Consider the following 54,302-nt stretch of genomic DNA (forward strand, 5'->3'; position numbering starts at 1 on the left):
GCCGGCCCCAAGGACGCGACACCCACGCCGTGGGCCGCGATCGAACGGGTCGAGCTGCGCCCGGGCCGGGTGAAGGTCCGCCCGGTCACCGGCAGGGCCCGCACGTACGACAACCATCGGGACGGATCCGGATACAGCGTATTGTGCCGGGTGCTGCTGGCGCTGGGCGTCCAGGCGTCGTACGACCCGATGGGATAGTCCCAACGCGATGTCCCACAGGCACGGGACAGCTGCCTCCTGACCGGCGGGTCGCGGGATTCCTACGGTGAGTCCCTCGACAACCCCGATCTGGAGGTTTCTGATGGCTGCCATGACCCGTTCCACCGCGCTGAAGATCGCGGCCGTGCTCTCCGTGCTGGTGGCGCTGATCGGCATCACCCTGTTCGACCTGCCCAACCTGGTCCTCGGCGCGAGCGGGAGCAAGGACCCGTTCGCCATCGTGATCGGCAGCTTCGCCTCCGACGTCGTCGCGCTCGTCGCCGCGTACGGGGCCTGGCGCACCCAGAAGTGGGGTGCCGTGCTGCTGATCGTCGTCAACGCGTTCTGGCTGGTGCAGGCGGTCGGGTCGCTGCTGTTCGACACCACCGGCGAGTTCGTGTTCGCGTCGGCGATGCTGGTCCACCACGTGGCCGTGATCAGCCTGTGCCTCTGGCGGGAGCGGGTCGTGCATGTGGCGTGAGCGGTGGCTGTACCGGGTCCTCTTCCCGTTCCTGATGCTCTGGTACGTGCTGATCGCCGCCGGACTGGTCGCCGTGGTCACCACGTGGCCGGACCGGCCGGTCGCGTCGCTCGCCGAGATCCCGTGGTGGTCCCACGTGATCGCGTTCGCCGTCGTCGTCGTGACGTGGTCACCGGTGGCGGCGCACGTCGAACGCGGCGTCCACCAGCTCTCCTACGGCCAGCGCGACAACACCTACGACGTCGCCGGTCGCGTGTACCGGCAGCTGCAGTCCGGCCCGCACCCCGACGAGCTGCTGCCGAGCGTGACGGCGCTGCTGGCCGAGACGCTGTCCCTGCCGTACGTCGAGATCGAGGCCGACGGGCGGGTCGTCACCGTCCACGGCGCGGTCCCCGACGGTGCCGCCGTCATCGCCATCCCGCTGCGGCACCACCAGGCGACCCTCGGCACGCTGCGGGTGAGCGCCCGCCGCCGCGACTGGCTGTCGGCCGCCGACGTCCGCCTGCTGGAGGACCTGGCCCGGCACGTCGCCGTCACGCTGCACGCGGCCGGGCTCGCGACCGCGCTGCAGGCGTCCCGCGAGCAGCTGGTGACGGCCCGCGAGGAGGAACGCCGGCGCATCCGCCGGGACCTGCACGACGGGCTCGCCCCGACGCTCGCCTCGCTCGGCCTGCAGCTCGGCGTCCTGCAGCACACCCTGCGGTCGGACCCGGCGGCGGCCGAGCAGCTGGCGGGGGAGCTGCGCACCGGTGTGCGGCAGGCGACCGGTGAGATCCGGCGGCTGGTGTACGAGCTGCGCCCGCCGATGCTGGACGAGTTCGGCCTCGCCGACGCGCTGCGCAACCTCAACCCCACCGACGGCCTGGCCCGGACGGTGACCGTCCCGGCGCCGATGCCGGCCCTGCCCGCCGCGGTCGAGGTGGCGATCTACCGGATCACCGCCGAGGCGCTGCACAACGCGGCCCGGCACGCCGCCGCGACCCACTGCACCGTCGAGCTCACCTGCGCACCGGACTCGGTCGCGCTCACCGTCACCGACGACGGCCGCGGCCTGCCCGCGTCCTACCTGGCCGGCGTCGGTCATCGCTCGATGCGCGAGCGCAGCACGGAGCTGGGTGGCACGATCGACATCGGCCCGGCCGACGGCGGCGGCACCCGGGTCGCCGCCACGTTCCCGATGAGGTCACATGCCTGACCCGATCACCGTCCTGATCGCCGACGACCACCCGATGTTCCGCAAGGGCCTGCGCGCGCTGCTGCAGACGATGCCCGGCGTCGAGGTCGTGGCCGAGGCCGCCGACGGCGACGAGGCCATCCGGCTCGCCGAGTCCCTCCGCCCGCGCCTGGTCCTGCTGGACCTGCAGATGCCCGGCGTCGACGGGCTCGCCGCGATCCGCCGCCTCACCGTCCACGACCCGGACCGCCGGATCCTGGTCGTGACGATGTTCGCCGACGACGACTCGGTGTTCGCCGCCCTGCGCGCCGGTGCCCTCGGCTACGTCCTCAAGGACACCGAGGACGAGGAGATGACCCGGGCGATCCTCGCCGTCGCCAACGGTGAGGCCATCTACAGCCCGGCGGTCGCGACCCGCATCATGGCCTTCTTCGCCGGGCGCCCCGCGGAGCCGTTCCCGACCCTGACCGCCAGCGAGCGCAACGTGCTGCAGCTCGTCGCCCGCGGCCTGCCCAACGACGCCATCGCCGCCCGCCTCAACCTCAGCGCGAAGACCATCCGCAACTACGTCAGCAACATCTTCACCAAACTCCACGTCGCCAGCCGCGCCGAGGCCATCGTCCGCGCCCGCGACGCCGGCATCGCCTGACTTGTAGGGTCGTGGCCGTGGAAACGGATCGGGTCCGGCAGTCGTACGCGTCCGTGGCGGACCTCTACATCGAGCTGTTCGGCACCAGGCAGCAGGTGCACCCCGACGACCTGGCCTTCATCGGCCGGCACCTGGCCGGCGCCGGCGGCCCCGTCCTCGACCTGGGCTGCGGTCCCGGGCACATCACCGACCACCTCCGCGGCCTCGGCGCCGACGCGACGGGCATCGACCTGGTCCCCGAGTTCATCGCCCACGCCCGGACCAGCTTCCCGGACGGCACGTACGAGCTCGGATCCCTCGACCGGCTCGACGTCGCCGACCACTCGGTCGCCGGCGTGCTCGCCTGGTACTCGCTGATCCACCTCCGGCCGGATGAGCTGCACGGCGTGCTCACCGAGTTCCACCGGGCCATCGCCCCCGGGGGAACGCTCGTGCTCGGCATGTTCGAGGGCCCCGAGGTGGCCGCGTTCGACCACAAGGTGACGACCGCCTACCGGTGGCCGATGGACGAGCTCTCCGAGCGCCTCACCCGGGCCGGTTTCACCGAGGTCGAACGGCTGCCCCGCCCCGCCGACCCCCAGCACCGCCCGCACTTCGCCGTCGCGGCTACCGCAGGATGACCGGGTTGGTGAGCGCCGCCATGTGACCGCCGGGATGGCGGACCTCGACCCGGACGAACCGCGCCCGGGTCCGCCACCGGACCGTCCCGGCGCCGCCGGCCGGCAGCACGTCGTGGTGTTCGACGCCGTGGTCGGTGTGGAAGCTGACCCGGCCCTCCGGGACGCCCCGGACGCCGACCTCGACCGTGACCGGCCCGGCACCGGCGTCCAGCCGCTCACCGATCCCGGCGCTCCGGCCACCGGCGCTCGCCGTACATGACAGGTGGACCGAGGACGACCCGGCGATCCAGCACCGTCCGGCGCGGATGGCGCCGAGCACGGCATCCGGGTCGAGCGCGCCGGCCCGCACCACCGTCTGCGGGGTGCCGATCTGGTCGCGCAGGTGCACGTCGCTGTTGCCGATCGCGGGCTGCCACCGGCCACTGTGGACACCGTCCGCCAGGCCGCCGCCCCACAGGGCCAGCGCGGCCTCGTTGTCGGCGTTCCACGGCAGATCCGACGCCCACCGCCCGTTCCACACCTCGACGGCGTCGAACCCCCGCATCGGATGCCGGAACGTGCCGCCGGGATACGGCGCGACCGGATGCGCCACGACCCCCAGCCCGCCGACCTCGTGCACCTGCTCCAATGCGTCGACGACGCGCCCGCCGGGCAGCCCGAGCGCCAGCCAGTGCCCGGACCCGGTGACGACCTCCTGCCCGAGGACGACGAGCAGATCGCCCGCGGCGTCCCAAGCCTCGTGCGCACCGCCGGCGTTGTGCTCGGTGACGACGATGAAGTCGAGCCCCGCCCCGCGGGCCGCCTCGACGATCTGCGCCGGGGTGAGCTCACCGCCGTGCGACCGCACCGAATGCACATGACAGTCACCCCGAAACTCCACGACCATCATTGTCCCGGTCACGTGAAATCTGGACGACGCCATCGCCGCCGCGCGCGAGGCCGTCGACGCCGGTTGCCGCGCAGTGATCCGGACGCCGGTGCGGGGCGCGGGACCGATCCGGCGAATCGGACGCGGGGGTGTCGGTCCGGCCGTTGTGCTCGCCTGCTCGCGAAGTGCGCTGCGGCACCGTACCCTGTGCGGACGAACGTCCGAGGGGTTCCGCAGCTAACGTTCCGACCGGACGGTAGGCTTTCAAGTTCCGCAGTGATACACAGGAGGCCGTAGATGGCTCGTGCGACGTCCGCCCGGCCGGAGTCGACCCGTCGCCGGCAGCGGTGGCCCGACGGGTACGACCCGGAGAACACCCGCAAGTCGCTGATCACGAGTGCGCTGGAGCTGTTCGAGAAGCGTGGCTTCGACCGTACGTCGGTGCAGGAGATCGCGGACCAGGCGCAGCTGACGAAGGGTGCGTTCTACCACCACTTCGAGAGCAAGGACGACCTGCTGCGGCACATCCAGGAGGAGTACCTGGAGGCCCAGCTCGCCGCGATCCAGCAGATCGAGGCCGGCAGCGACGACCCGAAGGTGCGGATCCAGGACCTGATCCGGTTCAGCCTGACCAGTGTCGCCGAGTACCGGGCGCACGTGACGATCTTCTACCAGGAGCGGCGGTACCTGACGGGGGAGCTGTTCGCCGAGGTGACCCGCAAGCGGGACCTGGTCGAGGCGGCCTTCGCCGGGATGGTGCAGGACGGCGTCGCCCGGGGTGTGTTCCGCGCGGACGTCGACGCCCGGATCGCGACGTTCGGCCTGGTCGGCATGTGCGCGTGGGCGTATCAGTGGCTCAACCTGAGCGGCCCGCTGAGCGTGGACGAGGTGGCGCGCCAGTTCAGTGCGATGGTCCTGGAGGGCCTGTACGCCTGACGAGCAGCTCAGACTCTTGAGCGGGCCGCACCCGGTGTGATAGATACCTTCCAGTCGGAATGATTGGGGAGGTTCATGACACGGGCGGTTCGGGCAGGCATGGACTTCGTCACGGCCCTCGACAGGGGCAGCCTCGGCGGGCTCGCTCGGCTGTGCGCCCCCGGCGCGACCTGGTGGGTCGACAGCGGACCCGACCGGCGCGGCGGCGACCCGGAGCTGTCGCCCGCCGGCAGCGGACGCTTCCCGCTGCACGGCCTGATGTCCATGGACGAGAAGCTCACCCTGATGCGGTCGCTCGGGCCGAAGGCGTTCCCGACCGGCTGCCGGCAGATCCCGCGCCGGGTGATCGCCGGGACCGGCACCTGCGTCATCGAGGTCGAAGGCCACGGCGTGCACGCCTCGGGCCTGGAGTACGCCAACCGGTACGCGTTCGTGTTCGACGTCGACGCCGCCGGGGCGATCGTGTCGGTGCGCGAATATCTCGACACCATCCACGCCCAGCACGTCGTCGGCGGCGCCGCCCCGGTCCCGCGCACCGGCCTGGACCGCGCGCCGCAGCCCGGTGGGCAGCGACCGGCGAGCGCGGCGGAGGAGCGGGCGCTCGCGCTGTGGCCGGCCCTGGAGCGCGGAGACGTCGACGCGTTCGGCGCGCTCTTCGCGCCGGGCGCCACGTGGTGGACGGACTCCGGCCGGGACCGGGAGCGCGGGCGGCTGCACCGTACCGGCGACATCGCCGCGAACGGCCCGTTCCACGGGGTCGTCGCCATCGACGACAAGCTCGCCGCGATGCGGGCCCGGATCGCCTCCGGTGCCTACGCCTCCGCCGCCGTGGCGGTCACCGCGCACCGGTGGGTCGCCGACGACACACTCGTCGCCATCGAGGCGAGCGGCGACGCGACCCTGGGCGGCGGGCTGCGGTACCAGAACCGGTACCTGTGGGTCGTGGACGTCCGGCCGGACGGCATCGCGCAGGTCCGGGAGTACTGCGACACCCTGCACATCGCCGACCTGATGGGTTACCGAACATGACCGGGCTCCCCTTCACGGACCTCAACCACGTCCTGACCACCACGCGGTCGGTGCGGCTGCGGCTGGACTACGACCGGCCGGTGCCCCTCGACGTGATCGGCGAGTGCCTCCAGCTGGCGCTGCAGGCCCCGACCGGCGGCGCCGCCGAGGACTGGCGCTGGGTCGTCGTCGGCGACCCCGACCGCAAGGCCGAGCTGGCCCGGCTGTACCTGGACGCCTACCTGGAATACGTGCACAAGCCGCTGCACAGCGCCGAGGGCGCCGAGAGCCGGATCGTGCGGGGCCGCCTCGGCGGGGTCGACGAACACGGCGCGGTCAGCGCCCGGACCGCGCGGATCCTCGGCGGCGCCGAGCACCTCGCGCACCACATCGGCCGGGCGCCGTTCCTGGTCATCCCGTGCGCGACCCGGCCCAACCCGGCCAGGGGCGGCCCCGGGACGCACTCCGCCGTGTACGGGTCGCTGTATCCGGCGATCTGGCAGTTCAACCTCGCGCTGCGGGCCCGCGGGCTCGGCACCGTCATCACCACCCTGCACCTGCACCACGCCGCCGCCGCGGCCGCGCTGCTCGGCATCCCGGACGACGCCCTGCAGATCACCATGCTCCCGATCGCCTACACCCAGGGCACCGACTTCAAGGTCGCCGCCCGCAAGCCCGTCAGCGACGTGGCCTTCCTCGACCGGTGGGGCGACCCGCTGCCCTACGAGGACAAGCCCGTCGACCGCCTGACGGGAGAGGACTCCCTATGAGCGAGCTATGCGAGCGAATCATGTTGCAGCGCATCTCGGTGCCTCATGGCGCCGGCGAGCGGAGCGAGGTGGCGGCATGAGCGTCCCTGCCGTGATCACCGATATCGACGAGGTCCTGACCACCACCCGTGCGGTGCGGCACCGCATGGACTTCACCCGGCCCGTCGACCGCGCCGTCGTCGAGCACTGCCTGCGGCTGGCCCAGCAGGCGCCGATGGGCTCCAACCTCGAGGACTGGCGCGTGGTCGCGGTCGACGACCCGGCGCTGAAACGCCGCATCGGGGCGCTGTACACCGAGGTCTGGCACCAGACCGTCGAAGGGCCCCTGGCCGGCGGTGAGGCGGCGACGACCACCCGGCTGTCGCCGTCGGTGCGGCCCGACCCGGTGTCGCAGGACCGGCAGGCGCGGATCCTGACGGCGGTCAAGTACCTCGTCGACCACCTCGAGGAGGTGCCGGTCCTGGTCGTGCTGTGCAGCACCAAACCGGTCCCGCAGCGCCCGCTCGGCGGCACCGCGTCCGGCTACTACGGCTCGATCTTCCCGTTCGCCTGGTCGTTCCAGCTGGCGCTGCGCTCCCGCGGCCTCGGCTCGGTGATGGCGACCGCCCTGGCGCACAAGGCGGGACAGGTGCAGGAGGTGCTCGGCCTGCCCGAGGACTGGCGGCCGATCACGCTGCTGCCGGTCGCCTACACCAAGGGCCTGGACTTCCGGCCCGCCGCCCGTGCCGACCTCGCCGACGTGACCTTCTGGAACGGCCCCACCGAGCGGGCCGGGTCCGCATGAGAGCCGCATACGTCACCGAGCCGTCCCCGGCCGACCCTGTCGCAGCGATCCAGGTCGGCGAGCTCGACACCCCCACGGTCCCCGGCGGCTGGGTCCGCGTCGACGTGAAGGCCGGCGCGCTCAACATGCACGACCTGTGGACGCTGCGCGGCGCCACCCGGCACCCGCGCACCGGCCCGCACGTGCTCGGCAGCGACGCGGCGGGGGTGGCCGGCGGCCGGGACGTCGTCGTCTACCCGGTGCTGCCCCAGCCGGACGGGCCGGCCGGGCGGGCCGTCGCGCACGCGACCCTGCTGCCCGACGCCGGTCACGGCGTCCTCGCCGAACACATCGCCGTCCCGGCCGGCAACGTCGTCGACCGCCCCGCGCACCTGGACTGGGCGGAGGCCGCGAGCCTGCCGACCGCGTGGCTGACGGCCTACCGGATGCTGTTCACCAAGGCCGCGCTCGCCCCCGGCCAGCTCGTGCTCGTGCAGGGGGCCGGCGGGGGAGTGGCGACCGCCGCGATCAGCCTCGCCGTCGCGGCCGGCGCCACCGTCGTGGTCACCTCCCGGTCGGCGCGCAAGCGGCAACGGGCCGTGCAGCTCGGCGCCGCCGAGGCCCTCGACACCGGCGCGCGACTCCCGGAGCCGGCCGACGTCGTCGTCGAGACCGTCGGTGCCGCGACGTTCGAGCATTCGACCCGATCCACCCGCGTCGGCGGCACGATCGTCGTCTGCGGCGGCACCAGCGGCTTCACCGCGAACCTCGACCTGACCCGGGTCTTCGCCCGGGAGATCACCATCCACGGGTCGACGACGGGGTCGCTGGAGGAGTTCCGGGCGCTGCTCGGCTTCGTCGCCGAGCACCGCCTCCGCCCGGCCGTCGACAGCGTCGTCGACCTGGCCGACATCCGGGTCCAGGGGGCGCGGATGCTGGCCGGCACCGCCTTCGGCAAGCTCTGCGTGCGTGTCGCGTGACCTCGGTCGTGCTGACCCGGCGCGGCCCGGCGCTGTGGGCGCGCATCGACCGGCCCGGCGCCGGCAACGCGTGCAGCTCCGCGGTGATGGCCGGCCTGGAGGAGTGGCTCGCCGCGGCCTCGGATCCCGGCGTCCGCGTCCTCGTGCTCACCGGCACCGGCCGCAGCTTCTGCGCCGGCGCCGACCTCACCGAGGCCACCGCGCTGCTGGGCGACCTGCCCGCGCTGCGGTCGTTCCTGGACCGCGGCCGGAGGCTGGTCCGTGCGGTCATGGCGGCAGGTGTACCGACCATCGCCGCCGTCAACGGCGCGGCCTTCGGCGGCGGTCTGGAGCTCCTGCTCGCCTGCGACGTCGCCGTCGCCGCGGACACCGCCCGGATCGGTGACCGGCACATCGCCGTCGGCCAGGTCCCCGGGTGGGGCTCCAGCGTGCTGCTGCCGCTCGCCGTCGGCCCGGCGCTCGCCCGCCGGCTGCTCATCGCGGGCGAGACGTGGACCGGTGAGGACGCCGCCCGCCGGGGACTCGTCAGCGAGGCGGTCCCCGCCGCCGACCTCGAGCGGCACGTCGACGCCCTCGCCGAGCGGATCGCCGCGCTGGACGAGGCGGCGGTGCGGCGCATGCTGCGGGTCGCCCGGCCGGTCGTCGCCGCCGACGCGTGGGACCGCGAATGGACCACCCTCACCGAGCACGTCGCCGCCCTCGCCACCGAACCCGTCGTCGAACCGGAGTAACCATGCGACCCGTCCGCCTCACCACCGTGCCCGCCCCCGGCGACCTGCTCGACCTCGTCGGCCGGGAGCTCGGCGCCAGCGAGCCGCAGGTGATCACCCAGGACCAGGTGGACCAGTTCGCCGACGTCACCAGGGACCACCAGTGGATCCACGTCGACGTCGAACGCGCCCGCTCCGGCCCGTTCGGCACGACGATCGTGCACGGGTTCTTCACCCTCGCCCTGGTGCCGCGCCTGCTCGCCGACATCCTGGAGGTGCAGGCCTACTCGATGGGCGTCAACTACGGCCTGGACCGGGTCCGCTTCGTCAAGCCGCTCCCGCCGGGCGTCCAGATCCAGGGCACCGCGACGCTGCTGTCCGCGAAGCCGATCGAGGCCGAGGCCGGCCGTCCCGCCGGCGTGCAGGCGAAGGCGTCGGTGGTCGTGGAGTTCGCCGAGACCGGCGAGACCTGCTGCGCCGCGGAGATCCTGTTCCGCTACTACAGCTGACCTACGGCTGACCCTCGCCGCCCAGGCGCAGCGGGCCGGCGGCGCGCCGGCTACGACCTGGATGACGGCTTCGGATCCGTCGGCATCCCGGCGACGGAGGACGCGCACTGCGCCGAGCTCATCTCGGTGTTCGTGCAGGACGGCGGTCGCGGCGAAACCGGACCCGGCCGCGATCGAAGTGCTGATCGCAGCGGACGCCGACGTCACCGCCGAGCACGTCACCGCAGTCATCGGCGACAGGTGGGAAGCGGCCGGGCGTCACACCGGGCCGGGGCCGCCACCCCCGCAGCCCTGCACGATGTAGGTCGAGTAGCCGGCTTTGATGCCCCAGTCGAGGACGACGCCTTGGCAGTTCGTGGTGTGCCCGCCCTGCTGGCGGGTGCGCGCGGCGTCGGAGTAGAAGAGCCAGCCGCACATCGTGTCGGCCGGGCACGCACTGTATGCGGCGGCCGGCGTGACCGGCGCCAGCACGAGCGAACCTACGACAACTGCGGATGCCAGCGCGAAGCGACGGAGCAATGAATTCATAAAACGATGTTCGCCAATGTGTGGGCGAAGTGCAAGAGTTCGGTTCCCCCGCTTCGGCGTTCCCGGTCTCTTTACCCGAATGGCGAATTCAGTGCCGCCGCATACCGCACTCAAACCGCCGCGACCGGGTCAATACGGATCGTTGTTGCGGGTCGGGCATGGTCCGATGGAGGCGGTTTTCCCGGCACGTGGGCATGCATGCGGCGCCGCTTCGATACACGTACCAAATTGGACGCAGGGCGCGAACGATGCATCGCGATGCTGGGTAGGACGCCGGCAATGGTGGTCGTGCGGAGGGCAGGAGTGGGGGCCGTGGCTACTCGGTGGGGCCGGTGGGCGCGACGAAGCGGCCGCGGTAGAACGACAGGGCCGGGACCTTCGTCGGTTTCAGGTGCACGTGGTCGATGTCCAGCAGGACGATGACGTGGTCGCCGCTGGTGATCACCTCGTCGCGGACGCCGGCCAGGATCGCCGGGGTGCCGGGCAGCAGGGGGACGCCGTCCGGGCCGGGGGTCCAGGAGACGCCGCTGAGCTTCTCGGCGCCGGACAGGCCCGAGGTGGCGAAGCGGCGGGCGATGTCCTCCTGGTCCTGGCCGAGGATGTGGATCGCGATCCGGTCCGCCGCGACGAGCACCTTGAAGCTCGACGACGACGTCGCCACGCAGAACAGCACCTTGGCCGGGGACAGCGAGACCGACGTGAACGAGTTGACGGTCAGTGCGGCCACGGCGCCGCCGGCCGCCGTCGCGGTCACGGCGGTGACGCCGGTGGGGAAGTGCCCGCAGACCTGGCGGAACTCGGCGGAGTCGAAGAGGGGCTCGGTCGTCATCGGTCCACCGCCGGCTGAGAGGAGTGAGGAGCGTCAGGGCGCAGGCCGCCTTCGAGCTGGACCAGGCACAGGGTGTGCCCACCGGGGTCCTTCACCAGGTGGAGCCGCCCGTGCGGGCTGTCGACGGGGCCGACGGTCGGCATGCCGCCCAGGTCGGTCACCCGGGTCAGCGCGTCGTCGAGGGGGCCGGCGTTGAAGTACGTGATCCACTTCGACGGGATGATGTTCGGCCACTCGTTGTCCAGCTCGAGGACGCCGGCGACGGGCACGTCACCGAGCATGAGGACCGTGTACGGGCGGGCGGTCGGCGAGTCGTCGCGCTGCGACGCGGTGTAGCCGAACAGATCCTGGTAGTAGGCGACCGAGCGTTGCGGCTCGCCGGTGTCCAGTTCGTTCCAGCACAGGGCGCCGACGGTGTTGAGCGTCTGCACCCCCGCGCGGGACTCACCCTGGTACAGGCCGAATGCCGCGCCGAACGGGTCGACGACCACGGCGCCGGTGCCGGCCGCCGGCAGGTAGCGCGGCGGGGTGACGAGCTCCCCGCCGAGCGTGACCGCCCGGCCGGCGGAGCGGGCGACGTCGTCGACGGCGAAGTAGGCGATCCAGCCACGGGGGCGGCCGCCGTGCAGGCCCGCGGCGTCGGAGATGCCGGCGACGTCGTGCCCGTCGACGCTGCACATCCGGTACGTGGTGGCGCCGAGCTGCTCGTGCCGCACGGTCCAGCCGAGCAGCTCGCGGTAGAAGTCCTCGGCCTGCTGCGGGTCGGTGGTGCACAGCTCCACCCAGACGGCCTCGCCGGCCTGGAACGCCCCGGTCATGCCGGCACGCTCGCGACGATCGTGCGGGCGGAGACCTGGTAGGCGTGCTCGGGGGAGCCGGTGGCGAGGCTCGACTCGACCACCTCGACGACCGCGCGCACGGTGTGCGGCGGCACCGCGGCGAGCGCGTCGACGAGGGCGTCGACCTCGCTGTCGAGGTCGTCGGCGGCGACCACCCGGGCGACCAGCCCCCAGTCGAGCAGCTGCGCGGCGGTCGCGGTGCTGGCGCCGGTCACCAGCGCGTACGCGTGCGGGCGGGGCAGCGCCTGGGCGATCATGTGCCCGACGCCGGCGGGCGCGAACCCGAAGCGGGCCTCGGGCAGCGACAGCCGGGCGTCGGCGGCGGCCACCGGCAGGTGGATGGCGCCGAGCAGGCCGGCGCCGAAGCCGATGACCTTCCCGCGGACCGCGCTGACGACGGGCACCGGCAGTCGCCTGATGCGGCCGAGCGCGGTGTCGCTGTCGCGCAGCCCGGCGGCGACGGCGTCCTGGGTGGTGCCGGCGAGCGCGGCGAAGGACGTGGTGTCCCAGCCGCCGCAGAAGTGCCGGCCGGCCATGTCGAGCCGGATCACGGCGCAGGCGTCGTCCGCGGCGGCGGTTTCGAGCGTGGCGACGAGCCCGGCGAGCGCGTCGTCGTCGAAGCAGTTGCCGCGGGCCGCGTTGTCGTAACGGACGCGGGCGACGCGACCGTCGTGTTCGCGGGTCAGGTTGATGGCCACGGCCGGATCATACATACCAGTCGGTATGAAGACAACGGCGCTGGCAGGCGGGGGTGTTTCACAGGAACGTCACGGACGCGACACCGGCGCGACCTGTTGACTTGATACCGGCTGGTCGGTACTTTGTGGCCAGCGTCACGGCCGCGCCTCGCGGCGACATGACGGGTCCATCGTTGTGAAGGACGTCCATAATGCTCATGAACTCCTTGCGATCCCGGCGGCCGTTGGCGCTGGTCGCCTCCCTTGCCCTCGCGAGCGCCTCCCTCACCGCCTGCGGTGACTCGGAGTCCGGCACCGCGCAACCGGCCGGCCCGTTCACCGTCCGGGCGCTGCTCGCGGCCCAGCCCGCGACCCTCGACCCGATCGTCGGCGCCCGGTCGGCCCAGATCGTCTGGGCCACCATGATCGAGCCCCTGATCAACACCGACACCAGCCTCAAGCCGGTCGACACCGGCCTGCTCACGAGCTGGACCCGCACCGACCCGACCACCTGGACGTTCAAGGTGCGGCCGGACATCAGCTTCAGCAACGGCGAGAAGGCCGACGCCGCCGCGGTCGCCAACACCCTCACGCTCACCCGTGACACCGCGGCGTCGCAGCTCAAGTCGTACTTCACCAACGTCGCCGACATCCAGGCGCCGGACGCGACCACGGTCGTGGTGAAGACCAAGACCTCGCAGTACAACTTCGCCGACCTGCTCACCACCGTCTACCTGGTGCCGCCGAAGTACTACGCGGAGAAGGGCTCGGCCGGCTTCGCCGCCGCTCCCGTCGGCACCGGCCCCTACGTGTGGGCCGGCTCCAACGCCGGCCGTGACATGTCGGTCAAGAAGAACCCCGACTACTGGGGCTCGAAGAAGGCGATCAACGACGGCATCACCTTCACCTGGGCGAACGAGGCCGCGCAGCGGCTCGCTCTGATCCAGAGTAAGAGTGTGGACGTCTCCTTCGACCTGCCGCCGGCCCAGGCCACCACGGCCAAGAAGGCGGGCATCGCGGTCACCAGCACCGAGACCGCCATCAAGATCATCGCGTTCCTCGACTCGACGAAGGCCCCCTTCGACGACCCGAAGCTGCGCGAGGCGGCCGCCCTGGCCATCGACCGGGACGCGATCGTCAAGGGCATCTTCGACGGCCAGGCCGTCGCCGACGCCGGCCTGCTCAACGTCAGCCCCGGCCAGCAGCCGGCGCAGAGCGTGAAGGCCGACCCGGCCAAGGCCAAGGAGCTCGTCGGTGCCTCCGCCCCGGCCGTGCAGATCCACTACCCGGCGGCGCAGTACACCAACATCGAAGAGGTCTCCCAGGCCGTCGGCGGCGCCCTCGAGAAGGCCGGCTTCAAGGTCACCTACGTGCCGATCGACTACGGCACCCTGGTCAAGCGGGTCGTCGGCCGTCAGGTCCCCGGCATCTCGATCTTCGCCGGCGTGCCCAACGTCGCCGTCCCGGACTTCTTCGCCAGCGGCTTCATGAAGACCAAGTCGATCACCGGCAACTGCCCGGACGCGCAGCTCGACGAGCTGTCCCAGAAGGCCCTGGAGCAGACCGACGCCGCGGCGGCCGCCCCGATCTACGAGCAGCTCAACACGATCGGCGTGGTCGAGAAGCACTGCTACGTGCCGCTGTACCGGCAGGTGTTCAACTACGCCACCGCCGGCACCGTCAAGGGCCTGGTGTTCGGTCCGCTGAACACCGTCGACTTCACGCAGACGACCCGCTGACAATGACCGACGTCGTGCAGCAGGGGATGCCGGGCGGCGACGCCCGGCACCCCCGTGCCGAGGAGAGCACCGCACCGGTGCTGCAGGTCGACGACCTGGTCGTCGAGCACCGCAACCGGCGCACCGGCGAGGTGTTCCGGGCCGTCGACCACGTGTCGCTGCGCATCGGCGCCGGCGAGAGCGTCGCGGTCGTCGGCGAGTCGGGCTCGGGCAAGACCACCCTCGCGATGGCCGCGACCGGGCTCGGCACCCTCGGCGACGGCGACATCCGGCTGCTCGGGCACTCGCTGGCCTCGGTCGGCCGCAAGCAGCTGCGCCGGCTGCGGCCCGAGGTGCAGGTAGTCTTCCAGGACCCGCACGGCTCGCTCGACCCGCGCCAGTCCGTGCGGTCCGGGCTGCGGGAGCTGCGCTCGCTGCAACCGGAGCGCACGTCGTGGATCGAGGACGCCGCCCTGCTGGAGCGGGTCCGGCTGGAGCCGTCGATCCTCGACCGCTATCCGCACCAGCTCTCCGGCGGGCAGGCGCAACGGGTGTGCATCGCGCGGGCGCTGCTGATGCGGCCCCGGCTCATCGTCGCCGACGAGCCGACCTCCGGCCTGGACGTCTCCGTGCAGGCCGACGTCCTCGCCCTGCTCAAGGAGATCCGCACGACCACCGGCGCGGCCCTGCTCATGATCAGCCACGACCTGGCCGTGGTCCGCTCGGTCTGCGACGTCGTGCACGTCATGTACCACGGCCGGGTCGTCGAGTCCGGGCCCTGCGAGACGGTCTTCGCCCGGCCCGAGCACGACTACACCCGCGAGCTGCTCGCCGCGATGCCAGGAGCACGATGGAGGTCACGGCAGTGAAACCCAGCCCGTTCCCACCGGCCCAGGACGCCCCGGCCGATCCGGTCAACGGCGCCGAGGTCCCGATGGCGAAAGTGACCACAGCGGCAGGAGCGACGGCAGGTCCCGCGGCGCCGAAGCGCCGGCGGGCCGGTGCGGTGCGCCGGGCCGCGGCCCGCGTCGCCGCCCTGCTGGCGTCGCTGCTGATCGCGCTGACGATGGCCTTCATGCTGGGCCGGCTGTCCGGCGACCCGACCACCACCATCCTCGGCCCGATGGCCACCCAGGACCAGCGCGACGCCCTGCGCCACGAGCTCGGCCTCGACCGGCCGCTGCTGGTCCAGTGGCTCGACTACCTCAAGGGCGTCTTCACCGGCGACCTCGGCAACTCGCTGCAGTTCTACCAGCCGAACACCACCATGATCATGGACCGGCTGCCGTTCACTTTGCAGCTCGTCGCGGCCGGCATGGCCCTCGCGATCCTCGTCGGCGTCCCGCTCGGCGTGCTCGCCGCCAGGCGCGAGGGCACCTGGTGGGACCGTGCCGCCTCGACCGTCGCCCTGCTCGGCCAGTCCGTGCCGGTCTTCTGGTTCGGGATGATGCTGGTGGTCCTGTTCGCCGTGAACCTCGGCTGGCTGCCGGCCGGCCAGTCCGGCACCCCCGCCCACCTGGTGCTCCCGGCGCTCACGATGTCGGTGTACCCGATGGCGCAGATCGCCCGCCTCACCCGCGCCTCGATGAGCGAGGCCCTCGCGGAGCCGTACATCGACGCCGCCAAGGCCCGTGGCATCACCGGCCGCCGGGTGGTGTGGCGGCACGCCTTCAAGAACGCCATGATGCCGATCCTCACGATCGTCGTGCTGCAGACCGGCATCCTGCTGTCCGGCGCGGTCGCCGTCGAGTACGTGTACTCCTGGCCCGGCCTCGGGCAGCTCGCCCTGCAGGCCATCCAGTTCCGCGACTTCCCGCTGGTCCAGGCGATCGTCGTGTTCGGCGCCGTCGTCTTCGTCCTGCTCAATCTGCTCGTCGACGTCATCCACTCGATCGTCGACCCGAGGGTGAGGTGACGACGTGAGCCAACTCGAACTTGAGCTGAAGCCCGCCGAGGCGCCGCGCCGGTCCAAGCGGACGTCGGCGTTCTGGCTGGCGGTGCCGATCGCCGTGGTGGCCGTCGCCGTGTTCGTCCTGCCGCTGACCGGCCTGCTGCCCGCCGCCGGCCAGGACCTCGACGCGACCCGGCAACCGCCCGGCTTCCTGTCCGGCGGCTCCTGGTCGCACCCCCTCGGCACCGACAAGCTCGGCCAGGACCTGCTCACCCAGTTCATCGAGGCGGGCCGGCTCACCATCATGATCGGCCTGGTCGGCGCGGTCGTCGCGATCGGCCCCGGCACCCTGCTGGGCCTGCTCGCCGGGTACTTCCGCGGCTGGGTCGACCGGGTCATCTCCGTGCTCATCGACGCCCAGCTGGCCCTGCCGTTCATCCTCGTCGCCCTCGCCATCATCGCCAACCGCGGCAGCTCCCTGCCGGTGCTGTTCCTGGTCCTGGCGCTCACCGGCTGGGCCGTCTGCGCCCGGGTCACCCGCTCGGCGACCATGGCCATCCGGGAGCGGCAGTTCGTGCTCGGGCTGCGCGCCGCCGGCGCGTCGGAGCTGCGCATCGTGTTCCGGCACATCCTGCCCAACCTCGGCGGCACCATCGTCGCGCTCGGCACGCTGCAGGTCGGCACCGCGATCCTCATCGAGAGCGCGCTCAGCTTCCTCGGCCTGGGTGTGGTGCCCCCGATGAACAGCTGGGGCTCGCTGCTGGCCGCCGGTCAGGACGAGCTGAGCACGGCCTGGTGGATCGCGTTCTTCCCCGGCTTCGCGGTCACCGTCCTCGTGCTGCTGGTCAACCTGCTCGGCGACGCCCTGCTCACCCACTACGACCCCCGCAAGAGGCGCCGATGACCAGCCTGCTGCACGTGTCCGGCCTGTCCATCTCGGCCCGCCTCGCCAACGGGAGCCTCCGGCTGCTCGACGGTGTCGACCTCGACGTCGGCCGCGGCCAGATCGTCGGCGTCGTCGGCGAGTCCGGCAGCGGCAAGACCACCCTCGCCCGGTCCGTCGTCGGCCTCCTCGAACGCAACGTCACCGTCGAGGCCGGCGCCGTCGAACTCGCTGGCGACGTGGTGGTCGCGCCCGGCGTCGACCGCACCGACCGGATCCGCGGCACCGCCGTCGGCATGGTCTTCCAGGACGCGTCCCGGTCGCTGAACCCGCTGATGAAGGTCCGCACCCAGCTCGGCGAGGTCCTGCGCCGGCACGTCCGCGGCATCGCCAAGGCCGACGCCGAGCGGCGCTCGGTCGAGGTCCTCGAGCAGATGCGGATCAGCGACCCGGCCCGGGTCCTGGACAGCTACCCCCACCAGCTGTCCGGCGGGCTGCGCCAGCGGGTCGCGATCGGCCTCGCCGTCGTCACCCGCCCGTCGCTGGTCATCGCCGACGAGTGCACCACCGCGCTGGACGTCACCACCCAGACCAAGGTCGTCGGGCTGTTCCGCACCCTCGTCGACGAGCTCGGCATCGGCCTGCTGTTCGTCACCCACGACCTGATGCTCGCCAGCGACCTGTGCGACCGGATCGCGGTGATGAGCCGCGGCCGGGTGGTCGAGCAGGGCGGCGTCGAGGACGTCCTCGACCGGCCGCAGCAGGACTACACCCGGCGGCTGCTCGCCGCCATCCCCTCCTGGACCTGACCCGTGGAGTCACTCTTGCCTGATCAAGGGATCGACGCGTACGCGGCCTACCTGCCCGCCTACGTCCTCACCGACAACCGCCTCGACCCCACCGGCCCGCCCGCGTCGAACAGGTCGGCGCGCAGCGTCGCCGCGTACGACGAGGACGTCGTCACGATGGCCGCCGAGGCGCTGCGGCACCTGCCCGCCGCCCAGGGCCCGCTGCTCCTCGCCACGACGAGCGCACCCTACGAGGCGAAGACGGCCGCCGGGATCGTGCACGAGGCCCTCGGCCTGGAGCCCGGCGTCAGCGCCGCGGACCTGCGCGGGCACCGGTCCGGGGCGACCGCCCTGGACCTGGTGCTGCGGGCCGGTGCCGTCGCCGCCGCGGCCGACGTGCGCACCACCCGCCCCGGCGCCCCCGACGAGCTCGGCCAGGGCGACGCCGCCGCCGCGTTCGCCGGTGGCGGCGCGCGGGCCGCGGCGCTGCTGGGACGGGCCGGGCACACCACCGAGATCCTCGAACGGTGGCGGCTGCCCGGCGAACGCCACGACCGGGTCTGGGACGAGCGGTTCACCGCCGAGATCCTCGCCGCGGCCGGCGTCGACGCGGCCCGCCGCGCCCTCGCCGACGCGTCCCTGGACGCCGTCGACCACGTCGTGGTGTCGTCGTCGAACCCGCGGGCCGCGGCCGCGCTCCGCAAGGCGCTGCGCGGCGGTGGCCAGGACGCCGCCCTGGAACGGGCGACCGGCTTCACCGGCGCCGCCCACCCCGGGCTGCTGCTCGCCGCCGCGCTCGACGACGCCGAACCGGGGCAGACGATCCTGCTGCTGTCCGCGACCGAGGGGGCCGACGCGTTCGTGTTCCGCGCCGGCGACGGCGTCCGCGAGGCCCGCACCGGCCCGTCCGTGCGCGACCAGCTGGCCGCGCGGCAGAGCGTCGGCTACGGCCGGTACCTGCGCTGGCGCGGGCTCCTCGACGTGCAGGGACCCGCCCGGCCCGCGGCACCCGCGCCCGCCGCCCCGCCGATGCACCGCAGGTCCGGCTGGAAGTACCGCCTCGAGGGCAGCCAGTGCGGCGCCTGCGGCCGGGTCACCACCCCGCCGAGCCGGGTCTGCGCCGCCTGCGGCATCAACGCCGGTGAAAGCCGGGTCGGGACGACGGCGGCGCAGCGAGACGCAGGCATCGCCGGGGCCGGCGAGGCGAAGGTGTCGCTGCGGGACCGGACCGCCCGGGTCGTCTCCGTGACCCGCGACCACCTGACCACCATGCCCGAGCCGGAGGTCGCCGTCGTCATCGCCGACGTCGACGGCGGCGGCCGGCTCAGCGCCTACGCCACCGACGTCCCGCCCGGCGACGTCACCGTCGGCATGCCCATGACCCCGGTGTTCCGCCGGCTGTGGACCACCGACGCGATCCACAACTACTTCTGGAAACTCCGCCCGGCGCCGCTTACGGAAGGTCAGTGATGGGCAGCAGACGCACCACGCACGACGTCGCGATCATCGCGATGGGCTGCACCCCGTTCCGCGACCACTGGCACTCCTCCGCCGACGACCTGCTCGTCGACGCCGTGCAGGAGTGCGTCGGGACGCTGCCGTCGGTCACCCTCGACGACATCGACGCGTTCTGGGTCGGCACGCAGGGATCCGGCATGTCCGGGCAGACCCTCGCCCGGCCGCTGCGGCTGACCGGCAAACCCGTCACCCGGGTCGAGAACTACTGCGCCACCGGCTCGGAAGCCTTCCGCAACGCCGTGTTCGCGGTCGCCTCCGGCGCCTACGACATGGTCATGGCAACCGGCGTGGAGAAGCTCAAGGACTCCTCCTTCTCCGGGCTGTCGGCGGTGTACCCGCCCGACGACGGCACCGCCGTGGACTGGACCGCACCGGCCGGCTTCTCGTTGCTCGCCCCGGCCTACCAGGAGGCGTACGGCGTCGACGCCCGCGACATGCGCAGCGCCCTGACGAAGGTCGCGATGAAGAACCACGCGAACGGGGCGCTCAACGAACGCGCCCAGTTCCGCAAGGCGGTCACGGTCGAGACCGTCGAGAACTCCCCGCGCATCGCGGGGCCGCTCGGCGTCATGGACTGCTCCGGCGTGTCCGACGGTGCCGCCGCCGCCATCATCGTGCGGGCGGAGGACGCACACCGGTACACCAGCAAACCCATCTATCTGAAGGGGATGAGCTTCGTGGCGGGGTCCGGCGCCGGCCTGGCGTCCGACGGCTACGACTTCACCAGCTTCCCCGAGGTCGTCACCGCCGCCCGGCAGGCCTACGAGCAGGCGGGCGTCACCGACCCGGCCGCGCAGATCTCCCTCGCGGAGGTCCACGACTGCTTCACCCCGACGGAGGTGGTCCTGATGGAGGACCTCGGGTTCTCCGAGCGCGGCAAGGCGTGGCGGGACCTGCTCGACGGCCGCTACGACCTGGGCGGCGCGCTGCCGGTCAACACCGACGGCGGCCTGAAGTCCTTCGGCCACCCGATCGGCGCGACCGGGCTGCGGATGATGTTCGAGTGCTTCACCCAGCTGCGGGGCGAGGCCGGGGCCCGCCAGGTCCCCGACGCGAAGCTCGCCGTCGCGCAGAACCTCGGCGGCCAGCCGGGCTCCTGCGTCGCGTTCGTCGCGGTCCTCGGGAGCGAGCGATGAGCGGGGTCAGGCTGGACGGGCGGGTCGTGATCGTCACCGGCGCCGGCAACGGCATCGGCCGGGCGCACGCCCTGTCCCTCGCCGAGCACGGCGCGTCCGTCGTGGTCAACGACCTCGGCGGCGGCGTCGACGGTACGGGCACCGGCGGCGCGGCGGACAAGGTCGTCGAGGAGATCCGGGCGGCGGGCGGCACCGCCACCGCGTCCACGGACTCCGTCGCGACCCCGGCCGGCGGGGCGGCGCTCGTCCAGTGCGCGGTCGACGCGTACGGCAAGGTCGACGCCGTCATCCACAACGCCGGCATCCTGCGCGACCGGACCCTGGCGAAGCTCACCGACGACGACGTGCAGGCCGTCCTCGACGTGCACCTCACCGGCGCGTTCAACGTGCTGCGCCCCGCCTGGCCGATCATGGCGGCGCAAGGGTACGGCCGGGTCGTGCTCACCAGCTCGTCGTCGGGGCTGCTCGGCAACTTCGGCCAGTCCAACTACGGCGCCGCGAAGGCCGGCCTCGCCGGGCTCATGCAGGTGCTGTCCCTGGAGGGCGCCCGCCGCGGCATCCTGGTCAATACGATCGCCCCGACCGCCGCGACCCGGATGACCGACGGGCTGCTCGGCGACCTCGCCGACCGGTTCGACCCGCGGCACGTCGCCGCCGTCGGCACGTTCCTCGCCTCGGAGCAGTGCACGCTCAACCGGCACATCCTCACCGTCGGCGGCGGCCGCGTCGGCCGCATCTTCCTCGGTGTCACCCCCGGCTGGTACGGCGGCGCCGCGCCCGCCACGCCCGACGACATCCTCGCCTCGCTGGACGAGATCTGCTCCCTGGACGGCTTCATCGTCCCGGACAGCGGCGCCGACGAGGTCGAACTGATCCAGCAGGTACTTTCCGGAAAGTGAGCGATTGATGCCGGTCAGCGAAGTGCATCACGTGGCCATGACCGTCTCCGACGTGGACCGGGCCGCCGACTTCTACGAACAGGCCCTCGGCTACCGCAGGACCCTGCGCAGCGACGTCGGCGGGCCGGGGATCGAGGTGTCCCTCGGCCTGCCGCCCGGCACCACCGGCAAGGTGCAGTACATGCAGGGGCCGAGCAAGATCGGGCAGCTCGAGCTCATCGAGTGGAACGGCACCAAGACCCGGACCGCGACCGGCGGTCACCTCGAGCTCGGCACGTTCCTGCTCAGCTTCGAGGTGCCCGTCGAGGAGATCGGCGACCTGCACCGCAAGATGACCGAGCTCGGCGCGGAATGCCTCGGCGAACCCAACCGGGTGCTGCTGGAGAACTACGGCTACATCACCGCGTTCGCGGCCCGCGACCTCGACGGCAACCTGCTGGAGTTCGTGTCGCTGCCCAGCCGGGAGGAGATCCTGGCGTACCGGAACGGGACCGCGAACTGATGGGCGCCGCCAACTTCGCCGAGACCCTGCGGCTGCAGGCACTGCGGCGCGCGGACCGGGAAGCGCTCGTCGACGGCGCCGACCGCTGGACCTACGCCCAGCTCGACGCCGACGTCGACCGGCACGCCGCGGCCCTGCTGGCCGCCGGCATCGGGCCCTCGGACCTGGTCGGGGTGCTCGGCCGCAACACCGCCACCTACGTCCTGGAGCTGCTCGCCCTCGCCCGGATCGGCGCGATCTCGGTGCCGCTGAACTGGCGGCTGCACGCCAGCGAACAGACCTACGTCATCAACCAGGCCGGCATCACCTGCCTGCTCTACGACGACGACTTCGCCGACACCGCCGCGGAGCTCTGCGCCAAGACCGGCATCGCGACCGCGGTCGCCAACGGCACGCAGGTGGTCGGCGACGCGCACCAGCTGTCCGCGCTGCTCGACCGGCAGCCCGCCGGGGTCCGGGTCCCCGACGCGGAGAAGGCATCCGAGGACATCCACCGGCTGCTGTACACCTCCGGCACCACCGCACACCCGAAGGGCGTCATCCACACCTGCGGGAACCTCACCGCGAACCACCTCGCCCAGGTCCTCGAACTGGAGCTGACCCAGCACGACCGGATCCTGATCTCGGCGCCGCTGTTCCACGTCAGCGGCCTGGAGGCACCCGGCCTGGCGATCTTCACGGCCGGCGCGACGATGGTGCTCACCCCGACGTTCAAGGCCGCCGACATCGCCCGGATCGCGGCCGGGGAACGCATCACCGGCATGGTCCTCGCCGCGCAGATCCTGTTCGGCCTGCTCGACCTGCCGGAGCCGCCGGACCTGTCGGCGCTGCGGTACCTGCTGTTCGCCGGGGTCGCGCCCACCGTACGGCGGGACGTGAAGCGGCGGCTGCCGCACGTCCGGCTCATCGACACGTTCGGGATGACCGAACTGTGCAACGGCGTCTGCTACATGGACGCCGCGCACGAGGAGAGCAAGATGGGCGCGCTCGGCGCCCCGTTCCCCGGCGTGCACATCAGGATCGTCGACGAACAGTTCCGGCAGGTCCCGCCCGGCACCGAAGGGGAGATCATCATCCGCGGGGCGAAGATCTCGCCCGGGTACTGGAACGACGAGGAGGCCAACCGGCGCACCCGCCGCGACGGCTGGTTCCTCACCGGCGACGTCGGCCGCGTCGACGAGGACGGCTACCTGTGGTTCGTCGACCGCCGCACCGACCTCATCAAGTCCGGCGGCGAGAACGTCGCCGGCGCCGAGATCGAGCGGGTCATCGCGCAGCACCCGGACGTCGCCGAGGTCGCCGTCATCGGCGTCCCCGACCCGCAGTGGGACGAGGTACCGAAGGCGTTCGTCATCCTCCGCGACGGCGCGACGAGCACCGGCGAGGACATCCGGTCGCACTGCCGGGCCAACCTCGCCCGGTTCAAGGTGCCCAAGTACGTCGACGTGGTGGAGTCTTTGCCGCGCAACGACTCCGGCAAGGTCCTCAAGCGCGAGCTGAGGTCGGCATGACGACCGCGAACATCGCCGCGATGCTCGGCGGCAACGCGCTGCGCTTCGCCGACGCCGACGCGCTCGTCTTCGAGGGCCGGCGGTGGACCCACCGGCAGCTCGACGAGGACGTCAACGCCCTCGCCGCCGGCCTCACCGCCGACGGCGTCGAGCGGGGGAGCCGGGTCGCGATCGTCGCGAACAACGTGCCCGAGTTCCTCATCCTGTCCCTGGCCCTGTCGAAGCTCGGTGCGGTGTTCGTCCCGCTGAACTACCGGCTCACCGCCGGCGAGCTCGCCCAGCTGCTCGGTCACGCCGGCGTGCAGGCGGTCGCGACCGTGCCCGAGTTCGCGGCGCTGACCACCGCCGCGATCGCCGGCCTTCCGCATGTGCGCCGCCTCGCGCTGGAGCCCATCGACGGCTTCCTCGACCTGCGGGCACTCGTCGAGACGCACCGGGGGGAGCGGGTCGCCGACGCCGAGCTGGCCGACGGCGCCCTGCAGCGCATCATCTACACGTCCGGCACGACCAGCCTGCCCAAGGGCGTCATGCTCACCCACGGCAACGTGAACATGAACATGCACGCCCAGATCGTCGAGCTCGGCCTGCGCCCGACCGACCGGATCCTCAACTTCGCGCCGCTGTACCACGTCGGCGGCACCGACCTGCCCGGCTACGGCATCTGGCACGTCGGCGGCTGCATGGTGCTGCAGCGCCGCTTCGATCCCGCCGCGGTGCGGCAGGCCATCGAGGCCGAACGCATCACCGGCATGGTCATGGCCGCGACCATGCTCGACATGGTCCGCCGCTCGGACACGCCCGCGGACCTCTCATCGGTGCGGTGGCTCATCTACTCGCAGGTGACGTCGGCGCTGTTCGCCGTCGCCAGGGAGCTGTTCCCCAACGCGCGGCTGATCGAGGGGTACGGCCTCACCGAGACGTGCAGCGGGCTCACGTACCTCGACCACGCCCACATGGAGTCCAAGCAGGGCTCCGTCGGCATCCCGGTGCCGTGGGTCCAGGTCCGCGTCGTCGACGCCGACGACAACGACGTCCCCGTCGGCTCGAACGGCGAGGTCGTCGCCCGCGGCCCGAAGGTCAGCCCCGGCTACCTCGACGACCCGGCCGCGACCGCCCACGCCTTCCGCAACGGCTGGTTCCACACCGGCGATGTCGGCTGCTTCGACACCGACGGCTACCTGTACATCCGCGACCGCCTCAAGGACATGATCCGCAGCGGTGGCGAGAACATGGCGAGCGCCGAGATCGAGAACGTCCTCGCCGACCACCCGCTCGTCCTCGCCGCCTCGGTGATCGGTGCGCCGCACCCGAAGTGGCAGGAGGTCCCGGTCGCGTTCGTCATCGGCCGGCCCGGCCTGACCGCGGAGTCGCTCATCGAACACGCCCGGCAGCGTCTCGGCAAGTTCAAGGTCCCGAAGGAGATCTACCTCGTCGACGAGTTCCCGACCAACCCGTCCGGCAAGGTCCTCAAACGCACCCTCCGCGACCAACGCCCCACACTGCGCCCCGACTGGACCTACGAGCCGCATCCGCACGACTGACCGTACGTCACGCCCGGCAGCTCGGCCAGGGTAGTCATCAGCATGCGATCCCCCAGTCACATCAGCATGCATACGTCTGTCAATACGCCTGACCCGTTTCGCCGGACATCCTAGATCGGCGCCCGAGAAACTGCGGTGCGCCGGCCGACCACTGAAAGTAGGGTCGCGCCATGGACATCCGTAGCGTGACGCCGGGCGAAGAGCTGGCTGCCGAGGAGGTCGTCTCGGCGGCATTCGGCGAGCCACGGGACGGGCGCGTCGTGCAGATGATGCGAGGTCTGCGGGCCGGCGGAGCGGCCCGGGCGAGTCTGGTCGCTGTTGTCGACGACGAGCTGGTCGGGCACGTCGGTCTCTCCCGCGGCTGGGTGGACGCTCGACGCGAGGCGGTCGAGGTGCTGGTGCTCTCCCCGCTGTCGGTGCGTCCCGACCTCCAAGGCCGCGGCGTCGGCACCGCGCTGGTCGCGGCGGCGCTGCAGACCGCCGCGGATCGTGGCGCGCCGGCTGTCTTCCTGGAGGGCAGCCCGGAATACTACGGACCCCGCGGGTTCAGCCCCGCCTCCGCCCTCGGGTTCGACCGGCCCTCGACGCGCATCCCGGACCCGGGGTTCCAGGTGGCGCTGCTTTCGACGTACCAGCCGTGGATGATCGGCCAGCTGATCTACCCCGAGGCGTTCTGGGCCACCGACACGGTCGGTCTGCGTGACCCCGAGCTGGAGCGGGTGGAAGCGCTGATCGCGGCGGCGCGTACGGGAGACTGATGAAAGTGCGGTCCCTGTGCCGATCACGTTCGCCGCGCCGCCCGGGTGCGTCTGATGCGCAGCCAGGCCGTGAGCAGTGCCAGTGCCAGCAGGATGGCGGCGCCGGCCCAGCCGAACCTGGCGCCTTCGGGCCCGGCGGGGCGGCCGGCCTGCTCGACCGGGTCCCACGGGTTCTCCGGGTCGTAGCGGATGTCGACGCGCTCGCCCTTGCGCAGGTCCTTGGAGCAGGTGTCGCACGCCACCTCGGGGCGTTCACCGCGCTCGGTGACGAAGGTGACCTTCGCACTGTTGCCGTTCCTGCCGGACGTGCCCTGCTTCACGATCACCGCCTCGGTGGTGATGCCGAACCGGTCGAGCCGCTCACCTTTGTCGGCGAAGTACCAGCCGAAGAGGCCACAGCCGCCGGCGAGGATCAGCAGGACGACCGGAGTCGCCCACGACACCCTTTTCATGCGCTCACCATAAGCTCGACAGGGTCCTCGCCCATTGACCGAGTTTGCTGCGGAGCGGTACAGGTGGCCATGGCCGAGATCGGTGTCCACAGCGAAGATGCCGTACCGAATGGACTCGTCCTGCTTGTCGGGCCACCCGCGTCGGGTAAATCATCCTTTGTCCGCGCCTGGATCGAGCATGGCCGGCTGGATCCGGGTGGTGTCGTCTCCTGTGACGCCATCCGCGACGAGTTGTTCGGATCCCGCGTCGACGTTCGCGATGATCCGGCAGTGTTCGACGAAATGGACCGGCGCGTCGAGGCGCGGCTGAAAGCGGCCCTTGCCGTGGTGGTCGACGCGACCAACGTCATGCCCCACGCGCGGACCAGAATGATCGCGTGGGCCCGGCAGCACGGCCGCCCGACAACGGCGCTGCGATTCCGGGTGGCGGACGAGGTCCTGGTCCACCGCAATGCGTAACGCCGCAACCACGCACGCGTGCCCTCCGCCGATGTACTGCGCTATGCGGCGACCGCCGCGAGGCACACCAGCCGCGCCCAACTGATCGACGAGGGTGTCACCCTTGTCGTGGACGTGCCCGGCGAGTCGGAAGGCATGAGCCCGTCCCAGGCCGCAGCGACGTTCCGGCTCGCGGCGTAGCCCAGGGCCTGCGTCGGAGGTCGCGGTCCTACCGGACGTCGAAGGCATCCCAGGCCGGCGGAACGCGCCTCATGATCGGAGCGCTAGGGTACGCCGGTGGGTAGCAGGGTCAACTACGTCGTCGTCCGCGATGGCGAATGCACGGTGTACGCGTTGGGCGGCGGCTCGGGCCTGGCGATCGACTACGATTTCGCTGTCGGTCCCGAGGTGGTGCTGCGCCGGCTCGCGCATCTCGGCGAGTGCGCCGACGGTCCCTGGTTCAGCGACGTCATGTGTGAGGGCGGTGTCCTGATCGACCTGGACCGCCGGGTGCTGCTGCTGTTCAACACCCTGTTCAACCGGATGGTGTATCGAGCGGCGATGTTGCAGGCGTACGCGGCGACGTGGCCGGACTGGGACATCCGATGGGCCTACGACGGGATCGCAGATCTCATGGCGTACGTCGGGCTGGACCCGGCCACCGTGCGCGACGACGAGAAGCCGGACCACACCGAACGCAACGTATTCGAGCCTGATGACATCGTCGCGGCGATCGTCACCGTCCGTGGCGCCGACGGCCGCGTGCGTCTGTACGGGTTGAACCCCGTCGCGGTGTGGCAGCGTTGGCGGATGGGTCCCGGCCTGGTCGAGTGGGTCACCGCCGGGCCGGAGCTTCCCGAGTCCGCCTCGAACTCGCCGACCGCAGGCTTGGACCTTGACCCGCTCACCCGGCGGGCCGCCTTGTGGAGCGTCGAGCCGTTGCACGGCCTGCGGCAGCGCTGGGCTGAGCTTTGGCCCGGTTGGACGCTGGAGTTCTGGGGCGACGACTGGGCCCGTCAAGCGGTCCACGATCCGGACCGTCTGTACGACTCGATCCTGCCCCGAGCCATTACTCACGGGCGCGGGATGCTCGCCGACCGGCTACAGGTCCACTGGCCGGTCCGCTCGACGATGTTGCAGCGAGGCATGACCGAGAACGAGCTGCAGAAGATGTACGACGGAAACCTCGGCGGAATCCGCAGCCGACTGGATACCGACGTCACCGCCGAGCAGGTCGAGCGTTTAGCGGCACTGCTCCGCGGCCCGCAGACGATTTCCTAGCCCCGACGGCGCTGACGGCCGACCGGTTGCGGGGCACGCGCAGTTCTCCGGCGAAACGAACGTCACGCACCACAGCCCCGAGGATCGCGTGGGTGTCACGGCCCCCAGACGCAGAGCACGAACATCACGGCCACGGCGGCGATCACACCCGCGACGGCCAGCAGGCGCGCCACGACCGGGTTCGGCGACCGTGTCCTGCTCAACGGTTCGTCGGCGAGCTGTTCGACGCCGGTGCCGCCGGCCAGTCCGGTGATGAGCGAGTCGACCTTGTCCGGCGTGACGCCGTGGGCGGCCAGCCAGGCCGTGACGTCCGGTGGCCCGTGGTGGACCAGGGCGGCGGCGAAGTGCTCGGTGCCGAGGTGCTGCGTCCCACGGTTCAGGGCAATGCGCACCGACCGCTCGATGATCCGCTTGACCGACCGGTCGAACCGTACTTCCGTCACTGGCTGCACGAGCTCCGGGGGTTCGGGTACGGGCGACCAGAGCTCAGCGGTGTTGCCCAAAGGCCTGCCAAGGGCCATCGCCAGGTCCTGCGCCGTGATGTTCGACCGGCCCGCGGCGGCAGCGAGGCACGGCGTACGCCGGATCACCTTCTGCGCGTCGGTCGTCCACCCCATGATCATCACCGGAGTTGTACAGCCGGCCAGCGGCGATCGTCAAGACCAAGTGCTGATCGGGGCACCCGCGGTGACCTTCTTCAACTGGCCACCGATTACGCAGCGCCTGATCGCCGAGCTTCGCGATGTACTCGGTGGGCGCAGCGGGGTCGTTTCCAGCCACTGGTGAACGCAGCCGCCGCAGTGGCCTGACGCGTCTCGCCGGCGCGAATCCGGTGCTGTTGCATCGTGCCTGGCGCGCGGGTCGGGCTCGGGCCTGGAATGCCGGGGCCGTGCAAGAGTGTTCGGATGGAGCTTGACCCGCATGCTGTGTGGAACAGGGTTTGCGCGGCGGCGCCGCCGGCGGATGGGCTGGCGGGCGACCGGTATTTGTGGGCGGTGGTGGATATCTTCACCGCGATCTCCGCGGATGGCACCGAGAGTACGGTCGAGCGGCGTACGGCCGTGGAGATCGAGCAGGCTGCCACGGCACACGACTATTTCGGTTTGCCGCACCTTGGCGCCTGGATCCGGGGGCTGCCAGCGCGGGCGTTCGTGACCGAGTACTCGGTCCTGCTGCGCGAGTACATGAGCATGATCGTGGTGGACGATCGCGAAGTTCTGTGGGAAGCGATGGAACGCAAGCTCGCCGAACGGCCCGGCGACTTCAAGCGGACCGGTTGAAGGCACCAGCTCCGCGAGCGCGTCGCCATCCAGCATGATCGCTCCGCTAGCCTGTGGTGGTGGGAACCGAACTGGACGAGTTGGTCGTGGCGGACGGCGCGGCGCTGCGTGCGTGGCTGCTGGACAACCACACCGCGTCCCCTGGCGTGTGGCTCGCTCTGACCAGGAAGGACGGCTCCGTCACCACGCTGACCTGGCAGCACGCGGTCGACGAGGCGCTGTGCTTCGGCTGGATCGACGGGCAGGCCCGCAAGCGCGACGAAGGCAGCTCCTGGCGGCGGTTCACCCCGCGCCGGGCCCGCAGCGTCTGGTCCCAACGCAATGTCGCCAACGTGGCCCGGCTGGAGGCGGCCGGCCTGATGCTGCCCGCCGGCCGCGCCGCGGTGGACGCCGCGAAGGCCGACGGACGGTGGACAGCCGCCTATGCGCCGTCGTCGGAAGCGGAGGTACCGTCCGACCTGCGCGCCGCGATCGCCGCCGACCCAGCGGCGCAGGCGATGTTCGACGTGCTCACCAAGTCCAACCGCTTCTCCATCATCAGCCGGGTCAATGCCGTCAAGCGGGCCGAGACGCGCGCCCGGAAGATCGCCGAATTCGTGGCGATGCTCGCCCGGTACGAGACGATCCAGCCGCAGCGAGCCAGACCGACGGACCCGCCGGCATCATGACCCACACCTTCCGGCATCCTCATCCGCCGCTGAGGCCGGCAGTGGCGCGCCAGGCTCGGGAGCGCTGAATGGGCTACTACGGCACCTACGTGCTGGCCCGGTCGGCGACGCTGCTGCCGAACGTGCCCGGCATGCGGTCGGCCTTCGGCAGCCGGTGCATGCTCGTCGAACGGCACCAGGAGGGGTGGCAACTGGCCGGCCTCATGACGCCGATGTACCACGAGTGGCCGGCCATCCACGGCGGGCCGGTACCCCTGGCGATCTCCACCGGCGCGCCCGTGCTGGCGGTGGAGATCAAGGAGAGCTACTGCCTGCAGTTCGGTGGCGCGACCCCCGACGGCCGGCTGTGGCTGGCACACTTCGCCCCCTGGGCGGACAACGACAAGGGCTGCATCTTCGATCACCACGACGACTCCACGGTGCCGCAGCCCGCCGGCGTCGACGTGCCGGCGAACGACCTGGCCGGTCTGGCGGACCACCTGGCCGGCTGGGCCGCCGATGCCGGCCTCGACACCACCCCGCAACGGATCGCCGAGGCGATCGGCCCCGACACCGACGACGAGGCCATGAACGAACTGGTGCGGGCGCTCGGACTCGTGCCGGTGGACACGGTGTACCCGGCCGTCGAGCTCAACGACCTCGACTGGTCGGAGTGCTGGCAGCGCGCCGACAACGCCAGCGTACGGGTGATCCAGGAATGGAACCTCCGCAAGCGCGGCGACCTCGAGCCGCTGGACGACCGGCCGCCGCCGGGCGCCGACGAGTTCATCCGGTTCCTGGACCTGGTCGCCGACTCGATGTTCGGCGGCGGTCTCACCCGAGAAGAACTGCGCGCCGAGGCGGCCCGGCTGCTGGAGACGTACCCGCAGCCGTAGCCACAACGAAGCGGTCTGACGCCCACAAAGATCCGGACGGTGAGCGGCGCTGCGAGCAGGCGATGCCGTCAGCACGATTCTTCGATGACGAGCATGACCTGCCGATCCTGGTTTCTGAACTCGGCCAGCCAGAAGTAGCTGTGAGGCGGAGCTTCGCCGGCAGCGAAGGTCCGCACTCGCTCCAGCAGCGCTTCGCGCTCGTGGCCGGTCACCTCGCGCGGGTCGGGGCCATAGGCGTGCAAGACTCGCAGGTCGGGACGCTTCAAGAGCCGGCGCAGCGGCGGGCCGTCAGCGTCCATCCCCCGGCCGCGGATCTGCCAACTGGTGCCGTGTTCGTCGGTCCACCGGCGCTGCTTGATCGGTCGTGGCCATGCCCCGGCGACCTGCCCCCCGCCTGAACTCGCCGCGCGGAAGGCATCGGCGAACGACTGAGAATCCCCTGACCGGCGGCCCATGCCACATGGTCGCACGGCCGGTACCACCGCCGGTGCCGGAGCAAGGGCGGGACTACTTTCGCGAGTGTCGGCGGTACTGGCCGGGGGCCAGGCCTTGCTCCCGTTTGAACGCTTTGGCGAAGGCGAACTCGGAGGTGTATCCGGTGCTCTGCGCTATCGTCTGCACCGATTTGTCGCTGTCGCGCAGCAGGCGTGCTGCCAGGGTCATCCGCCACCAGGTCAGGTAACCGAGTGGTGGTTCGCCGACCAGTGAGGTGAACCGGCGGGAGAAGGCCGCCCGCGACAGTCCGGCCGTCGCGCCCAGCGCTTCGACCGTCCACTGCCGGGCGGGTTCCTGGTGGATGTGGCGCAGCGCCGCGGTGATCGCGGGATCGGCCAGCGTCGCGGCCCAGCCGGCGGCCGGGCCGCCCTCGGTCTGGTCGGCGAGCCAGGCCCGCAGGATGTACAGCAGCATCATGTCCAGCAGGGCCGAGACGACGGCTTCGGTGCCGTGGCCCGGGTCGGCGATCTCGTCGCCGAGCAGGTTGACGGCGGTGTGCAGCGGCGAGCGGCGGCCGAGGCGGGCCGGCAGGTGAATCACCTCGGGCAGCTCCTGGAACAGTGGATGCGGCCGGGTCTGGTCGAGCGTGTACGCGCCGCACAACAGGATCGTGGCGGCGCCTTCGCCGGTGTCGGCGCTCGGCGCCACCTCCGGCAGGGCAGAGGAGCAGGACATGAGCCACTACACCGCCGTCGCGACCGCCACCGGCCGTGACGGCCGCGCCTTCAGCTCGGACGGCGAGCTGGACGTCACGCTCGCCCCGCAGAAGGAGTTGGGCGGCACCGGCGACGGCACCAACCCGGAACAGTTGTTCGCGGCCGGGTACGCCGCCTGCTTCGCCACCTCGATGCAGCTGGTGGCGCGGCAGAAGAAGATCGACGTCTCCGGCATGTCGGTCACCGCTGAGGTCGGCCTCGTCCCGAACGGGCAAGGCGGCTTCCGTCTCGAAGTCGCCCTGCGGACGAAGCTGCCGGAAAACCTGCCCCGGGAAGCCGGTCGCGAGCTCATCGAGGCCACTCACCAGGTCTGCCCGTACTTCGACGCCACACGCGGCAACATCCCGGTCGAACTGCATTGCGATGTCTGAACCCGGCCGGCCTTGAACCGCCTTTGTACGATGCACCGCGCGATTCAAGATCATCGCGTCGAACGTATCCAAGGCATTCAGGAGTTTCCACATATGGTGTCCCAGTTGCAGTATCACGCGCGGTCGTTGGCCCTGGCGGGGCGGACCGCGGAGATTTCGCCCGAAGCCGTCGCGGCGGTCGACCGGTTCGCCACTGTGCGCGGTTTCCCGCTGCCCGCGTCGGTGCGGGAATGGTATTCACTCGCCGCCGGGCAGGAGACGCTGCGCGCGTTCAGCAACGACGACCGCGTGTACGCGGCGCACGAGCTGGGCCGGCCCGAGGAGTACTGGCCCGACGGTGAGCCCGACCAGGAATGCGAATGGGATCCGGTCGCCGACCGTCGGCTGCTGCCGTTCATGATCGAGAATCAGGGCGTCTGCTACTGGGCGGTCATGCTCGACGGCAGCGACGACCCGCCCGTGATGATCTCGTTCGACGACCTGGAGCCCACCGACGAGTGGACGACGCTCACGGCTTCGTTCTCTGATCTGGTGTACACCCGGATCTGGGACCACGGGGCGATGCACGGCGACCGGACGCTCCGGTCGCCGATCGCCGGCTTCGACCCGGCCGCCTGGGCGGGTCTCGGCACGCGGTTGGAGGAGCGGACCGGGGACAGCGACGGGCAGCGGCACCGGTTCGCCGGAAGCGGCGACGACCAGCGGGTCCTGCTGGAGAAGGACGCGTGGGGCGCGACCGGCCAGTGCTACCTGTGGGCGGCCACCGACGACCTGCTCGTCGACCTCGTCGCCACCGTACGGGCATCCAGCGGTCTGGCGACGCGGCTCAGCGCGTACTGGGGCGAGGGGACCCTGGACCGCATCGGTCACCGCCTGGAGGCCTGACCAATCGCGGTTTTGGCTAACCGCTTCAGAGAGCGCTCCCAGCTGCGGGTACCCGGCGGGCGCCGCAGGTCAGTGGCGCGTTACAGCGCCCTGGCCTGCGCATGGGACAGCGGTGCTCAGAGGGCGTTCGTTCATCGCGAGGCATTGACACCTCTCCAAGGAGGGTTCAAAGTGACGTCTGCGAGAGCGCTCTCTCACACCCGTGAAACACCGCCGACACCCCAGCTTCACGAAGGAGTCCCTATGGAATGGTCGGAACCCCGCCCCGGCCATAGGCGTTCATCCGGATCATTGACGAGCCGGCGCACCCTGCGCATGGCCGCCATCGTGACCGCGGTAGCGGCCATGCTGGTGACGTACATCGTCATGGTCACGACCCGGGCCGACGCGGCCGAGACCCTGCTGTCGCAGGGCCGGCCGACGACCGCCTCGTCGACGGAGAACGCCGGTACCCCCGCCAGCAGCGCGACCGACGGCAACACAGGCACCCGCTGGTCGAGCGCCTTCAGCGTCCCGCAGTGGATCCAGGTCGATCTCGGCTCCGCCCAGTCGATCACCCGGGTCGCACTGAACTGGGAGGGCGCCTACGCCACCGCCTTCCAGATCCAGACCTCCGCCAACGGCACCACCTGGACGAACGTCTACTCCACCACGACCGGCACCGGCGGTCAGCAGAGCCTGCCGGTCACCGGCACCGGCCGCTACGTGCGCGTCAACGCGACCGCGAAGGCGACCCAGTGGGGTGTCTCGCTGTGGGAGTTCCAGGTCTTCGGCGGCACCCCCGACACGCCGGGCGGCTGCGGTACCACCAACGCGGCGCAGGGCAAGACGGCCACCGCGTCGTCGACGGAGAACGCCGGCACCCCGGCCTCGGCCGCGTTCGACGGCAACACCGGCACCCGCTGGTCCAGCGCGGCCGCTGACCCGCAGTGGCTGCAGGTCGACCTGGGCTCGGCCGTGTCCGTCTGTGGCGTCTCGCTGAACTGGGAGGCCGCGTACGCGACCGCCTACCAGATCCAGGTGTCCACCAACGGTACGAGCTGGACGAACATCTACAGCACGACCGCCGGCACCGGTGGCGTGCAGACCCCGGCCGTCACCACGACGACCGGCCGCTACGTGCGCATGAACGGCACCGCCCGGGCCACCGGGTATGGCTACTCGCTCTGGGAGTTCCAGGTGTTCACCGGCTCCGGACCGACGAACTCGGCCTCGCCGTCGCCCAGCACGTCGTCCAGCACGCCGACCCTCCCGACGTCCGACACCCCGGACTTCGGTCCGAACGTGCGGATCTTCGACTCGTCCACGTCGGCGGCGACCATCCAGACCGCGGTGGACCAGGCGTTCAACGCGCAGCTGCGCAGCCCCACCGCGCAGTTCGGCACCCAGCGCCACGTGTTCCTCTTCAAGCCCGGCACGTACGGGCGAGTGTGGGCCAACGTGGGCTTCTACACCACGGTCGCCGGTCTCGGCCTCAACCCCGACGACGTGACGATCAACGGCGCGGTCAACGTCGACTCCGGCTGGAACTACGGCGACGAGTCCAACGCGACGCAGAACTTCTGGCGCAGCATGGAGAACCTGTCGATCGTGCCGGAGGGCGGGATCAACCGGTGGGCCGTCTCCCAGGCCGCCCCGATGCGCCGCGTGCACATCAAGGGCAACCTGACCCTGGCCCCGTCCAACCAGGACAACGGGCAGGGCTACTCCAGCGGCGGCTACCTGGCCGACTCCGTCGTCGACGGCTACGTGACCTCCGGTTCGCAGCAGCAGTGGTACACCCGTGACAGCCGGATCCAGCGCTGGGACGGCGGCGTGTGGAACATGGTCTACTCCGGCGTGCAGGGCGCTCCGCCCAACGCGTTCCCGAACCCGCCGCACACCACCCTGGCGACCACCCCGGTCACCCGGGAGAAGCCGTACCTGTACGTCGACAGTGCCGGCCTGTACCGCGTCTTCGTGCCGTCCATCCGGCGCAACTCCGCGGGTGCCACCTGGCCGAACACCCCCGGCACCTCGATCCCGATGCGGCAGTTCTACGTCGCCAAGCCCGGTGACAGCGCCGCCCGGATCAACACCGCCCTCGCCCAGGGCCTGAACCTGTTCTTCACCCCGGGCACCTACTCCCTCGACCAGACGATCCGGGTCACCCGGCCCGACACGGTGGTCACCGGCATCGGCTACCCGACCCTGATCCCGGTCGGCGGCGTCGAGGCGCTGAACGTCGCCGACGTCAACGGGGTCAAGGTCAGCGGCCTGACCTTCGACGCCGGAACGACCAACAGCCCCACGCTGATGACCGTCGGCACGGCCGGTGCGCACACCGACCACGCCGCGAACCCGATCAGCATCCAGGACGTCTTCTTCCGCATCGGCAGCAGCGTCCAGGGCAAGGCCACCACCACCCTCGCCGTGCACAGCGACGACACGATCATCGACCACATCTGGGCCTGGCGGGCCGACCACGGCGGCGCGCCCACCGGCTGGACGGTGAACACCGGCGACACCGGCCTCCTCGTGAACGGCGACGACGTCCTCGCCACCGGCCTGTTCGTCGAGCACTACCAGAAGTACGAGGTGATCTGGAACGGCAACCGCGGCAAGACGATCTTCTTCCAGAACGAGAAGCCGTACGACGTGCCCAACCAGGCGGCCTGGATCGGCCCCCGCGGCAACGGTTACGCCGCCTACAAGGTCGCCGACACCGTCACCGACCACGAACTGTGGGGCGGCGGCGTGTACTGCTACTTCAACGTCAACCCCGCCGTCCGCGTGGACCGAGGCTTCGAGGTGCCCAACCGGGCCGGCGTCCGGCTCCACAGCGTCATCACCGTGTCCCTCGGCGACGTCGGCACCATCGCCAACGTCGTCAACGACACCGGCGGCGCCGTCCCCAACCCGGCCGGCAACACCACGCCGCGCCAGGTCGTGAACTACCCCTGACCCCTGATCCCTCAGTCGACGCAACACTGACGTGAACCAGGCGGCCACCGGTGCGACCAGCACCGGTGGCCGTCACGGTCCGCGGGGATAACCGACGGTCGGGGCCTGCGTCCTGTCGCGCACGCCGAGGACCTCGTTGACGAAGCCGTCCTTGTCCCGCGCGTACGCCACGAGGTCGGCGCCGTGAGCATCCGCGAGATCGCGCTTGAGCCGCTCATATCTGGAGCGGTAGTCCGCCCGGCACCGCAGCGCGTCCCGGAACACGATCCGCCGCCGCCACAGCAGCGAGGTCGGCTCCGTGAGATGCAGGTGGTAGACCCGTTCCCACCAGTTGTCGGTCGCCGGTTTGAAGAAGTAGTGCGCCTCCTCCGGACGGTGCACGCCGTTGCCGTAGCCGAGCGCGGTCACCACGCCGACGGCGGCCGCCGCCTCCGCCAGACTCCGCACCGGCGCCATCATGTCGATGATCGGCTTCGCCGCCAGCCCGGGCACCGATGTCGAACCGATGTGCTCGAACGGCCCGACCAGCCATGGCGCCAGCACCGCTTCGAGGCTGACCCGCTCCTGCTCGAACAGCACAACCCACTGCGGGTCGTACGGGCTGAGGGCAATCGGCATGCCATCCACAAGACCCGCCTCTCAGTACGAGGTACAGACCGGGCGACGTCTGTCATCGCCCTCTTCGTGCGACGGCAGACCGAAATGCCGCCTCGGGTCGGATGGACCTCTTCACCACGTCGCTCCGCGGGCATGGGTGGCGGCATGCGGTCATGCCTCGTCGGGCTCCGTTGGTTCATAGCTGAAGTTGGTGTTCGGCGCCAAGGCGATGAGCCGGTCGAGGACAGGCTCGGTATTGGTGCCCCACATCTTGGACACGACCCAGGTACGTCCTTGATCGTGCAGGGGTGCGTCGAGGAACCAGCGGCCGAGGCGTTTGCTTGAGCCCGGATAGGTTGCCAGGAATGCCTTGGCGAGGTCTTCGCCGCTCAGGACGCCGTCGACCGACAGAAATCTTGAGCGCGGGATGGCGGTGGTGAGCTGTTGGGCGGTGACGCCTGCCTTGTGCAGGGCCGTCGCCATGGTCAGCACGGCCCAGCGCTTACGGAGAGGGCGACTGCGGCCTTCGGGGGTGACGATCTCGTACTGGGTCCAGTCGCGACCGTCGGAACTGACGGCTCTTGCCTGGGTTTGTTTACGACGGATCTGAACGGTCAGTTCGCCGGCTTCGGGCAGCGGGATGATCTGCTGCACGTCCAGCAGCAGTCGCTCGGCGACTTTGTACGGGGTGAGTTTCACGCAGCGAATGTCGAGGCCGTAGACATCGGTCAGCCAGAGCACGGTCGTGGTGATCTCACGGTCGAACCCTGCGGCCACCAGTACAAGGCGGACTTCACGGCTTAGTACCGCGCTCTCGCCGTCCGCATCAAGGAACTCCGCCAATCTGGTCCGGGCTTCATCGACCGCTTCGGGTTCGACCTGAGCCAGGTAGTGCTCATGATGCTCGACGAGGTCGTCAAAGGTCATGACCGACACCATCGCGGCATACCGTAATGCTTGGAGTTCCAGATGCCCGCCGTCGTTCGTGCGCTTGAGCTCGATGACGACCAATCGGCCACTGCGGTCAACACCGAGAAGGTCGATACGCCGACGGGCATCGGTGAATGCACCGAACTCCTCCGCCACGACCATCACCCCGTCGGCGATCATGTCGATCCGTGAACGAAGGAGCCGCTGCAGGTCGGCTCGCTCCAGCACCTGCTCGGCCGCGAAGGTTGTGGACGGCACCGGCTCCAGAACGTTCGATGTCATTTCGTACAGCGGCATCCGGCCATCCTCGCATCTGACGACCTCCGGTGAACGACATGTGCCTGCCGCCGCCGTACCGGCAGGACAGCCGAGAGATCTGTACGGACGGGTCAGCACGACGGTGCTCGCTCTTGCAGACCGCGGCCCCGCGACCTGCCTGGGCGCGGGGGAGCGGCAGCCGGGCGATCGGAGGCGAGCTGGGAGTTCGAAGGCGGCGCGACAGTGTTCCTGGGCGGCGCGGCCGGACCGTAGGATGCCGCGCTGTGCACTTCTACGCCACCGTCTTTCTGCCGCCGACGCCCCCGGCGGGCGTCGCGGGTGCCATCGCTGCGGCGCTCGCACCGTACAACCGGGATGACTACACCCGCGGCCCGTTCGACCCGTCGGCCATCTGGGACCGCTGGGAGCCGGCTCGTGACGCCGCCGCGTTTCCGCTGCTGCCGCGGGGGCTCGACCGACTGCGGCCCGGCCGGCGGCGGGTCGGCTTCGCGGTCCCCAAAGCGGCGATCGACTTCGCGGCGGTGCGGGGGCGCGCGGTGCGGCACGCGGCCGGCGAGTTCGACGCGTGGGCCGAACTGACCGCGGCCCACCCCGGCACCCGACCCTTGTCGGACTTCGACGGCCAGGAAGACTGGCTGACCCAGCCCGCAGTCCAGGCGGTTGCCTCCGCAGCGGTGACCCAGCGTCACCCGTACTTCACGTTCCAGTTCCTGCTCGCCGACCCGGTCGCGGCCCTCGCCGGTGGCCGTGACGCCTATCTGGCCCGTGCCGCCGCCCATGCCCTGTCCACCTACGCCTACATCACCCTCACCGGCGACTGGCTCAGCGAGAAGACCGGCAACCGCGGCGCCGACGAGCACGCGCTGGCGCTGAGCTCCTACCTCGAATCGGTCGCGCCCGACACGATCCTGGCCCGGGTGCGCTGTCATGCCTGAGCGGTGAAGACGCACACGGGCTCATGCCACTCTCCGATCGTCGTCCTGGTGTGCGGACGGATCTAGGCTCATGGGTGTGGACGTGGACGACTTCTGGACCTTCATCGAGCTGTCACGCCAGGCCGGGCCGGCTCAACACGAGCGTGAGGAATTCCTGGGGGAGCGGCTCGGCCGGATCTCCCGCTCGCACCTGCTCGACTTCGTCCAGCACCTGTCCGCGACCCGCGAGCCGGCCAACACCTATCGGCTATGGCGGGCCGCGGACATCATCATGACCGGCCACTGTGGGACGGATTCCTTCCACTATTTCCAGATGTGGCTCGTCGGGCTGGGCCGGCACGCGTACGAGGCGGCGGTCGACGCTCCCGACAGCCTGGCCGGTGTACCCGAGGTGGTTCGGCTGGCGTCCCTTGCACAACCGTGGCAGGACGAGGACTACCCGGATTGGGAGTCGCTGGAGTACGTGGCGTGCGCGGTCGGCGATCGCCGGGCCGACATCGACGGCGACATCCGTGACGTGGTCTCCGAAGAGCGCCACATCCGGCTGCGCATGGACCCCAACCCCGACGACGTCGAATGGGCCAGGTTGTCCACCGCCGAGATCGCCCGCCGGTATCCCAGACTGTGGGCGCTGTTCGGCGAGGCCTGGACCGAATAGAGACCAGCCCCGGCGACTTCCGGCGCGGTGACGGGTCGTGGCGTGCTGAACGGGTTCAGTCGCCGGAATGGCCGCCGAAGTGGATGTGGGCCGGTCGGTCGTCGTCGTAGCTGATGATGTACGTGCCGACCCAGCGATCCCGTTCATCGCCGAGATCAGTGCTCATCCAGGCCTCCACCTGGTTCGCCGAGGGCCTCAGCGTGCCGAAGGTGTACATCAGGTTGTCCGGAGCCAGCGGGGACACCGTCGCGAACGCGGGCTCGGCGGATACGCCGTTGATCATGTCGATGACGGAGTGGGTTCCCGAGTGCGGCTGCGCTGCGACGAGGGTGTCCAGGTCGGCCGGCACGGGTCTGGATCCGCGTTCCAACCAGTCATCAACGATGGCGTCGTACCGCTCGGGGTCGGTGTCGCGCGGGGCGAGGCTCGCGCGGAAGTCGGCTTCCGTCATGTCCAGGTCCGGATCGCGAGGCTCGCGGTAGTAGTCGCCCCGCGCATAGACCTGCTGCCGCAACTGCTGGAGCGCGGCGTTGACATCAGATCGGTGGTCCACGGCGTACCACCACGCAGTCGAACCCATCGGCGCGATCCTCCCACAGCTTGGCCCAGCACTCATCGGTCAGCGGCGGACCTGGTAGGTCAGGTGGCTGGCTTCCGGCGGTCACGAACGTGAACGTCGTGTCGCCCGTGTGTGCCGGATCGTGCGGCCGGTGGGTGGGCACGAAGACCGGCATCCCGAAGAAGCCGTCCTCACCGGACCAGCCGTCGGTGTCGTCGTACACCCGCCGGCCGGTGACGACCGCGCCCGAGGCGCCGAACGTCGCGGTGCTGAGCTGCCGGCCCTCGTCGTGCTCGAGCCAGGCGTGCAGGCGTTCGCCGCCCTTGCCGTACCCGGGGAAGTTGTCGAGGTCGGGCCCGGTCACGAACCCGTCCAGCGACATGGAGATGTCCGCTTCGATGATTGCCATACCCAGGTGGACGGAAGCACCCGGACCACCTGCTCGACGAGCAGCCCGGCCCGGAGGCGGTGGCCGTCGACCGGGAGACGATGTCGCTGGCGTTCCTGGCCGCGATCCAGTTGCTGCCGCCACGGCAGCGCGCCGTGCTCATCCTTCGTGACGTGCTGGCGTGCTCGGCCGTCGAGGCGGCCGACCTGCTCGGCACGACGGTACGGGCGGCCAACAGCGCCCTGCACCGGGCCCGGACGACACTGCGCGACCGGTGGCCGGACGGCCGCCCCACGTGGGCGCCGGCCGGCGAACCCGATCCGGGGCAGCGCGACCTGCTGGCGCGGCATGAACCTCCCCGGCCGCTGGCGGATGCTGGCGACCGCCAGCCAACGGCCGGCCAGCGGCCGGCGCCTACGTGCTGGCGGCCGCCGACACCACGTTCCGCCCGTTCGGGCTGATCGTGCTGAGCGTGCGGACGGGAGCGCTCGCGGCGATCGACGCGTTCGAGGACCCGGGGCTGCTCGCCACATTCGGCCTACCGGCGAGCCTCGATCTCTAGCAGCGATCCCGGCGGCCGGCTACAGCCAGACCTGCTCCCACTTGCGGTCGCCCCAACCGTCCTGGTCGACGAGGTAACCGCGGAAGATCTCCGAGACTTCCTCGAGCGTGTCGACCTGGCATCGGAAGTGCAGATCCGGGCCGCCTTCGCGCCGTTCGACCCAGAAGACGCCGGCCGGGATCCCGAACTGACCCCCGGCAGCGGCCTGCAGATAGTTCTCGCCGCCCAGGTCGAGGATCAGGTGGTCGAGTTCGGCACCGAGCCGGCGGAGCTGCGACTCGACGTCGAAGGCTGATGGTTGCGCGATCGGCCGGCCGTGTGACCGCTGCAGGGTCAGCCTCGGTGCGCCCAGCCGGAACCCGGCCAACGGCACCCGGTACAGATCGGGCATGCCCTCCGGCGGCGTGCCTTCGATGACGAAGCCGCACAACGCCGCCAGCGCATCCTCACCGAGTTCGAGTGGATGGAACGGCAGCGGATAAGGCTCGTCGTCGTCGACCGGGTGCTCGCCGGCCCAGTACGGCTGCTCGAACGGCAGCCGGTCACCGCGGTCCTCGACGATGCCGTTATCAGGGCTCAGGCACAGCGCTCGTTCGAGGGTTCCGTCCGCGCCCCAGACCGCGAAGCCGAGGAAGTCCGAGACGCTGTGCATCGAGTGCAGGACCACCCGCCGGCCGGCCCCCTCGGCCAGCCGGCCCGGCCGCAGGAAACCGGGCTGGATCTCCCCCGCTCGGCCGCGCAGATGACCGTGAGGCCCCGGAACACTCCGGCGTACAGGATGCCGTCCCGCGGGTTGATGTTCCGCCCCAGGGTGCCGTCCTCGACCGCGACCACCTCGAGCCCGGGCACCAGCCGTGCCACCAGCGCCTCGGTCGCCGTGCGGTCCAGGTCGGCCGCGTCGTGCAGTGCCTGAGTCACGTCGCCGTCGGTGAACATCAGCAGCGCTGTCTTGGCACCCATGGCCGGACACGGTACGGCAACGGCGCCGCACCCGACGCTGCAACCGGGGGCGGGTGGTGCGGGTCTATTCACCGATGGGCGTGTGCGTTGCGGGCCGGAGGATGGATGCGCGGGATGGCTCGTGGCGGTTGGCTGTTGCTCGCGCCGTGGCGGCGGGCGCCGTTGTTGCTGGTCAGGCGGCCCAGTGTGGCCCTGGCGATCGCCGTCGCGACGGCCGTGGCGGTCCTGCCGGTGGCGGCCGGGCCGGTGTTCGTGTCGTCGGCGGGGAGCGCGACGCTGCGGGCGAGGACCGCGTCGGTGTGCCCGTCGGCGCTGGGGTCGCAGGTGCTCGCTCCGGAGCGGCCCGTCGACCCCGGGATGCTGGCGGCGGCGGTGACGCAGGAGGCCGAGGCCGCGGCGGAGGGGCTCGGCGACCCGGCCGTGACCCTGGTCAGCTCGGCGGTGGCGGTCGGCGACAACAGGGTCAACATCGTCGGTCGCAACGGTTTTGAAGCGCACGTGCAGCGCGTCGCCGGTGGTCCCGGTCACGGGCTGTGGCTGCCCGACCGGTTCGCGGCCGAGCACGGGCTGAAGCCCGGGGACACGCTCATGATCTCGCCGAACGTCGAGGAGTGGAGCGCCGGCAACGTGCGGCGGGTCTGGGAGCCGACGGCGGTGCCGGTCGTGGCGGTCTACCGGGACCTGCGTGACCGGTCCGACGACCCGTTCTGGTGCGGCATCTCGACGGTGTACCGCGGCGACCCGGCCCAGCAGGCCGGCGGCATCGGCAACGACGTGCCAGTGCTCGACCTTCTCCTGGCCGACCGGCCGACCATGCTGGCGGTCGCGAGCGGCGCGCACATCCAGACCGCCCAGCGCATCGAGCGGGCCCCGGCGACGATCGACCTGACCGCGCCCGAGGCGACCCGGCTCGCCGCCGGCATCGCCGCGATGCACGACCGGCTGCGCGGCAGCGCGTACGACGACCGGATCCTGTACCGCACCGCCCTGCCACCGCTGGCGGGGCGGGCGGCGCTGGTCGAGCGGGAGCTGCGCGGGACGGTGCTGACGATCAGCGCCGGTGGTCTGCTGGTGGGCCTGTCGGTCGTGATGGCGGCGGGCGCGTTCTGGGTCCGCCGCCGCGAGCGGGAGCTCGTCGTCCTCGCCACGTTCGGCGCGACCGCGCGCTGGCTGGGGGTCAAGGCCGCCCTGGAGGCGTTGCCGGCGCTCGCCGCCGGCGCCGTCGGCGGCTGGGCGCTGGCCGGGCTCCTGGTCGCGCGGGTCGGGCCGAGCAGCGACGTGTCGGGTGCGGCGCTGCTGCAGTCGGCGCTCGCCGCGGCGGCCGCGTTCCTCGTCGCGACCGTGGTGCTCGGCGTGACCGCCGGTGTCGCGTGCCGGCCCCTGACCGGCGCGCCCACCGCCAGGGCGCGGGTCCGGCGCCGGCTGGCCGCGGCGCCGTGGGAGCTGTTGCTGCTCGCGGCGGCGGCCGGGTACTGGTTCACCGGCGGCGACCGGTCGATGGTGCGGCTCGCCAGCCAGTACGGGACCATGGTGCAGATCCCGGGGAAGCTGCTCGTCGTGCCGATGCTGGCGATGCTCGGCCTCTGCGTCATCGGCGCGCGCCTGGCGACGGCGGCCGTGCGGCGGCGGACCCGCACGGCGGCGGCCACGCGGTCGGCGGTGCGGCTGCTGTACCGGCGGCGGCTGCGGCACTCCGCCGCGGCGGCGGTGACCCTCGCCCTGATCACCGCGGTGCCCGTCGCGGTGGCCGTCTACGGCGCGACGGCGACCAGGACCGTCAGCGCCACGCTCGCCGCGCAGGCCAGGCTCGGCGCCGGCAGCGACGTGGTGATCACCCTCGCCGAGCCGGGTGCGGTCCCCGCGGCGCTCGCCGGCCGGGCCACGCCGGTGCTGCGCCTGGACTACGTGCAGCTCGACGACCGGCAGGTGTCGCTGCTGGCGGTCGACCCGGCGACGTTCGCCCGCGACGCGTTCTGGGACGACCGCCTCGACGGCACGACCCTCACCGAGGCGGCCCGCATGCTGCGCGCACCGGCCGCGGGCGGTCTCGCGGCGGTCGCGTCCGCGCCGGTACCGGACGGCGCGGCCACGATGACGTTCGGCGGCGACGCGGCGGTCGAGCTCGACGTCACGTCGATGGCGACCCTACCCGCCCCGCGTGGCGGGTATCCGGTCCTGCTCGTCGACCGGGCGGCCCTCGACGACGAGGTGCTCGTCCGCGCCGTGCCGCAGCTGTGGGTGCGCGGCGACCCGGCGACGGTCCGCGCGGCCGTCGACGCGGCGGGCCTGCGGGTCGCGGTGTTCTCGGTCGCCGGCGACCGCCACGCGAGCACGTTCTACCAGCCGGTGACGTACACGTTCGCCTACCTGTCCGCGCTGTCGCTGCTCACCGCGACGGTGGCGATGGTGGGTTTCCTGCTGTACCTGGAGTCGCGGCTGCGCGTGCTGCGCCGCGGGTACGTGATGCTCCGGCTGATGGGGCTGCGCTCCGCCGTGCAGGGGTGGCTGCTGCTGGCGGAGTTCGCGGGTTCCCTCGTCGCCGGGTGCGCGGCCGGGCTCGGCCTGGCGGTCACCGCCGCCGTGACGGTCCGCGACCAGCTCAACGTCGACCCCGCCGCGCCGCCGGGCACCGTGCTGTCCTTCCCCTGGCCGGTGATGGCCGGCCTGCTCACGGCGGTCGGCTGCTTCGCCGTCCTGGTGGCGGTGGTGACCCACTGGCGGCTCACCCGGAGCCGAACCTCGGAGGTGCTGCGTGACATCGACTGAGCAGGGCGCCGGCTGCGTGGGGGTCTCCCGCTCGTACCGTGTCGACGGCCATCTGGTGCCCGCGCTGGTGCACGTCGACGTCAGCGCCCCGGCCGGCATGATCACCGCGGTGATCGGCCCGTCGGGCTCCGGCAAGTCGACCCTGCTGCGCCTGCTGACCGGAATGGACAGCCCGGACGAGGGCACGGTCACGATCGCCGGGCAGGACATCGGCACGCTGCCGGCGGCCGGCCGGGCCCGGCTGCGCCGTGAGCGGCTCGGCCTGGTGCGCCAGGACCCCGGCGACAACCTCCTCGCCTACCTGACGGTCCGCGAGCATCTGCGGCTCGCCGCGCGGATCCGTGGCGTGCCCGAGGCGGCCGGCGAGGCGTTGCTGGCGCCGCTCGGCATCGCCGGCAGGGCGGAGCACCTGCCCCGTCAGCTGTCCGGCGGCGAGCGGCAACGGGTCGCGATCGCGTTCGCCGCTGTCGGTCCTCCGTCGGTACTGGTGGCGGACGAGCCGACCGGCCAGCTCGACCACGGCAACGTCGACGCCGTGGTCACCGCGCTCCGGGTCATCGCCGACGCCGGCGTGGCGGTCATCGCGGCCACCCACGACCCCGCCGTCTGGCAGCGCGCGGACCGGGTGGTCCGGCTGCAGGCCGGCCGGGTCGTACAGGAGGCGACGTGACGACACCGGTGGTGACGACGCACTCGGTCACGCGCCGCTACCCGGGCGCGGGAAGGGTCACCGCGCTCGACGGGGTCACGGTGGAGATCCACGCCGGTGAGCTGACCGTCGTCGCGGGCCCGTCCGGCTCGGGCAAGACCACCCTCATCAGCGTCCTCGCCGGCCACGAACCCCCGGACGCCGGCACCGTGACGACCCGGCTCGGCAGCCGGTGGCACGAGACGAGCTTCGTGCCGCAGTCCCTCGCCCTCCTGCCGGAGCTGAGCATCCGGGAGAACGTCGAGCTGCCCGCGCTGCTGTCGGCGCACCCCGGCAAGCCGACGGACGAGCTGCTGCGGACCCTCGATCTCGCGCACCTCGCGGACCGGCTGCCCGCGCAGGTGTCCGGCGGGGAGCAGCAGCGCGCGTCCCTCGCCCGGGCCCTGCGCCTGTCGCCCGCGCTGCTGCTGGCCGACGAGCCGACCGGCCATCAGGATCCCGCCCGGGTCCAGCTGCTCCTGGACGTGCTGCGCGCCCACGCCCACGCGGGCCACGCCGTCGTCGTCGCCAGCCACGACGAACAGGTGATCGCCGGCGCCGACCGGGTCCTGACCCTGCACGACGGCCGCCTCGCCGCCGACACCCGCGCCGCCGGGATCCCGCGGGCCTGACAGCGGGGCTGACGGTGGCGCGGCCGCCGGGGAAGGGGCGCTGGACAGCTCTGCCGGGCGGCGGCACGATCGGGGGATGGTCGAGCCGGATGTCTCGCAGGCGTTGCGGACCGGGCCGTTCGCCGTGGCGCTGGACGTGGCGGTCGAGGCGAGCGGGCTGACCCTGGAGCGGCTCGCCGTCCTGCTGGGGGAGCGCGGGGTCGGGCTGTCCCGGGCCACGCTGTCCTACTGGCGGTCCGGCCGGTCGCGGCCCGAGCGGGCCGGGTCGCTCGCCGCGCTGCCGGTGCTCGAGGACATCCTCGCGGTGCCGGCCGGGTCGCTGACGGCGCTGCTGCGGACGCGGGGGACCGAGCCCCGCTGGGCGCACCGGCCGCGGGGGTCGGTGTCGCGCCGGCGGTTGTGGCCGGGGCGGCCGGCGCTGCTGGTCGACATCGACGCGCCGCCGGACGGGCAGCTCGAGTTCCTCGCCATCGACGACCTGTTCGTCGTCGAGAGCGGCGCGACGCGGCTGCTGCAGGTGCGGCTGGTGGTGCGGGCCATGCGCGACAACGTGACCCGGGCCGTCGTGTTCTACGAGGCGGACCACGACGGGCCGCCGCCGCAGTGGACCGGCTTCTCGCACTGCCGGCCGGGCCGGATGCGCACCGAGGGCCGGGTCAGTGTGGCCGAGCTGATCCTCGGGCACCGGCTCAACGTCGGCGAGCACGCCGTGCTGAAGTACGAGCTGCGCTTCGCGGTCGGGCCCAAGGCCACCGACTGCTACTACCGCACGTTCACCCGGCCGTGCCGGCTGTGGGCCTGCCAGGTGGTCTTCACCGGTGCCCTGCCGGCGCGGGTGTTCGGCTACCGGCAGCGGCACCTCGGCGACGACCCGGTCGACGTGACGGAGCTCTGGGCCGGCGACGACCGCACCGCGGTGACGGTGGTCGAGGACGTCCGGCCCGGCATCGTCGGCATGTACTGGCGCACGTAACAGTCGTAACAGGTGTGCGTAACACCGGAAAGCGCTGGTCCGGGCCGCGTCAGGGACGCGTAACTTACGCGGGACAAAGACCTTCTCCATCGACGCACGCCGTTCTTAGGGTGTCGGCACCATCCGACCCACCCCAAAGGACGTGACGATCACCATGCGAAACTGTCGCCTGCTCGTGGCGGCCGTCGTGACGGTGCTGAGCCTGGCACTGTTCCCCGGCACCGCCTGGGCGGAACCCGAAGGCACCGTGCGGCACAACGCCGCCAGACCGGTCCCCGGCGCCTATCTCGTCTCGTTGAAGACCGGCACCGTCGCGGCCGCCGACGTCCAGGCCACCGCCGAGGCGGCGGTCGCCCGGTACGGCGGCCGGCTGCACTCCGTCTACCGCAGGACGATGAGCGGCTACGCCGTCGAGGGGCTGTCCGAACAGGCGGCCCGCCGGATCGCGGCCCGCCCGGAGGTCGCCCGGGTCACGCAGTCCGGGACCGCCGGGATCGCCACCACCCAGCAGAACCCGCCGAACTGGGGCGTGGACCGCATCGACCAGCGCGACCTGCCGCTGAGCCGCTCCTACACGTACGACGACGCGGCCGCCGGTCAGGGCGTGACCGTCTACGTCGTGGACACCGGCATCCGCTTCAGCCACAGCGAGTTCGAGGGCCGCGCGAAGCTCGGCGTGGACTTCGTGTCCCCGTCGACCAACGGCGGCGACTGCCACGGCCACGGCACGCACGTCTCCGGCATCGCGGCCGGCAAGACCTACGGCGTGGCGAAGAAGGCCAACCTGGTCTCGGTGCGGATCCTCGGCTGCCAGGGCACGGGCCAGGACATCGACGTCACCCGCGCCGCCGAGTGGATCACCGCGAACGCGGTGAAGCCGGCGGTGGTGAACCTGTCGGTCTACACCGACGACCCCGACATCGCCGCCGACGGCATCCGCGCCTCGATCGCCGCGGGCGTGCAGTGGTCGCTGATCACCGGCAACAACGGCGGCAACACCTGCAACTACGGGCCCGGCGGGCAGATCCCCGAGGGGGTGCAGGTCGGCAACGCCACCTCCAGCGACACGAAGGCCGGCGACTCCAACTACGGCACCTGCATGGACCTGTTCGCGCCCGGCAGCAACGTGCTGTCCGCCTACCACACGTCCGACACGGCGAGCACCACGATGTCGGGCACGTCGATGGCGGCGCCGCACGTGGCCGGCGCGATCGCCACCTACCTGACCGGGCACCCCACCGCCACGCCGGCGCAGGTCCACACCTGGGTGACGGACAACGCCAGCACCGGCAAGATGTCCGGGCTGCCGTCGGGCACGCCCAACAAGCTGCTGTTCGTCCCCGCGGCCGCAGGCCCGCCGCCGACCGGTGACTACACGCTCTCGGCGAGTCCTTCGTCGGCGACGGTACAGGCGGGCGGTTCGGCGACCAGTACCATCGCCGCGACCGCCACCGGGACGGCCGTGCCTTCCGTGGTCGGCGGGCAGCCCACCACGGTCGAGCAGTACCCCTACCTGATCTCCCAGCGCCGCGAGGGCAGCAGCTTCCCCGGCCAGCAGTCGTGCTCCTCGACGCTCATGGGGCCGCACACCGTCCTCACCGCCGCGCACTGCCTGCAGGAGAACCCGGGCCGCAAGTGGTACATGTACGGCGCCACCAACGTCAACGACCCCGGGTTCGTCGCGGAGATCGCGTCGACCTGGGTGCATCCGCAGTACACCGGCTGGCAGCAGGGCTACGACGTCGCCGTCGTGACCCTCGACCGGGACGTGCCGGTGCCGGCCGGCATGACCTACCCGACGCTGAACACCTCCACGTCCAACAACACCCCCGGCACGATGGGCATGGCGATCGGCTGGGGCAAGACCGGCGCCAACACCTACTCCGAGGTGCTGCGCAAGGCCGACGTCCCGGTCGCCGCGGACTCCGGCTGCCAGGGCCGCTACACCGGCCAGTACAAGACGCCGGCGATGCTGTGCACCGGCTACGCCGACGGCCACGCGGGTGCCTGCGTCGGCGACTCCGGCGGCCCCTACATGGTCGGCAACACCGTGGTCGGCGTGTTCTCCTGGATGTCGACCGCCTGCGACTGGTACGCCGTCTACACCAGGGTGTCCACGTACGCCGCCGAGGTCGCGGCCCAGCTGCCCGGTGGCAACCCGCCCCCTGGCGGCGACATCACCCTGTCGGCGAGCGGCCTGCCCAGCGGCGCCACCGCGTCGTTCAACCCCGGGACCGTCAGCACCGGCGGCACGGCCACGCTGACCGTCACCACGTCCGCCGGTACGCCCGCCGGCACCTACCCGATCACGGTCACCGGGACGAAGGGCGGCACCACCGCACAGACCACCTTCACCCTCACCGTCCAGGGCGGCGGCACCCCCGGCTCGCTGAGCCTGACCAACCCCGGCACCCAGAACTCGGTCGTCGGCCGCCCGGCCACCCTGACCCTGCGGGCGCAGGGCGGCACCACCCCCTACCGCTACACCGCGTCCGGACTGCCCGCCGGACTCACCCTGAACCCGTCCACCGGTGTCGTCAGCGGCACCCCGACGACGTTCCAGACCTCGAACGTCACCGTCACGGTGACCGACGCGGCCGGCCGCACCGCGCGGGCGACCTTCTTCTGGTTCGTCATGCCCTTCTGAACCACCCTGCACCAGGCTGACGCGCCCGCCCTCGCCGGGCGCGTCAGCGGGCGGTGGCCCTGGCGCTGCGGAGCAGGGCCAGGGTGTGCACGAGGGAGAAGCGCCGGGTGCCGCCGCCGAGCTCGTCCCACGGCTTCTTCCACGTCATGCGCCGGGCCACGTCCCAGGCGGTGTCGCCGGGGCCGGCGAGGGCCCGGGCCTGGTCGACCTCGGCCTGGTGGAAGGCCTTGAGCTGCTCGGCGCGGGCGGCGACGTCGCGGTACGGGAACTGGTGTGCGGGGCAGGCGATAGCGGCGCCGAGGTCCCGGATGCGGTCCAGGGAGCGGAACAGGTCCCCGGCGGGGTCGTCGCCGGGGCGGCTGACGATGGCGAGCTGGGTCGGGCCCTCTGCCATCATCGTGTCGCCGGTGAAGACCAGGCCGCGGGTGTCGTGGAAGACGGTGTGCCCGTACGTGTGGCCGGGGGTGTGCACGGCGCGGATCGTCACGTCGCCGAAGTCGAGCTCGAGGCCGGCGGCGGGCAGGGCGCTGTCCAGGCGCAGCGACTCGTGGTGCTCGGCGACCTTCACCGCGTCGGAGTACATGCTGTCGACGACGTCCTGCGGTGCGCCGGTGAGGTCCAGGGCGGTGCCGAGCTGGTCGAGGAAGGCGCCGCGGGTGCGGTGCATCGCGGGGAAGTCGTCGTCGGCGCCCATCAGCACCCGGGCGCCGGAGGCGGTGCGGACCTGGTCGGCGAAGCCGACGTGGTCGGGGTGGTTGTGGGTGATGAGGACGGTGGAGATCGCCTCGACGGTGTGCCCGATCGCGGTGAGGGAGCGCCGGAACGACGTCCAGCAGGACGGGTGGTCGTAGCCGGCGTCGATCAGGACCAGGCCCCGCCGGGTCTCGATCAGGAACACGGTGACGGCGCGCAGCGCGCTGCCGGCGAGGGGCACCGGCACGGCCCAGACACCCTCGATGACCTGGGCGGGGGCCGGCACCTCACGGGCGCGGTAGCTGGCGGCGTGCGCCTCGCTCACGGGTATGGACATCGTGGGGGAGCTCCCTTACTGTTGGGCAACAACATACCGGATGGTCGGAATTTAGTTCAAGGAGTCCGATGACCGAGGACCGGACCGGTTTCCGGCTGTGGGCAGCCGCCGAACCGGACTTGTGCGCGATCGTGACCGCCGACGACCGGCGGATCTCCTACGGTGCGCTGTTCGCCGAGGTCAACCGGATCTCGCACGCGTTGCGCACCCGGCTGGGGCTGCAGGTCGGCGACACCGTCGCGGCGGTGATGACCAACAGTCCGGGCATGGTCGCGCTGTACCTCGCCGCGATGCAGTCCGGGCTGTACCTGGTGACCCTCAACTACCACCTGACCGAGCCCGAGGTCGCCTACATCCTCGCCGACAGCGGCGCCAAGGTCGTGGTCGCCTCCGAGCGGGTCGAGGCCGTGGTGCGCGCCGCCGCCCCGGAGCACGCCAAGGTCTACATCGACGGCACGACGATGCACGAGCTCACCGACGGCATGCCGGACACCAGCCCGCAGGACACCCCGGCCGGCTCGCTGATGATGTACACCTCCGGCACCACCGGCCGCTCGAAGGGCGTGAAGCGGCCGCTCAGCGGCATCGACGCGGACACCGGCGCGCGCACCTATGGGTGGCTGTTCAACGAGTTCGGGATGCAGCGCTCCGCGTTCGCCTCGTGGCTGGTGTCGGCGCCGCTGTACCACTCCGCCAACATCACCCCGGCGATGGGCGCGCTGCACGCCGGCGGCACCCTGGTCCTGATGGACGGCTGGACCCCGGAAGGGTTCCTGCGCCGGGTCCAGGACCAGCGGGTCACCGGCACCAGCATGGTCCCGACGCACTTCTACCGGCTGCTGCAGCTGCCCGGCGAGACGCGCGAGCGCTACGACATCTCCTCGATCGCCTACGTGCTGCACGGTGCCGCGCCGTGCCCGCGGGAGGTGAAGCAGCGGATCCTCGACTGGTTCGGCCCCGTCGTGTACGAGTACTACGGCTCGACCGAGGTCGGCACCACCGTCGCCCGGCCGCACGAGTGGCTCGCGCACCCCGGCACCGTCGGCCGGCCCGCCTCGATCTCCACCCTGAAGATCCTCGACGAGCAGGGTACCGAGGTCCCCGTGGGGCAGACCGGCATCGTGTACATGCGGCAGGGCAACGACAAGGTCGAGTACCACAACGACCCGGGCAAGACCGACGGGTCGCGCCGCGACGGACTCATGACGGTCTGGGACGTCGGGCACGTCGACGAGGACGGCTTCCTCTACATCACCGGCCGCGCCGCCGAGCTGATCCTGGTCGGCGGGGTCAACGTCTACCCGGCGGAGATCGAGGCGGCGCTGCTCACCCACGAGTGGGTCGCCGACGCCGCGGTCGTCGGCGCGCCGGACCCCGAGTTCGGCGAGGTGCCGAAGGCGCACATCGCCCTGCTGGAGGGCGCCCCCGACGGCGACACGGTCGTCGCGGCGCTGCGCACGCACCTGGAGGCCCGGCTGGCGAAGCCGAAGCGTCCCCGCGACTACGTCGTGCACGACGCCCTGCCCCGGGACCCCAACGGCAAGCTCTACAAGACACGGCTCAAAGAAGGCGAGGTCACCGCGCATGGACTTCGATGACAGCGACACCGACCTGGCGTTCCGGCGGGAGATCGGCGGCTGGCTCGACGAGGCGCTGCGCGACGTGCCCGACCAGGAGGACCTGACCCAGGAGCAGCGCGAGCACTGGTCGCGGGTCTGGCAGGACCGGCTGTGTGCCGGCAACTGGGCCGGGCTGTCGTGGCCGGCCGAGCACGGCGGCCGCGGCATGGACTCCCTCGCCCAGGCGATCTTCAACGAGGAGGCGGCCGTCCGCGGCGCCCCCTACCCGCTCAACGGCGTCGGGATGATGCTGGCCGGGCCGACGATCATCGCGCACGGCACCCGCGAGCAGCAGGCCCGGCACCTGCCCGGCATCCTGCGCGGCGACGAGTACTGGTGCCAGGGCTTCAGCGAGCCCGGCTCCGGCTCGGACCTGGCCAGCCTGCGCACGGCCGCGACGAAGGTGGACGGCGGCTGGCTCGTCAACGGGTCGAAGATCTGGACGTCCAACGCGCACAACGCCTCCAAGTGCCTGCTGCTCGCCCGTACCGACGCCGCCGCGCCGAAACATCAGGGCATCAGCTACCTGCTGGCCCCGATGGACCGGTTCACGGTCCGCTCGCTGGTGATGATCAACGGGGACACCGAGTTCAACGAGATGTTCCTCGACGACGTGTTCGTGCCGGACGAGGACGTCCTCGGCGGCGTGGGCAACGGCTGGAAGGTCGCGCTCACCACCCTCGCGTTCGAGCGCGGCAGCATGGCGCTGAACCTGTGGGTGTGGGCCCGGCAGGCCGTCGACCGGGTCATCGACGTCGCCCTCGAGCGCGGCGTCGCGAACGACACCGCGTTCCTGGACACGGTCGGCCAGCTGCAGTGCGACGCCGAGGCGGTCCGGATCGGCTCGATGCGGATGCTCGGCGAGACCCAGGCCGGTGGTGTACCGGGGCCGGAGACCTCGGCGCTCAAGAGCCTGTGGGCCGGGGTGGTGCAGAACGCCAACCGGCTCGCGGTGCAGCTCGACGACAGCGGCGGGGTGCTGCTGGACGGCCCGGGCGCCGCCGCCCGGATGCGCCGCTACCTGCGCGCCCGCGCGCACACCATCGAGGGCGGCACCGAGGAAGTCCAGAAGTCGATCCTCGCGGAGCGGGTCCTGCACCTGCCCCGTTCACGCTGAGCGGAGCCCGGCATGCGCGCGACATTCACCCAGGAACAGCTGGAGATCGCCAAGACCGTCCGGTCCCTCGTGGAGGGGGAGGGGGTCACCGCGAGGACCGCTCTCGAGGACGGCTGGCGGGCCCCGGCGTGCGACGGCCCGCTGCTGCGCGACTTCGGCCTGCTCGGGGTGCCGGAGCCGGCCGGTGGCATCGGCTCGGACCTGATCGACCTGCTGGTCGCCGTCGAGGTCCTCGGTGAGCACCTGGTGCCGAGCCGGTTCCCGGCGCACGCCGCCGCGGTGCAGCTGCTGAGCGGCGCGCCGCTGCCCGAGGACGTCCTGTCCGGGGAGCGGGTGCTCACGCCGGCGATGGACGGGACGGGGCTCGTGCGATACGCGGCCCAGGCCGACGGCCTGGCGGTGCTGCTGCCGGGCAGGGTCGGCATCGCCCCCGTCGAAGGGGTCGTCGCGCGGCAGTCCCTCGACCCGTCGGTGCCGCTGTCCGACGTCACCCTCGCCGAGCCGGCGCGGGTCGCCCCGGCCGGGACCGGGCCGTGGCGGGCCACCCTGGTCGTGGCCGCCGAGCTGTGCGGGGTCGCGCAGGGCGCCATCGACCTCGCCGCCGAGCAGGCCCGCACCCGTGAGCAGTTCGGCCGGGTCATCGGCTCCTACCAGGGGGTCGCGTTCCAGCTCGCCGAGGCCGCCACGGTACGCAAGGCCGCCTGGGACCTCACCCTGTACGCCGGGTGGGCGGTCGACAACGGCCGCGCCGACGCGGAGATCCAGGTGCACGCCGCCAAGGCCGCGGCGGGCCGGGCCGCGGTGTTCGCCGCCGAGCGCTGCATCCAGGTGCACGGCGGCATGGGCATCACCAGGGAGGCGGACCCGCACCTGT

At 71.8% G+C, this 54,302-nt stretch carries 60 protein-coding genes and 1 pseudogene (2 of these 61 cut by a window edge); 45 read left to right on the plus strand and 16 right to left on the minus strand.

The genetic code is table 11. The features are described from left to right. The 5 genes from ACZ6TV_RS43670 to ACZ6TV_RS43690 all read left to right on the plus strand — a co-directional run. Positions 1–198 carry the end of a hypothetical protein gene (locus tag ACZ6TV_RS43670; protein WP_465305393.1) on the plus strand. The gene continues 747 nt to the left of window position 1, outside the view, so the window shows 198 of its 945 coding nt (coding positions 748–945); its start codon lies beyond the left edge, outside the window; its stop codon occupies positions 196–198. A 112-nt stretch (positions 199–310) separates the two neighbouring features. Continuing rightward, positions 311–679 carry a hypothetical protein gene (locus ACZ6TV_RS43675; RefSeq protein ID WP_465305395.1) on the plus strand — a complete coding sequence of 123 codons (369 nt, stop codon included), beginning with the start codon at positions 311–313 and terminating at the stop codon, positions 677–679. Then, positions 669–1,874 carry a sensor histidine kinase gene (locus tag ACZ6TV_RS43680; protein WP_465305397.1) on the plus strand — a complete coding sequence of 402 codons (1,206 nt, stop codon included), beginning with the start codon at positions 669–671 and terminating at the stop codon, positions 1,872–1,874. The genes ACZ6TV_RS43675 and ACZ6TV_RS43680 overlap by 11 nt, the downstream gene beginning before the upstream one ends. Beyond that, positions 1,867–2,502, plus strand: coding sequence for a response regulator transcription factor (locus ACZ6TV_RS43685; RefSeq protein ID WP_354786338.1), 636 nt, complete (start codon positions 1,867–1,869; stop codon positions 2,500–2,502). The genes ACZ6TV_RS43680 and ACZ6TV_RS43685 overlap by 8 nt, the downstream gene beginning before the upstream one ends. A gap of 17 nt (positions 2,503–2,519) precedes the next feature. Continuing rightward, complete coding sequence (locus ACZ6TV_RS43690) at positions 2,520–3,122, plus strand: class I SAM-dependent DNA methyltransferase (RefSeq protein WP_465305399.1); 603 nt, start codon at positions 2,520–2,522, stop codon at positions 3,120–3,122. Here the strand turns inward: ACZ6TV_RS43690 and ACZ6TV_RS43695 are convergent. After that, entirely contained in the window at positions 3,109–4,002 is an 894-nt protein-coding gene (locus ACZ6TV_RS43695; protein ID WP_465305401.1) for a CehA/McbA family metallohydrolase, read from the minus strand. The two genes, ACZ6TV_RS43690 and ACZ6TV_RS43695, sit on opposite strands and share 14 nt — an antisense overlap. Positions 4,003–4,287: 285 nt before the next feature. Between ACZ6TV_RS43695 and ACZ6TV_RS43700 the strand changes: the two genes are divergently transcribed. From ACZ6TV_RS43700 to ACZ6TV_RS43730, 7 genes are all read left to right on the plus strand, one after another. Continuing rightward, entirely contained in the window at positions 4,288–4,926 is a 639-nt protein-coding gene (locus ACZ6TV_RS43700; RefSeq protein ID WP_465305403.1) for a TetR/AcrR family transcriptional regulator, read from the plus strand. A 99-nt stretch (positions 4,927–5,025) separates the two neighbouring features. Continuing rightward, positions 5,026–5,955 (plus strand): nuclear transport factor 2 family protein, encoded by a 930-nt coding sequence (locus ACZ6TV_RS43705; RefSeq protein ID WP_465305405.1) that lies wholly within the window; start codon positions 5,026–5,028, stop codon positions 5,953–5,955. Then, positions 5,952–6,704 carry a nitroreductase family protein gene (locus tag ACZ6TV_RS43710; protein ID WP_465305407.1) on the plus strand — a complete coding sequence of 251 codons (753 nt, stop codon included), beginning with the start codon at positions 5,952–5,954 and terminating at the stop codon, positions 6,702–6,704. Before ACZ6TV_RS43705 ends, ACZ6TV_RS43710 begins: the two co-directional genes overlap by 4 nt. A 76-nt stretch (positions 6,705–6,780) precedes the next feature. Then, positions 6,781–7,488, plus strand: coding sequence for a nitroreductase family protein (locus tag ACZ6TV_RS43715; RefSeq protein ID WP_465305409.1), 708 nt, complete (start codon positions 6,781–6,783; stop codon positions 7,486–7,488). After that, positions 7,485–8,447, plus strand: coding sequence for a zinc-binding dehydrogenase (locus tag ACZ6TV_RS43720; protein ID WP_465305411.1), 963 nt, complete (start codon positions 7,485–7,487; stop codon positions 8,445–8,447). The genes ACZ6TV_RS43715 and ACZ6TV_RS43720 overlap by 4 nt, the downstream gene beginning before the upstream one ends. After that, entirely contained in the window at positions 8,444–9,178 is a 735-nt protein-coding gene (locus tag ACZ6TV_RS43725) for an enoyl-CoA hydratase/isomerase family protein (protein WP_465305413.1), read from the plus strand. Before ACZ6TV_RS43720 ends, ACZ6TV_RS43725 begins: the two co-directional genes overlap by 4 nt. Before the next feature lie 2 nt (positions 9,179–9,180). Beyond that, positions 9,181–9,666 (plus strand): MaoC family dehydratase, encoded by a 486-nt coding sequence (locus tag ACZ6TV_RS43730; protein ID WP_465305415.1) that lies wholly within the window; start codon positions 9,181–9,183, stop codon positions 9,664–9,666. A gap of 258 nt (positions 9,667–9,924) precedes the next feature. Here ACZ6TV_RS43730 and ACZ6TV_RS43735 read toward each other — a convergent pair whose 3' ends face one another. From ACZ6TV_RS43735 to ACZ6TV_RS43750, 4 genes are all read right to left on the minus strand, one after another. Beyond that, a complete protein-coding gene (locus ACZ6TV_RS43735) occupies positions 9,925–10,137 on the minus strand; it encodes a DUF6289 family protein (protein WP_465305417.1) in 213 nt (70 codons plus the stop codon). A 373-nt stretch (positions 10,138–10,510) separates the two neighbouring features. Continuing rightward, positions 10,511–11,023, minus strand: a complete 513-nt coding sequence (locus ACZ6TV_RS43740) for a flavin reductase family protein (RefSeq protein WP_465305419.1) — start codon at positions 11,021–11,023, stop codon at positions 10,511–10,513. Beyond that, positions 11,020–11,841: a VOC family protein gene (locus ACZ6TV_RS43745; protein WP_465305421.1), complete on the minus strand. Its 822-nt coding sequence runs from the start codon at positions 11,839–11,841 to the stop codon at positions 11,020–11,022. The genes ACZ6TV_RS43740 and ACZ6TV_RS43745 overlap by 4 nt, the downstream gene beginning before the upstream one ends. Beyond that, the gene (locus ACZ6TV_RS43750) at positions 11,838–12,560 is read right to left on the minus strand and encodes an enoyl-CoA hydratase/isomerase family protein (protein WP_465305423.1); all 723 of its coding nucleotides are present in this window, start codon (positions 12,558–12,560) and stop codon (positions 11,838–11,840) included. Before ACZ6TV_RS43750 ends, ACZ6TV_RS43745 begins: the two co-directional genes overlap by 4 nt. A 197-nt stretch (positions 12,561–12,757) precedes the next feature. On the opposite strand from ACZ6TV_RS43750, the gene ACZ6TV_RS43755 reads away from it, so the two are divergent. From ACZ6TV_RS43755 to ACZ6TV_RS43810, 12 genes are all read left to right on the plus strand, one after another. Beyond that, positions 12,758–14,278, plus strand: a complete 1,521-nt coding sequence (locus ACZ6TV_RS43755; RefSeq protein ID WP_465305425.1) for an ABC transporter substrate-binding protein — start codon at positions 12,758–12,760, stop codon at positions 14,276–14,278. A gap of 2 nt (positions 14,279–14,280) precedes the next feature. After that, the gene (locus ACZ6TV_RS43760; RefSeq protein ID WP_465305427.1) at positions 14,281–15,126 is read left to right on the plus strand and encodes an ABC transporter ATP-binding protein; all 846 of its coding nucleotides are present in this window, start codon (positions 14,281–14,283) and stop codon (positions 15,124–15,126) included. Further along, positions 15,108–16,172 carry an ABC transporter permease gene (locus tag ACZ6TV_RS43765; RefSeq protein ID WP_465305429.1) on the plus strand — a complete coding sequence of 355 codons (1,065 nt, stop codon included), beginning with the start codon at positions 15,108–15,110 and terminating at the stop codon, positions 16,170–16,172. The genes ACZ6TV_RS43760 and ACZ6TV_RS43765 overlap by 19 nt, the downstream gene beginning before the upstream one ends. Positions 16,173–16,176: 4 nt before the next feature. Beyond that, positions 16,177–17,052, plus strand: coding sequence for an ABC transporter permease (locus ACZ6TV_RS43770; RefSeq protein ID WP_465305431.1), 876 nt, complete (start codon positions 16,177–16,179; stop codon positions 17,050–17,052). Beyond that, positions 17,049–17,840 carry an ABC transporter ATP-binding protein gene (locus ACZ6TV_RS43775; RefSeq protein WP_465305433.1) on the plus strand — a complete coding sequence of 264 codons (792 nt, stop codon included), beginning with the start codon at positions 17,049–17,051 and terminating at the stop codon, positions 17,838–17,840. The genes ACZ6TV_RS43770 and ACZ6TV_RS43775 overlap by 4 nt, the downstream gene beginning before the upstream one ends. A gap of 15 nt (positions 17,841–17,855) precedes the next feature. Further along, on the plus strand, positions 17,856–19,289 hold the full coding sequence (locus ACZ6TV_RS43780; protein ID WP_465305435.1) for a zinc ribbon domain-containing protein: 1,434 nt from the start codon (positions 17,856–17,858) through the stop codon (positions 19,287–19,289). After that, entirely contained in the window at positions 19,289–20,473 is a 1,185-nt protein-coding gene (locus ACZ6TV_RS43785; RefSeq protein ID WP_465305438.1) for an acetyl-CoA acetyltransferase, read from the plus strand. Before ACZ6TV_RS43780 ends, ACZ6TV_RS43785 begins: the two co-directional genes overlap by 1 nt. After that, a complete protein-coding gene (locus tag ACZ6TV_RS43790) occupies positions 20,470–21,372 on the plus strand; it encodes an SDR family NAD(P)-dependent oxidoreductase (RefSeq protein WP_465305440.1) in 903 nt (300 codons plus the stop codon). Before ACZ6TV_RS43785 ends, ACZ6TV_RS43790 begins: the two co-directional genes overlap by 4 nt. Before the next feature lie 7 nt (positions 21,373–21,379). After that, positions 21,380–21,874 carry a VOC family protein gene (locus tag ACZ6TV_RS43795; RefSeq protein ID WP_465305442.1) on the plus strand — a complete coding sequence of 165 codons (495 nt, stop codon included), beginning with the start codon at positions 21,380–21,382 and terminating at the stop codon, positions 21,872–21,874. Then, positions 21,874–23,385 (plus strand): class I adenylate-forming enzyme family protein, encoded by a 1,512-nt coding sequence (locus ACZ6TV_RS43800; protein ID WP_465305444.1) that lies wholly within the window; start codon positions 21,874–21,876, stop codon positions 23,383–23,385. The genes ACZ6TV_RS43795 and ACZ6TV_RS43800 overlap by 1 nt, the downstream gene beginning before the upstream one ends. Next, positions 23,382–24,926: a class I adenylate-forming enzyme family protein gene (locus ACZ6TV_RS43805; RefSeq protein ID WP_465305446.1), complete on the plus strand. Its 1,545-nt coding sequence runs from the start codon at positions 23,382–23,384 to the stop codon at positions 24,924–24,926. The genes ACZ6TV_RS43800 and ACZ6TV_RS43805 overlap by 4 nt, the downstream gene beginning before the upstream one ends. A 170-nt stretch (positions 24,927–25,096) precedes the next feature. Beyond that, complete coding sequence (locus ACZ6TV_RS43810; RefSeq protein WP_465305448.1) at positions 25,097–25,684, plus strand: GNAT family N-acetyltransferase; 588 nt, start codon at positions 25,097–25,099, stop codon at positions 25,682–25,684. A gap of 23 nt (positions 25,685–25,707) precedes the next feature. Here the strand turns inward: ACZ6TV_RS43810 and ACZ6TV_RS43815 are convergent, their stop codons facing one another. Further along, positions 25,708–26,136, minus strand: a complete 429-nt coding sequence (locus ACZ6TV_RS43815; protein ID WP_465305450.1) for a DUF3592 domain-containing protein — start codon at positions 26,134–26,136, stop codon at positions 25,708–25,710. 69 nt (positions 26,137–26,205) lie between these two features. Here ACZ6TV_RS43815 and ACZ6TV_RS43820 point away from each other — a divergent pair, with 69 nt between their 5' ends. From ACZ6TV_RS43820 to ACZ6TV_RS43830, 3 genes are all read left to right on the plus strand, one after another. Then, a complete protein-coding gene (locus ACZ6TV_RS43820) occupies positions 26,206–26,595 on the plus strand; it encodes an AAA family ATPase (protein ID WP_465305452.1) in 390 nt (129 codons plus the stop codon). An 18-nt stretch (positions 26,596–26,613) separates the two neighbouring features. Continuing rightward, positions 26,614–26,775, plus strand: coding sequence for a hypothetical protein (locus tag ACZ6TV_RS43825; RefSeq protein WP_465305454.1), 162 nt, complete (start codon positions 26,614–26,616; stop codon positions 26,773–26,775). 96 nt (positions 26,776–26,871) lie between these two features. Then, positions 26,872–27,855 carry a hypothetical protein gene (locus ACZ6TV_RS43830; protein ID WP_465305456.1) on the plus strand — a complete coding sequence of 328 codons (984 nt, stop codon included), beginning with the start codon at positions 26,872–26,874 and terminating at the stop codon, positions 27,853–27,855. Positions 27,856–27,950: 95 nt separating this feature from the next. Here the strand turns inward: ACZ6TV_RS43830 and ACZ6TV_RS43835 are convergent, their stop codons facing one another. After that, positions 27,951–28,247, minus strand: coding sequence for a hypothetical protein (locus ACZ6TV_RS43835; protein ID WP_465305458.1), 297 nt, complete (start codon positions 28,245–28,247; stop codon positions 27,951–27,953). Here ACZ6TV_RS43835 and ACZ6TV_RS43840 point away from each other — a divergent pair. The 4 genes from ACZ6TV_RS43840 to ACZ6TV_RS43855 all read left to right on the plus strand — a co-directional run bounded on the left by ACZ6TV_RS43840 (position 28,240) and on the right by ACZ6TV_RS43855 (position 30,678). Then, on the plus strand, positions 28,240–28,641 hold the full coding sequence (locus ACZ6TV_RS43840) for a hypothetical protein (protein WP_465305460.1): 402 nt from the start codon (positions 28,240–28,242) through the stop codon (positions 28,639–28,641). The genes ACZ6TV_RS43835 and ACZ6TV_RS43840 overlap by 8 nt on opposite strands. 119 nt (positions 28,642–28,760) lie before the next feature. Continuing rightward, the gene (locus ACZ6TV_RS43845; RefSeq protein ID WP_465305462.1) at positions 28,761–29,135 is read left to right on the plus strand and encodes a hypothetical protein; all 375 of its coding nucleotides are present in this window, start codon (positions 28,761–28,763) and stop codon (positions 29,133–29,135) included. A 56-nt stretch (positions 29,136–29,191) separates the two neighbouring features. Further along, complete coding sequence (locus tag ACZ6TV_RS43850; protein WP_465305464.1) at positions 29,192–29,803, plus strand: YdeI/OmpD-associated family protein; 612 nt, start codon at positions 29,192–29,194, stop codon at positions 29,801–29,803. Between the two features lie 68 nt (positions 29,804–29,871). Next, complete coding sequence (locus ACZ6TV_RS43855) at positions 29,872–30,678, plus strand: hypothetical protein (protein ID WP_465305466.1); 807 nt, start codon at positions 29,872–29,874, stop codon at positions 30,676–30,678. 68 nt (positions 30,679–30,746) lie between these two features. Here ACZ6TV_RS43855 and ACZ6TV_RS43860 read toward each other — a convergent pair whose 3' ends face one another. Next, positions 30,747–31,133 carry a hypothetical protein gene (locus ACZ6TV_RS43860; protein ID WP_465305468.1) on the minus strand — a complete coding sequence of 129 codons (387 nt, stop codon included), beginning with the start codon at positions 31,131–31,133 and terminating at the stop codon, positions 30,747–30,749. 52 nt (positions 31,134–31,185) lie between these two features. Beyond that, positions 31,186–31,848: a helix-turn-helix transcriptional regulator gene (locus ACZ6TV_RS43865; protein ID WP_465305470.1), complete on the minus strand. Its 663-nt coding sequence runs from the start codon at positions 31,846–31,848 to the stop codon at positions 31,186–31,188. On the opposite strand from ACZ6TV_RS43865, the gene ACZ6TV_RS43870 reads away from it, so the two are divergent. The 3 genes from ACZ6TV_RS43870 to ACZ6TV_RS43880 all read left to right on the plus strand — a co-directional run bounded on the left by ACZ6TV_RS43870 (position 31,847) and on the right by ACZ6TV_RS43880 (position 36,088). After that, on the plus strand, positions 31,847–32,260 hold the full coding sequence (locus ACZ6TV_RS43870; RefSeq protein ID WP_465305472.1) for an organic hydroperoxide resistance protein: 414 nt from the start codon (positions 31,847–31,849) through the stop codon (positions 32,258–32,260). The two genes, ACZ6TV_RS43865 and ACZ6TV_RS43870, sit on opposite strands and share 2 nt — an antisense overlap. A 105-nt stretch (positions 32,261–32,365) precedes the next feature. Next, a complete protein-coding gene (locus tag ACZ6TV_RS43875) occupies positions 32,366–33,145 on the plus strand; it encodes an SMI1/KNR4 family protein (RefSeq protein ID WP_465305474.1) in 780 nt (259 codons plus the stop codon). Positions 33,146–33,460: 315 nt separating this feature from the next. After that, positions 33,461–36,088: a discoidin domain-containing protein gene (locus ACZ6TV_RS43880; protein WP_465305476.1), complete on the plus strand. Its 2,628-nt coding sequence runs from the start codon at positions 33,461–33,463 to the stop codon at positions 36,086–36,088. Between the two features lie 72 nt (positions 36,089–36,160). On the opposite strand, the gene ACZ6TV_RS43885 is transcribed toward ACZ6TV_RS43880, so the two are convergent. Together ACZ6TV_RS43885 and ACZ6TV_RS43890 are read right to left on the minus strand one after the other, a co-directional pair. Next, on the minus strand, positions 36,161–36,706 hold the full coding sequence (locus ACZ6TV_RS43885) for a GrpB family protein (RefSeq protein WP_465305478.1): 546 nt from the start codon (positions 36,704–36,706) through the stop codon (positions 36,161–36,163). 150 nt (positions 36,707–36,856) lie between these two features. Beyond that, the gene (locus ACZ6TV_RS43890) at positions 36,857–37,912 is read right to left on the minus strand and encodes a hypothetical protein (RefSeq protein ID WP_465305480.1); all 1,056 of its coding nucleotides are present in this window, start codon (positions 37,910–37,912) and stop codon (positions 36,857–36,859) included. A 245-nt stretch (positions 37,913–38,157) separates the two neighbouring features. Between ACZ6TV_RS43890 and ACZ6TV_RS43895 the strand changes: the two genes are divergently transcribed. Then, positions 38,158–38,829: a hypothetical protein gene (locus tag ACZ6TV_RS43895; RefSeq protein ID WP_465305482.1), complete on the plus strand. Its 672-nt coding sequence runs from the start codon at positions 38,158–38,160 to the stop codon at positions 38,827–38,829. 70 nt (positions 38,830–38,899) lie between these two features. Then, on the plus strand, positions 38,900–39,487 hold the full coding sequence (locus ACZ6TV_RS43900; RefSeq protein WP_465305484.1) for a DUF4240 domain-containing protein: 588 nt from the start codon (positions 38,900–38,902) through the stop codon (positions 39,485–39,487). 55 nt (positions 39,488–39,542) lie between these two features. Here ACZ6TV_RS43900 and ACZ6TV_RS43905 read toward each other — a convergent pair whose 3' ends face one another. Both ACZ6TV_RS43905 and ACZ6TV_RS43910 read right to left on the minus strand, forming a co-directional pair. Continuing rightward, positions 39,543–40,040: a hypothetical protein gene (locus tag ACZ6TV_RS43905; protein WP_465305486.1), complete on the minus strand. Its 498-nt coding sequence runs from the start codon at positions 40,038–40,040 to the stop codon at positions 39,543–39,545. Then, positions 40,024–40,455: a hypothetical protein gene (locus ACZ6TV_RS43910; protein ID WP_465305488.1), complete on the minus strand. Its 432-nt coding sequence runs from the start codon at positions 40,453–40,455 to the stop codon at positions 40,024–40,026. The genes ACZ6TV_RS43905 and ACZ6TV_RS43910 overlap by 17 nt, the downstream gene beginning before the upstream one ends. On the opposite strand from ACZ6TV_RS43910, the gene ACZ6TV_RS43915 reads away from it, so the two are divergent. Further along, the gene (locus tag ACZ6TV_RS43915) at positions 40,449–40,895 is read left to right on the plus strand and encodes a sigma factor-like helix-turn-helix DNA-binding protein (protein ID WP_465305490.1); all 447 of its coding nucleotides are present in this window, start codon (positions 40,449–40,451) and stop codon (positions 40,893–40,895) included. The genes ACZ6TV_RS43910 and ACZ6TV_RS43915 overlap by 7 nt on opposite strands. Positions 40,896–41,015: 120 nt before the next feature. Here ACZ6TV_RS43915 and ACZ6TV_RS43920 read toward each other — a convergent pair whose 3' ends face one another. Together ACZ6TV_RS43920 and ACZ6TV_RS43925 are read right to left on the minus strand one after the other, a co-directional pair. Next, on the minus strand, positions 41,016–41,738 hold the full coding sequence (locus ACZ6TV_RS43920) for a DUF6928 family protein (RefSeq protein WP_465305565.1): 723 nt from the start codon (positions 41,736–41,738) through the stop codon (positions 41,016–41,018). After that, positions 41,723–41,956, minus strand: a pseudogene (locus tag ACZ6TV_RS43925) (DUF6928 family protein); the annotation flags it as partial. The gene ACZ6TV_RS43920 and the pseudogene ACZ6TV_RS43925, both read right to left, overlap by 16 nt. A 114-nt stretch (positions 41,957–42,070) precedes the next feature. Here ACZ6TV_RS43925 and ACZ6TV_RS43930 point away from each other — a divergent pair. The 5 genes from ACZ6TV_RS43930 (at position 42,071) to ACZ6TV_RS43950 (ending at position 49,662) form a co-directional block, all read left to right on the plus strand. After that, entirely contained in the window at positions 42,071–44,722 is a 2,652-nt protein-coding gene (locus ACZ6TV_RS43930) for an FtsX-like permease family protein (protein ID WP_465305492.1), read from the plus strand. Continuing rightward, positions 44,709–45,392, plus strand: coding sequence for an ABC transporter ATP-binding protein (locus ACZ6TV_RS43935; RefSeq protein ID WP_465305494.1), 684 nt, complete (start codon positions 44,709–44,711; stop codon positions 45,390–45,392). The genes ACZ6TV_RS43930 and ACZ6TV_RS43935 overlap by 14 nt, the downstream gene beginning before the upstream one ends. Beyond that, positions 45,389–46,042, plus strand: a complete 654-nt coding sequence (locus tag ACZ6TV_RS43940) for an ABC transporter ATP-binding protein (RefSeq protein ID WP_465305496.1) — start codon at positions 45,389–45,391, stop codon at positions 46,040–46,042. Before ACZ6TV_RS43935 ends, ACZ6TV_RS43940 begins: the two co-directional genes overlap by 4 nt. Before the next feature lie 76 nt (positions 46,043–46,118). After that, a complete protein-coding gene (locus tag ACZ6TV_RS43945; protein ID WP_465305498.1) occupies positions 46,119–47,015 on the plus strand; it encodes a hypothetical protein in 897 nt (298 codons plus the stop codon). Between the two features lie 154 nt (positions 47,016–47,169). Continuing rightward, complete coding sequence (locus tag ACZ6TV_RS43950) at positions 47,170–49,662, plus strand: trypsin-like serine protease (RefSeq protein WP_465305500.1); 2,493 nt, start codon at positions 47,170–47,172, stop codon at positions 49,660–49,662. 43 nt (positions 49,663–49,705) lie between these two features. Here the strand turns inward: ACZ6TV_RS43950 and ACZ6TV_RS43955 are convergent, their stop codons facing one another. Continuing rightward, complete coding sequence (locus ACZ6TV_RS43955; RefSeq protein WP_465305502.1) at positions 49,706–50,692, minus strand: MBL fold metallo-hydrolase; 987 nt, start codon at positions 50,690–50,692, stop codon at positions 49,706–49,708. 68 nt (positions 50,693–50,760) lie between these two features. Here ACZ6TV_RS43955 and ACZ6TV_RS43960 point away from each other — a divergent pair, with 68 nt between their 5' ends. The 3 genes in view from ACZ6TV_RS43960 to ACZ6TV_RS43970 are tightly spaced (at most 12 nt apart) and all read left to right on the plus strand, a layout consistent with a single transcriptional unit that may run on beyond the window. Beyond that, entirely contained in the window at positions 50,761–52,290 is a 1,530-nt protein-coding gene (locus tag ACZ6TV_RS43960; protein WP_465305504.1) for an AMP-binding protein, read from the plus strand. Then, positions 52,277–53,428: an acyl-CoA dehydrogenase family protein gene (locus tag ACZ6TV_RS43965; RefSeq protein ID WP_465305506.1), complete on the plus strand. Its 1,152-nt coding sequence runs from the start codon at positions 52,277–52,279 to the stop codon at positions 53,426–53,428. Before ACZ6TV_RS43960 ends, ACZ6TV_RS43965 begins: the two co-directional genes overlap by 14 nt. A gap of 12 nt (positions 53,429–53,440) precedes the next feature. Continuing rightward, a protein-coding gene (locus ACZ6TV_RS43970) for an acyl-CoA dehydrogenase family protein (protein ID WP_465305508.1) crosses the window boundary here: on the plus strand, positions 53,441–54,302 show its 5' portion. 101 nt of this gene lie beyond the right edge of the window; the window shows 862 of its 963 coding nt (coding positions 1–862); it begins with the start codon at positions 53,441–53,443; its stop codon lies off the right edge, out of view.

This window comes from Dactylosporangium sp. NPDC051087, assembly GCF_055586325.1.

Bases quoted from the DNA above. Each gene is read 5' to 3' on its own strand.
- ACZ6TV_RS43675 (WP_465305395.1), top strand. From the start codon at position 311: ATGACCCGTTCCACCGCGCTGAAGATCGCGGCCGTGCTCTCCGTGCTG.
- ACZ6TV_RS43680 (WP_465305397.1), top strand. From the start codon at position 669: ATGTGGCGTGAGCGGTGGCTGTACCGGGTCCTCTTCCCGTTCCTGATG.
- ACZ6TV_RS43685 (WP_354786338.1), top strand. From the start codon at position 1,867: ATGCCTGACCCGATCACCGTCCTGATCGCCGACGACCACCCGATGTTC.
- ACZ6TV_RS43700 (WP_465305403.1), top strand. From the start codon at position 4,288: ATGGCTCGTGCGACGTCCGCCCGGCCGGAGTCGACCCGTCGCCGGCAG.
- ACZ6TV_RS43705 (WP_465305405.1), top strand. From the start codon at position 5,026: ATGGACTTCGTCACGGCCCTCGACAGGGGCAGCCTCGGCGGGCTCGCT.
- ACZ6TV_RS43710 (WP_465305407.1), top strand. From the start codon at position 5,952: ATGACCGGGCTCCCCTTCACGGACCTCAACCACGTCCTGACCACCACG.
- ACZ6TV_RS43715 (WP_465305409.1), top strand. From the start codon at position 6,781: ATGAGCGTCCCTGCCGTGATCACCGATATCGACGAGGTCCTGACCACC.
- ACZ6TV_RS43720 (WP_465305411.1), top strand. From the start codon at position 7,485: ATGAGAGCCGCATACGTCACCGAGCCGTCCCCGGCCGACCCTGTCGCA.
- ACZ6TV_RS43730 (WP_465305415.1), top strand. From the start codon at position 9,181: ATGCGACCCGTCCGCCTCACCACCGTGCCCGCCCCCGGCGACCTGCTC.
- ACZ6TV_RS43740 (WP_465305419.1), bottom strand. From the start codon at position 11,023: ATGACGACCGAGCCCCTCTTCGACTCCGCCGAGTTCCGCCAGGTCTGC.
- ACZ6TV_RS43745 (WP_465305421.1), bottom strand. From the start codon at position 11,841: ATGACCGGGGCGTTCCAGGCCGGCGAGGCCGTCTGGGTGGAGCTGTGC.
- ACZ6TV_RS43755 (WP_465305425.1), top strand. From the start codon at position 12,758: ATGAACTCCTTGCGATCCCGGCGGCCGTTGGCGCTGGTCGCCTCCCTT.
- ACZ6TV_RS43760 (WP_465305427.1), top strand. From the start codon at position 14,281: ATGACCGACGTCGTGCAGCAGGGGATGCCGGGCGGCGACGCCCGGCAC.
- ACZ6TV_RS43765 (WP_465305429.1), top strand. From the start codon at position 15,108: ATGGAGGTCACGGCAGTGAAACCCAGCCCGTTCCCACCGGCCCAGGAC.
- ACZ6TV_RS43775 (WP_465305433.1), top strand. From the start codon at position 17,049: ATGACCAGCCTGCTGCACGTGTCCGGCCTGTCCATCTCGGCCCGCCTC.
- ACZ6TV_RS43785 (WP_465305438.1), top strand. From the start codon at position 19,289: ATGGGCAGCAGACGCACCACGCACGACGTCGCGATCATCGCGATGGGC.
- ACZ6TV_RS43790 (WP_465305440.1), top strand. From the start codon at position 20,470: ATGAGCGGGGTCAGGCTGGACGGGCGGGTCGTGATCGTCACCGGCGCC.
- ACZ6TV_RS43795 (WP_465305442.1), top strand. From the start codon at position 21,380: ATGCCGGTCAGCGAAGTGCATCACGTGGCCATGACCGTCTCCGACGTG.
- ACZ6TV_RS43800 (WP_465305444.1), top strand. From the start codon at position 21,874: ATGGGCGCCGCCAACTTCGCCGAGACCCTGCGGCTGCAGGCACTGCGG.
- ACZ6TV_RS43805 (WP_465305446.1), top strand. From the start codon at position 23,382: ATGACGACCGCGAACATCGCCGCGATGCTCGGCGGCAACGCGCTGCGC.
- ACZ6TV_RS43810 (WP_465305448.1), top strand. From the start codon at position 25,097: ATGGACATCCGTAGCGTGACGCCGGGCGAAGAGCTGGCTGCCGAGGAG.
- ACZ6TV_RS43815 (WP_465305450.1), bottom strand. From the start codon at position 26,136: ATGAAAAGGGTGTCGTGGGCGACTCCGGTCGTCCTGCTGATCCTCGCC.
- ACZ6TV_RS43820 (WP_465305452.1), top strand. From the start codon at position 26,206: ATGGCCGAGATCGGTGTCCACAGCGAAGATGCCGTACCGAATGGACTC.
- ACZ6TV_RS43840 (WP_465305460.1), top strand. From the start codon at position 28,240: ATGCGCACCGACCGCTCGATGATCCGCTTGACCGACCGGTCGAACCGT.
- ACZ6TV_RS43845 (WP_465305462.1), top strand. From the start codon at position 28,761: ATGGAGCTTGACCCGCATGCTGTGTGGAACAGGGTTTGCGCGGCGGCG.
- ACZ6TV_RS43855 (WP_465305466.1), top strand. From the start codon at position 29,872: ATGGGCTACTACGGCACCTACGTGCTGGCCCGGTCGGCGACGCTGCTG.
- ACZ6TV_RS43860 (WP_465305468.1), bottom strand. From the start codon at position 31,133: ATGGGCCGCCGGTCAGGGGATTCTCAGTCGTTCGCCGATGCCTTCCGC.
- ACZ6TV_RS43870 (WP_465305472.1), top strand. From the start codon at position 31,847: ATGAGCCACTACACCGCCGTCGCGACCGCCACCGGCCGTGACGGCCGC.
- ACZ6TV_RS43865 (WP_465305470.1), bottom strand. From the start codon at position 31,848: ATGTCCTGCTCCTCTGCCCTGCCGGAGGTGGCGCCGAGCGCCGACACC.
- ACZ6TV_RS43880 (WP_465305476.1), top strand. From the start codon at position 33,461: ATGGCCGCCATCGTGACCGCGGTAGCGGCCATGCTGGTGACGTACATC.
- ACZ6TV_RS43885 (WP_465305478.1), bottom strand. From the start codon at position 36,706: ATGCCGATTGCCCTCAGCCCGTACGACCCGCAGTGGGTTGTGCTGTTC.
- ACZ6TV_RS43890 (WP_465305480.1), bottom strand. From the start codon at position 37,912: ATGCCGCTGTACGAAATGACATCGAACGTTCTGGAGCCGGTGCCGTCC.
- ACZ6TV_RS43900 (WP_465305484.1), top strand. From the start codon at position 38,900: ATGGGTGTGGACGTGGACGACTTCTGGACCTTCATCGAGCTGTCACGC.
- ACZ6TV_RS43910 (WP_465305488.1), bottom strand. From the start codon at position 40,455: ATGGCAATCATCGAAGCGGACATCTCCATGTCGCTGGACGGGTTCGTG.
- ACZ6TV_RS43930 (WP_465305492.1), top strand. From the start codon at position 42,071: ATGGCTCGTGGCGGTTGGCTGTTGCTCGCGCCGTGGCGGCGGGCGCCG.
- ACZ6TV_RS43945 (WP_465305498.1), top strand. From the start codon at position 46,119: ATGGTCGAGCCGGATGTCTCGCAGGCGTTGCGGACCGGGCCGTTCGCC.
- ACZ6TV_RS43950 (WP_465305500.1), top strand. From the start codon at position 47,170: ATGCGAAACTGTCGCCTGCTCGTGGCGGCCGTCGTGACGGTGCTGAGC.
- ACZ6TV_RS43955 (WP_465305502.1), bottom strand. From the start codon at position 50,692: ATGTCCATACCCGTGAGCGAGGCGCACGCCGCCAGCTACCGCGCCCGT.
- ACZ6TV_RS43960 (WP_465305504.1), top strand. From the start codon at position 50,761: ATGACCGAGGACCGGACCGGTTTCCGGCTGTGGGCAGCCGCCGAACCG.
- ACZ6TV_RS43965 (WP_465305506.1), top strand. From the start codon at position 52,277: ATGGACTTCGATGACAGCGACACCGACCTGGCGTTCCGGCGGGAGATC.